The sequence below is a fragment of the Streptomyces sp. NPDC001980 genome, assembly GCF_040296885.1.
Lineage (GTDB): Bacteria > Actinomycetota > Actinomycetes > Streptomycetales > Streptomycetaceae > Streptomyces.
Window position 1 is genome coordinate 287,083 of record NZ_JBEOYD010000010.1, and the last position, 46,426, is coordinate 333,508.

Consider the following 46,426-nt stretch of genomic DNA (forward strand, 5'->3'; position numbering starts at 1 on the left):
GGTATCCGGCCACCTCGACGTCCGGGCACTACCAGGCGCCGTGGATGCCGTCGATCTCCGGCGCCCACTTCCTCGCCACGCGCGGGCTGTCGCCGCAGCTGGTGACCCTGCCGACCACGGCGGGCCATGTTCTCGCCCCGGTGAACACCGCGCTCGGCAAGCTGCCCGTCCTGCTGTACTCGACCGGGCTGCACTCGGACCGTGCGATGGGCACCGCGCTCGTCCAGGATCTCGCCAGCCGCGGCTACCTCGTCGTCACCGTCGACCACACCCACGACGCCAACGAGGTGCAGTTCCCGAAGAGCCGGCTCGAGGTCAACACGATGCCTGCGGGCGCCCACTCCTCCGACACGCTCAAGGTGCGCGCGGCCGACATCAAGTTCGTCATCAACCAGCTCTCCACGCTCAGCAAGGGCGGCAACCCGGACGCCGGCAAGGCCACCCTCCCCGTCGGGCTGACGAAGTCGGTCGACATGTCGAAGATCGGGATGTTCGGCTGGTCGCTGGGCGGCGCGGCGGTCGACACCGCCATGCAGCTCGACAGCCGTATCGCCGCCGGTGCCAACCTGGACGGCCAGTTCTTCGGGACAGCTCCGAGCAAGGACCTGAACCGCCCCTTCATGCTCTTCAGCTCCGGCAGCCACAACCGCAACAACGACTCGTCGTGGCGCACGCTGTGGTCGCACCTGAAGGGATACAAGGTCGACATCAAGCTCAAGGGCGCGGCGCACCTGTCCTTCAGCGACAACGAGTGGATGGTGTCCCAGGAGGCGCGCCTGCTCGGGCTCTCCCAGGCACAGCTCCAGCAGCAGTACGGCACGATCGACCCGGACCGCGCGATCGCGGTCCAGCGCGTCTATCTGGCGGCCTTCTTCGACCAGGAGCTGCGCAAGAAGCACAGCACCCTGCTCGACGGGTCCAACAGCAAGTACCCGGAGATCTCTTTCGTCCCCTGACCGGACATCCGGCCGAACTGCCGGCCGGACAGCTGACCGGACATCCGAAGGGCGGGTCCTGCTCGTGGGTCCGCCCTTCGGCTCGCCGTGGGCCCGCACGTGTCGGCCGTCGTATCCGGCGGCCCGGTTCACACGTACGAAACAGGCGTGAAAGTGTGATGGTTATGTAATCGCGTGACGCTAGAGTGTTCGCCCTGTAGAACATTCGGGCGCTCGGCGCCAATTGACAAAGGATCTCCTGCCCTGCCCTCCGCCCCTCGGGCGCCGCGCCGGCACCGCACCCGCCGCCGCGCCGATATGCCGATACTTGGCGGGGTGCGCCCGCCGATCGCCTCACTGGTCGTACTCCTGCTGGTGGTCGCCGCCCTGACCATGATCGGCCTCGACGGCATCCATTCCGCGGGCGTCCCGCAGGCGGTGTCGGACGGGGAGCAGCAGATCGCCGCCGACACGGCCCTGTCGATGCGCACCACGATCGACGCCGAGGCGAGCACGGTACGCCGTACGGCCAAGGCGTATCCCGCGACGAGCACATCGACCCCCGCGACCACGCTCAAAGCACTGACTTCTGCCAGGAAGGGGATCCTCGGCAGTGCGCTGCTCGACCCGAAGACCGGCAAACTGCTGGCGGTCGGCGGCAAGACGGTGCAGCTGGCCGGGGTGGACGTCGCCAGGACGGCATCCGGGCACGGGGCGATCCCGCCCCGGCTGGTGACGTCGGACGGCACGCGGCAACTGCTGTACTTCGCCAAGGTCACGCTGCCCGCGCAGCAGGAGGACGCCAACCAGGACCAGAACCAGGTCCCCAGCGGGCCCGACCGGCAGTGGCTGCTGGTGGTCTCCGAGGCGCTCCCCGCCCCCACGGCGTACGGCGACGGACGCACCGCCGAGGTGCTGGACGCGAGCGGCACCGCGCTCGCCACCACGTCCCACGGCACGGCGTCGCCGGCCGCCGCCGACAGCGGTCTGCCTTCGGCGGCGGCCCAGGCGGCGAAGGGGTCGGGGCATGACACCGACGCCTCGGGAAGCCTGCTCGGCGCCGCCACGGGCAACCGGCGCACGGTGGCCGGCTGGGCCCAGGTCGCTTCGACGACCGGTCCGGGCGACACCGACGACCTCGGTCTGGTGGTGCTCACCTTCCGCACGGTGCCCGCCACGGCCACCGCGGTCGACTACTCGGGCTTCGCGCTCCAGGCCGCGGGGGCGCTGGTCGTGCTCGCGCTGCTGCTCGGGCTGGCGCTGCACTTCTTCCTGCAGCGGCCGCTGCTGTGGCTCTACCTGTCCGCCGGCCGCCTGGCCCGGGGCGCGACCGAGGACGGGCCGGCCGCGTGGGAGGAGCTGTCCCGGCCGGTGCCGGTGAACGGCTTCGGGGAACTGGCCCGGATCGGGCGGGCACTGGAGTCGCTGCGCCGGCAACTGCTCGGCGAGAGCGGCCCGCAGGAGTTCCCGGTCCGGCGCGGACCGGGCTACCGGGCGCTGGCCGGGGTCGGCGTGCTGGTGCTGGTCTGCTGGGCGGCGCCGATGATCTTCGTGCTGAACCGGGCGGACACCGCGACCGCGGTGCCGGCTTCGGTCCTCGCCGTCCAGCAGACACGCACCGAGATCGCGTCGAACCGGGTCCGGCAGTCCCTCGACCAGCTCTACACCGACCTGAGTGACGCGGCCGCAAGTCTGCCGGGCGGCAACCGGGCCGCCCAGACCGAGGTGCTGCGCCGCACCCTCGCCGACCACAAGCAGTTCCGCTCGCTGTATCTCCTGGACAGCTCGGGCGGCATCTCGCTGCGCGTGGGCGGGTCACCGCTGCGCACCATCGTCCACGTGCCCGGCGGCGGCGGGATCACCACCGTCAACACCTCGGGCCGGATCCCGGCGATCGCCGCCTACACCCAGGTCCGGGCCGTCCAGGGCAAGACCCCGGCGGCCGGCGTGGTCCTGTTCGGCGAGATCGACGTGAAGGCACTCAACTCCATTCTCTCCAGACCGAAACTGGGCAGCGTCTGGGTGACGGACGGCGACGACAAGGTGCTGGCTGCGAACGTGGGCTACCGCGCCTTCCAGTCGCTGCCCGACTCCGGTCTGAGCCGTCTCGCCCGCGCCACCCAGGGCGCCCCGGGGACCGCGGGCACCGCGACCTCGCGGGTCCTCCGCACGTCCTCCGGTCCATCGGTCGACGGTGCCGCACCGCTGGCGCAGAGCGGTCCGACGGCCCGCCTCGGCTGGCACGTGGTGACCGCGGAACCCGCGGCAGCGCTCCAGATTCCCGCGGTGCAGGCCGAGCAGCGCACCATGCTCGCGGGGATCCTCGGCCTCACCCTGGGCGCTGCCTGCCTGGGCTGGCTGCATGTCCTGGTGGTCCGGCCGCTGCGCTCGGTCGCGGTGCTCGTCGAGCGGCTCGCCGGCGGAGACCGCCGCACCGTGCTGCACCCGGTCAACCACGACGAGATCGGCTCGGTCACCCGCAGCCTGGAACTGATGCGCCAGGCCCTGGCGGAACGCGACCGGGCGGCCAGATCCGGCCACGCCGCCGGGCCCTCCCCGTCCCTGCGTCAGACCACCCTCCAGCGGTAGAAGGACGGAATCGGCGTGCTCTTCCTCTATGTCATAGTCCTGCTGTGCTGCGCCGGGCTGTGGGTCGCCGGAATCGTGGAGCAGCGGCGGCACTTCGCCTCGCTGGAGCAGATACCGACGCGGGTGCTGGTCAACGGCATCCGCGGCAAGAGTTCGATCACCCGGCTGTGCGCGGGCGCGCTGCGCGGCGGCGACCTGGTCACGGTGGCCAAGACCACCGGCACCGCGGCCCGGTTCATCCATCCGGATGCCACCGAGGAGCCGGTGTACCGCAAGTTCGGGCTGGCCAACATCGTCGAGCAGATAGGCATCGTGCGGCGGGCGGCGACCTACCGGCCGGACGTGCTGGTGATCGAGTGCATGGCGGTGATGCCCGCGCTGCAGGAGATCAACCAGGAGAAGCTGATCCGTTCCACGATCGGCGTGCTCTGCAATGTCCGCGAGGACCATCTGGAGGAGATGGGGCCGACGCTGGACGACGTCGCCCGCTCGCTCTCCCGCTCGATGCCGGTGGGCGGGGTGTGCGTGACGGCGGAGAAGGACCGGCTGCACGTCCTCCAGGAGGAGGCCGACAAGCGGAACTGCCGTCTGATCGCGGTCGATCCGGAGTCGGTGACCGACGCCGAGTTGCGCGGCTTCAGCTGGTTCACCTTCAAGGAGAACGTGGCGATCGCGCTCGCCGTCGCGGAACTGCTCGGCGTGGAGCGGCAGACCGCGATGCAGGGCATGTGGGACGCGCCGCCCGACCCGGGCGTGCTGTCGGTGGAACGCTACGTCACCCCCGAGGGCAAGCAGCTGCGGTTCGCCAACGTCTTCGCGGCCAACGACCCCGAGTCGACGCTGATGAACGTCCAGCAGCTGGAGGATCTGGGCGCGATCAGACGGCCCCTCAACGTGGTCATCAACTGCCGCCCGGACCGGGTGGAGCGCAACGGCCAGATGGGCGCGATCATCCCCGACCTCGCCGCCGAGACGGTGTTCCTGATCGGCCACCCGACCAAGAGCGCCCGCGACGCGATTCCGGCCGGCTTCACCGGGCGGGTGGTGGATCTCGGCGGCGACCGCCGGGACCCCGAGGAGGTGACCGAGGCGATCCTCGCGGAACTCGGCCCGGCCTCCTCGCTGGTGGCGATCGGCAACATCCACGGCCAGGGCGAGCTGTTCCTGGAATGCCTCGCCGGGCTGCCGCTGGACGACTCCGAGGATCCGTTCGCCGCCGTTCCCCAGGGCGACGGCCTGGACCAGGAGACGATGCAGATCGCGCTGGTCCGGCCGCAGGTCGCGATGGCCCGGCCGCCCGAGCCGGAGCCGTACAGCTGGGTGGCGCCGCTGGAGACGACCCACAGCTTCCACATCCCGAATCAGCGGGAACTCGCCCGCCAGTTCGCCGCCCGCCACGGCCGGCCCGACAGCCAGAGCGCCACAGAGGACCCGCGCTACTCCTACGATCAGCCCCAGTCCACGAGGAACCCGTGATCCCCGCCCACCTCACCGCACAGACCGCCGCGCTCGGGATCGCCCTCGGGCTGGTCTTCTCGCTCGTCTGCTACCTGACCACCAACCTCTCCCCCGGAGGGATGATCACCCCGGGCTGGATCGCCCTCACGCTCGTCACCGACGTGCAGTTGGCCGGGCTGATGGTCGTTGTGGCGGTGCTCACGTACTTCACGACGAAGCTGCTGCAGCGCACCGTGATTCTCTACGGCAAGCGGCTGTTCGCCGCCGTGGTGCTGAGCGCGGTGCTGATACAGACCACCGTGATGCTCGCCCTCAGCCACGAGTTCCCGCTGCTGTACACATCACAGACCCTTGGCTTCATCGTCCCCGGTCTGGTCTCCTACCAGATGGTCCGTCAGCCGATGGCGGCCACGATCATCTCGACCACGGCCGTGACGCTGGCCACGTACGTGGTGCTGGTCTCCGGTCTGCTCATCGGCGTCCTGCCCACCGGGTGACCTGACCACCACCCTCACACCCCGTACTTCCAGGAGGATCGGCCATGCACTCCCACTCCGCCGGCAGAGGCAGCCGCCCGAACCGCCGCGCTCTGCTCGGGACGATCGCGGGCGTGGCGGCCGCCGGGGTGACGGGCGGGTACGCCTGGAACCGGCTCGGGCACGGCAGCAGCGACGACGGTGACGGCACGGCCGCCGACGGCACGGGCACCGGTTCGAGCACCGGGAAGCGGACCTTCGAGCGGCTGTCCGCCCCCGACCGCACCGTGGTCCGTGCCGCCGACGGCGGCACGCTCGCCACGTTCACCGACGGAGCCCGTACGGCCGTGCTCACCGGGCGCACCCGCAGCTTCAGCGAGCCGCGGACCACCGAGGCCAAGGTGACCACGGACGCCTGGGTGCGGGTGCTGCCGCACACGTGGCAGCGGGGCATGGAGAAGTCCGCCTGGTTCGAAAGCTGGTTCAGCAAGACGCTCGGCGACACCAGCCCGGACGTCTTCGCGGTGGCGTTCCAGTACAGCAGCGCCGGGGCGCCCGACAAGCACAACGCCAAGGGCGTGCGCTACGCGGGTACCGCACACTTCGGCCCGCGCAATTCCGAGGTCAACAACCCGTTGGACTTCGCTTACCACGACGAACAGTCCGACTTCTACGACTATCTGGGCGTTCCCTGGACCTTCCCGGACGGCTCCAGCGTGCAGCCGGAGCAGGCCCGCTACGGCGACGTCGACTGCTCCGGCTTCCAACGTCTGGTGTGGGGCTACCGCATGGGCATCCCCCTGCACAACACCAACACCAAGGGCACCGGTCTGCCGCGCCGCGCCTTCGCCATCGCCGCCTATGGTCCCGGCCGCCTGGTGATCCCGCACACCGGCACGAAGCAGGCCACCGACCTGGGCATCCTGCAACCCGGCGATCTGGTGTTCTTCGCCATCATCAAGGACCGGCCGGACTTCATCGATCACTGCGGCATGTACATGGGCCTCGACGACCAGGGCCGACACCGCTTCTACTCCAGCCGCTCCGCCGCCAACGGCCCCACCCTGGGCGACCTGTCGGGCCGCTCGCTGCTGGACGGCACCGACTTCTACGCCCGCGGCTTCCGGTCGGCCCGCCGCCTGTGATCCCGCCGCCAGTGCACCGCGGCTCCACCTGACCTGCTGATCCAAGGACCACTGCCATGACCGCCATCCCCGCCGCCCGGCCCACCGGAGCGCACCGAGGCCGCCGGGCGGCGAACCGCCGATCCGGCCTGCCGGAAGACGCCCCGCGCTGGGAACGCCCGGCGCTCGCCGCGGTGCTGGCCGTCGCCACGCTGCTGTACTCCTGGGGCATCGGCCACGCCGCGCTCCACCCCTTCTACGGTGCGGCGATACGGTCGATGGCCGGCAGCTGGCGGTCCTTCTTCTTCGGCGGGCTCGACGTCAGCGGTTCGGTCAGCATCGACAAGCTGCCCGGCGCCCTGTGGCCCGACGCCGTCTCCGTCTGGCTCTTCGGCCCGCACACCTGGGCGGCCGCTCTTCCGCAGGTCGTCGAGGGCGTGCTCACCGTATGGCTGCTGCACCGGATCGTACGGGCCTGGGCCGGGCCGTTCGCCGCGCTGATCGCCGCGCTGGCGCTCACCGTCACCCCGGTCACCGTGGTCCTCAACCGGGCCACCATCCCGGACACCGCGCTCACTCTGCTCCTGGTGGCGGCCGCCGGAGCGCTGCAGAAGGCGGTGCGCACCGAGCGGCTGCTGCCGCTGATCACCTGCGGGATCTGGGTCGGGCTCGCCTTTCAGGCGAAGATGCTGCAGGCGTGGCTGGTGCTGCCGGTCTTCGCCGTGGTGTACCAAATCGTCGCGCCCGGAACGCCGTTGAAGCGGGCCGTGCGCGTCCTGCTGGCCGGAGCGGTCGCCTTGGCTGTCTCCTGCTTCTGGGTACTGATCGCCTGGGCGACACCGGCCGCCGACCGCCCGTACCTCGACGGAACGTCCGACAACAACCCGTTCGCCCTGGTCTTCGGCTACAACGGCCTGAGCCGCTTCAGCAGCGATTCCACCGCGTTCGGCGCCGTCGCCGGCACCGCCACCAGCCGCACCACCGGCAACACCGGCTGGGACATGCTGATCAACCAGACGGTCGGCCCCCAGGTCGCCTGGTTCCTGCCGCTCGCCGTGCTCGCCGCGGTCCTCGGCATCGTCTGGCGCGCCGGTCAGCCGCGAACCGACATGGTCCGCGCGGGATTTCTGCTGTGGGGCGGCTGGCTGGCCGTGCACGCCGTGGTGTTCAGCGCCTCCAACGGCAACCACGCCTACTACATGGCCGTCATCGCCCCGGCGCTCGCCGCACTGGCCGGCGGCGGGCTCGCGCTCTTCCGGTCGGAGTACGAGTCGGCGTACGCGCCGACGGACGGGTCGACGGACGGGTCGGGACACGAACCGGAACACGGATCGGAGTACGAGCCGGAGCAGGGACCGGAACACGGATCGGAGCACGAGCCGGAGCCCTGGTCGCCGTACCTGTCGGCGTACGGTTCGGAGGGCTGGTCGCCGCACGTGTCACCGTACGAATCCGAGCACGGGTCGGCGCACGAATCGGAGCACCGGTCCGAGGGCGAATCGGGCGGCCGACGGCACCTGGCGCTGCCGGCGGCGATCGTGCTGACGGCGGCATGGGCGCTGGTGCTCGACTGGCCCACCCGATTCGTCTCCTGGCTGCTGCCGGTCGCCGTGATGCTCGCGCTGTGCGGCGTGGTGGGCCTGTGGACCCGTGGCCCGCGCACCTCCTCGCGGATGGTCCACGCGGCCCTCGCCTCCGGAATCGCGGCCACCCTGGTCGCACCGGCCGGCTGGGCCGCCTCCAGCCTCAACCCGCTCTACGCGGGCGCTGCCACCGCGCCGATAGCCGGTCCGGTCGGCAACGCGTACTACGACAGCGTCCGTCAGCACCACGCTCCGCAGCGGATAGGTCTCGACAAGCCCAGCGCCCGCGACACCGCCCTGCTCGACTACCTCACCGAGCACCGCAAAGGCGAGAAGTACCTGCTGGCCACCCAGGCCGCCTACGGCGCCGAGCCCCTGCTGCGCGCGAAGTCCGAACCCATCCTCGTCATGGGCGGCTTCACCGGCAACACCCCCTTCCCCACCGCCCGGCAGCTCGGCAGCCTCGTCGCCGCCCACCAGCTGCGCTATGCGCTGCTCACCACCCAGCGCCCCACCACCGCGGTCACCACGTGGGTGAAGTCCCACTGCACCCCTGTCCAGCCCACCGCCTACGGCCGCAGCGCCGGCGGCAGCTTCACCCTCTACGACTGCAACGCCCAGAAGTAGGACCGCCGGGCGCGCGCCCGAGAGGCGCCGGGGATCAGCGCTGGTCCCCGGCCACCCGGCCACACTCGAACGCATGAACCCCATGAACGAGCTCGCCACTCAAATTCGAACAGGCGTACCATTGCCGCGTGGCTGCGACCTATGACTTTCCGAGTGACCTTCTCGCCGGTCAGGAGGAGCTGCATCAGGTCCGGGCCGAGCTGTCGGCCCTGCTGAAGCGGCTCCCCTGGTCGGTCGTGCCGCTGGACGGATTCAGCGACGACAGCGGCTGGCGCAAGGTGGAGCGTCCCGCCTCGCCGGGCTGGACCGAGGACCAACAGGCCGAAGTGGAGAAGCTGCGCCGCCGCGAACACGAGCTCGCGGTGTTCGTCAGCGGCCACCGCTTCTGGGCGGAGATAGCGGCACCGGACCGCATGGATGCCCGAAGCCGCCTCAAGCACGCACACGAGGAGGACTGAGAACGCGAGAAGACCCCGGCCGATCCGGCCGGGGTCTTCCTCGAAGTGGGCGCGGACGGTTTCGAACCGCCGACATCCTGCTTGTAAGGCAGGCGCTCTACCCCTGAGCTACGCACCCGAGACGATTCGACAGCCTACATCGTCCCTGGCTCTGTCCCGCAATTCCGTTTGAGCGGAGTCGGGGCGGGAGGCGAGCCGTTGCCCCCCGGCCGACGAAATGATCACGCGAATCGCGAACTGACCGCCCCGTGTGTTCGTCTTTCACGGGTGGGAGAATGATGTGGCCCCCACAGCACAGGGCGCACCGCGGCACGGGAGAGGGATGTGACGGCGACAACGGCGACACCCGGGCAGTCGTATACGCCTCCCGCACCGCCCCGGCGCGGTACCGCCGCCGCCCTCCGGGACGCCCTCGTCCTCATGAGTCTGCCGCTGGCGGCCGTGCTCGTGGTGCCCGGGGCGTTCGCCGGCGGGGGGACCCGGCGGTGGTTCGGGGGACGGGCCGAGAGCCAGCGGGCCGAGGCTCAGGCGGCCAAGGACGCCGCCGCGGCCGCCTTCTACGAGCTGGACACCGCCCAGCGGGATCTGCGGATCTCCATAGAGACCATCTCCGCCGTCGACGACTCGCCGGCCGCCCGTCGCGCCGTCTCCGACTTCGAGGCGCTGGGGCGGCGGATAGACGAGGTGAGCAACCGGTACATCCAGGCCATCGACGCCTATGACCTGGATCGGGACGATCTGGAGGCCGGTGCCGCGTCCCGGGCCCGGACCGAGATCACCCGGGCCAAGGACGATCTTGTCGGCGTCAAGCGGGAGCTGGACCGGTTCGGGGAGTCGCTCGGGCCTCTGCTCGGCAAGGCCGAGACGCAGTTGGCGCGGCTCGCGCCCGCCGTGGAGCGGGCCCGGCAGGCGCTGCTGGCGGCGAGCAACGCCCTGGACGCCGTGCGGGAGACCCGGCTCAAAGCCGATGATCTTGCGGCTCGGCTGGCCGCCCTCGCCCCTGAGTTGACCAAGCTCAACCAGGGTGCCGGGCAGCATGGTGTGCAGGCGACGCTGGAGCGGGCCGGGCGCGTGCAGCGGGAGGCCGAGGCCATCCGCGTCGAGGCCGAGCGGCTGCCGGAGAAGGCCGCCGAGATCGATCACCGGCTGGTGAGTCTGCGGACGCGCGCACAGGCGCTGACCACCCGGGCGGGGCAGGTCGACCCGGTGCTGAGCGAGCTGCGGCGGCGGTTCGCCGCGGCCTGCTGGCAGGATCTGCAGCAGGTGCCCCAGCAGGCCGTGGAGAATGTACGGCAGGCCGAGCTCAAGCTGAAGGAGGCGCAGACCGCGCGGGACGCGCAGAAGTGGGCGGACGCCGCCTCGCTGCTCTCCACCGTGCGGGCGCTGCTCAACAGTACGGACGAGGCGGTGTCCGCCGCCGGTGACCGGCTGAGCCGGCTCAACGCCGTACAGAAGGATCCGCAGGCGGAGATCGAGCGGACCCGGTTCGCGATCCGGGACGCGCAGCGGCTGGCGATGACCGGACGGACCAGCCCGGATCCGCGGCACGCGCGGCCGCTGGACGACGCGGTGGCCCGGCTGGATCGGGCGGTCGGGGCGCTGCAGGGGCGGCACCCGGACTACTGGCACTTCCTGACGGAGACCGAGGCGGTACGGCAGTCGGTCGCGCGGGTGGTGGCGCAGATCCGGGAGGATCGCGGCACCGGCCACTGAGGCGTTTGCCGAGGAGCCGCACCGGGCGGATATTGGGTAGGCGACCCGCATTCGAGATCAGGAGGCGGAGATGGCCTCACATACGGCGCACCCGGGGGCGCGGCAGCGGATCAAGTTCGACGAGGCACTGCCCGTCGACCACCGGCTGAACCAGGTCTACCGGATCGGGGCGGGCCTGATGGGCCTGTTCCTGCTGGCCTTCGGGATCCTCGGGCTGACCAACAACATCGGCTTCTTCGACACGGGCGGGAACACCGCGATCGGCCTGAACACCAACGGCGCGCTGAGCGTGCTGTCGATCTGTGTCGGGCTGCTGCTCTTCGTCGGGATGGTGATCGGCGGGAACTTCGCGTCCACGCTGAACATGGTGCTCGGCGTGCTGTTCATCCTGAACGGCTTCCTGTTCCTGGGCCTGCTCAGCACCGACTCGAACTTCCTGGCCTTCAAGATCCAGAACGTGCTGTTCAGTTTCGTGGTGGGCCTCGTGCTGATGGTGTTCGGGATGTACGGCAGGGTCAGCACGAACCTGCCGCACGACAACCCGTACTGGCGGGCCCGCCACCCCGAGGGGGAGCAGCGGGCTGGATCAGAGGTTCAGGCGCGGTAGGCGAGTAGTACGCGTTCGGGGAGGACGCGATCGCCGAATTCGCTATCGCCCGGTCGCGCCTGTCGACCGCCGCCAAATGGGGCATCAGCCGCTACGCCGCACTGCTCTGCCATGGACATGTGTCACTTCGAACGCCACTCCAAAATCCATGCAACGGCAAGCAGCAGGACAGCGACTTGGAAGTTGGGCAGCCCTGCTCCTGAATCAAAAAATATTTCCAACATCACGCCGATAAGCGCAGTTGCGATGCCAACAAAGAACAGGGCGGCTGATTTTGAGTAACGCATACGATCCTTCTCTTGAATCTATGACGACAACAGGGGCCGCCTCTTCTCGTGAGTTACACCAGAGGAGGCGGCCCCAGTTGACTACTTTCAGGAATCAGCAGCTAGAAACCCAGGGATAGGCCCACGCGCTATACCCACCGTAGGGAATCTGCGTCCACCGGCCGACGACCAGCGACTCTCCCGCGACGATGGCCAGGCATTTCCCGTGGTTCCTCGCGTACTGAGCCGTGGCTTGGATCCAGGAACCGCTTATCAGGATTGCTGCGGCAATCGCGGCGCCGGGTAGGCCGAAAAGCGCCGCAATTCCTGCTGCTGGACCGTAGATGTACCCCGCGTACCCGTTGATACGGCGGGTCCACGTCTTGTTGAACACCGCGGATGCATACGCGGTTCCGTAGCTGCTTCCGAAACCCTGAGTCCATATCCTGGCCCAGACGCGACCCCAGGAGAAGTGGTAGGTGTGGCTCCATGACCAACGGCCATCGAGATCGAGACGGTTGACCGGGTCCCCGCTGCAGTAATCGTAGGCGTTGGCACTGCCTCCGGGGAGGGGATCAGTACTCAGGAAACGTCCCAGGGAGGGGTTGTAGAGGCGAACGCCCATGAGTGTGTCGCCGGTCGGGGTCTCGGTGGAACGTTGCGCTCCGCCGAGCCAGTCGTAACGTGCGGGGGCCGTACCGGCGAGGGGATTGCCGTATTCGTCGGTGGCCAGGACGATGACGGCGGTGTTGGCGTCGTTGGTGGGCAGGGCCATGCTGACACCACCGTGCAGGTTGGTCAGTTGCAGGACGACGTCACCGTTTGCGGAGGCGTAGGTGGCTCCCAAGTCGCCGTCGAGATCGGTGACGTTGCGGGTGTAGGCACCGGTAGAGGTGTTCTCCACCGTCCAGGACGGGGAGTCCGAGGACCCGTCGTAGTGGTTGACCCTGGATGCGGTCTGGGTCCAGGTACCGGATGTGTTGGATTCGGTGGTGTAGGCGCGGAAGCGGTTGGCGGGATCAAGTTGCCAGGTGGTGCGCTTGCTTCCGCTCGTCTGCCGGTAGGCGAGATCGTTGGTGTAGTAGGCGGTTGTGGTGCCGTTCGGCTCGGCGGTGGTGCGGCCGAACGCGTCGTAGGTGTAGCCGGTGTCGGCCAGGCGGTCAGCGGTGTCGTAGGTGTGGGTGACGGTGGTACCACCGCTGGTCGGGCAGGTGGGTGTGCTGACGCCGGTGGTAGTCGCGCCGGTGGCTGTGGTCAGGCCGGTGCGGTTGGAGTCTTTGTCGAAAGCGTAGGTGCGCGCGGTGCAGCTCTGCGCCTGTCCTTGGATGACGGTTTCGCTCGTGTGAGTCAACCGGCCGAACGCGTCGTAGGTGTAGGTGTCGTTGAGGCCGAGGCCGCCGGAGGTGGACAGGGCCCGGGTGACCTCCTGTCCGCTGGCGGAGAGGCCTGCCTGGTCGGAGACCAGGACGTTGCCGGACTTGTCGGTGTAGATCCGTGCGGTGCTCTGGCCGGTCTCGTCGACGGTTGCGGTGAGGGTGACCGACCCGGGCAGGGTTTCGGTGGCCAGGGTGCCATCGGCGTCATAGGTGGCGGCGAAGGTGCCGGCGTTGGAGTCGGTCTCGGAGGTGGCCAGCCCGCGGGGGTCCTTGGTGGTGTCGTAGGTGTAGGTGAGTGTGGAGGGGGCGGAGTCGGTGACCTTGGTGGGGCGGCCGAGGCTGTCGTACTGGGTGCTGGCGGTGTTGCCGTCGGCGTCCGTGTACGTCATCAGCCGGCCGAGCTGGTCGTAGGCCTGGGTGTTCGTCTTGCCGTCCGGCGTGGAGCCGGAGGCCTCCTTCCCGGTGCTCGGGTCGTAGCTGGTGGTCGTGGTCTGCACCGCCTGGCCGACCCCGCCGGAGACCGAGGTCTGATACGGCCGGTCGGCGGTGTAGGTGGTCGTGGTAGTGCGGGTGACTCCGTTGGCGGTATACGTCACCGTGGCGGGCTGACCTGCGATCGTGTAGGTGGTCGTGATCGTCACGCGCTGGGCGGGGTTGGAGCCACCGCCGGTGATGTCGGCCGCCGGGGCGGTCCGGCAGACCAGGTCGGCCCACTCGGGGTGGCCGCCGCAGGGAGCCGAACCGGTCGCGGTGTAGTAGGTCGTCGTGGTGGTTCCCGCGTCCGAGCCGCTGGAGGACGGCTGGGATGTGGAGATGACCTGCCCGGCCGCGTTGTAGCCGGTCACCGTGGTGATCGCGAGACCGGAGGGGTCCACCACTGTTTTGACCGGCTCACCGAGCGTCCAGTCGTAGGACGTCTTGCGGGTGGTGGCGTCCGCGTCCGAGGAGTACCCGGTGATTGCCGCGCCGGTCACCGCGGTGGTTACCTCGTCGGAAACCTTGGCGGAGCCGTCGGTGGGCCGGTTCTCGTCGAAGGTGTTGCGGGTGTGGGTACGGGCGACGACCACGGCGCCGGCCGCGAGGGCGGCGGACGTGCCGGAGGCCGCCAAGGCATGTTGCAGGGTCACCTTGTGCAGCGCGCCGTAGGTGTCCGTCTCCCGCTGGCCCGTTGAGTCGTAGACGTTCTGGGTCGACAGGAGCGTGGCTCGCTGGGCGGTGCTCATCGAGGCCAGGCCGAGGGCGTTGAGCTCGCTGGTGGAGCCGCTTGCCAGGGCCAGTTCCCGGTTGCCAGCGGTGAGCTGGCGGACGGTGTTGCCGAAGGTGTCGTACTCAGTGGTGGCGATGTGCCCGCCCGCTTCCGCGGTATTGACCTCCAGTCCACTCACATCCAGGTAGTGAACGGTGGCTCGGGTGTAGTCGCCGGTGGCCAGGTGGCCGCTGCCGGTGTTGGAGGACGGTACCTGGTCGGCGGGGAAAACGGCCGTGGCGTCCGTGGGTGTGTCGGTCTGTGCCCAGGTGGCGACGCTGCTGGTGCCCATGGCGTAGGGGCCGCCGGCGCCGGTGGTCAGCGGCACGTCGTAGACCACAGTGGTGGTCGCGGTGCCGTTGGTGGTGGACGCCGAGCCCGGGGTGAGGGTGGCGCGGGAAACGTTCAGCAGGCGGCCTGCGTTGGTGTCGCCGCTGGTGCCGGCCGTGCCGTAGGTGAAGGACCACGGGAGCTCGCCGGGCGGGGTGAGGCTGGTGACCCGGCCGGCGGAATCGTAGCCGTACTGGGTGACCAGACTGGGGCTGATGCGCGGGTCCCATTCCTGACGGAGCAGACCGTTGCTGTCATAGGCGTACTGGGCGATGACCGTGGAGGTCTCGGCGCCGGTGGAGGGGTCGGTGGCCCAGCGGGTGAGCTTGGCGACGCGGCCGGTGTAGTTGCCGAAGGTGCCACTGGTGGTGCCGGTGGCGGTCGTCGACGTGGCGTAGTTGAGTTCCAGGACACGGCAGCCGGCCACCGGGGTGGCCGGGGTCAGGCAGGAGGTCCCCGGGTCGGAGATCGCCGAGGTCGGGGCCGCCATCCGGGCCAGGCGCACCGAGGTGGTGCTGCCGGAGGTGACGGTGTCGAACCGGTACCGGGTGGTGTTGCCCGAGCCGGCCGGGGTGGTGGAGGAGACTGTCCACACGCCTGCGTCGGCGGCGGACTTGGCGAAGACCGTGACCGTGCCGTCAGTGTCGGTGAGGGTGTACTGGTCGGCGGAGGAGTCGTAGACGAGGGTGTATTTCTCGGCTCCGGGCTCCGGGCTCCAGGAGCCGTTGCTGTTCTTGGTGAAGGCGACCTCGCTGCTGTCGGAGGTGACCAGCTGTACGGCGGTGGAGGTCACCGGGCGAATCTCGGTGTAGTTCGTGGAAGCGACCTCCGAGACGCCGCCGAGGGTCCACTGCGGGCCGAAGGGAGCCGCCTGCCCGGCCGGGGCTCCACCGCTCGGGCTGCGCGAGGAGGCGGTACGGATCACCGTCAGCCCCAACGCGGTGCTGTCGGCGCCCGAGAGCGAGTAGTCGCCGGTTGACAGGTTCACCGACCCGGGACCCACCTGCTCGCTCGCCGCTTCCGTGGACTTGCGGTCCAGGGTGACGGTCACGGCGGAGGTGTCGTGGCTCGCCGAAGAGGTGTCCGTGAACTCGGCACGGACCTGGACCGAGCCGTCATCGCCCAAGGTGCTGGAAACGTCCCAGACGAGCGGGGAAGAGGCGCCGCTCGTGACGGTCACCGGCCAACTGCTCACCGCGTTGCCGCCGGACGTCACGTCGGCGACCGGGATGGTGGTCCAGTTGTCGGTGGCGGATCGCCGGTACTGGAACTTCACCGACTGCCATGTCGATGACGCTGCGGCAGAGGTCAGCGTGACACGCCGCGCGGTCCTGGTGCCGTCGGTGGGCGAGGTGACAGCGCCGTTGCCCGCGTTGAAGCTGTAGACCGTCCACGCGGACAGGTTGCCGGCATTGTCGCGGGTCGAGACGGTCAGGGTGTGCGGGCCGTCCGCGGTCGGGGTGACGTTGACGCTCACCGCGCTGCCGGTGGTCGCCACGGTGTTCTGGGCCCCGGAGTCGAGCTGCCAGACGACACCGGAGGTGTCCGTGCCGCCGGAGGGCGGGGTGATGGTGAATGCGCCGCTCTGTCCGGCGCCCTTGCCCCAGCCGCCGGAGGGGTAGTCCGTGGAGGCGACCGCCGGCGCGCCGGGCTTGGTGGTGTCGACCGTGAAGACCAGTCCGTTCGGGACGGTCTGACGCGACCACAGGGAGCCGTCGTACCCGTAGGGCCACGCGGTGTAGGTGTGACCGTTCACCAGCGTTCCGGACGGGATGGAGGCGCTGGAGATACCTCCGGAGGCGGTCCAGCTGCCGTTGAGGTTGGAAATGACCTTGGTGTCGGCACCACCGGTGGTGTCGTAGACGTTCCACTGGGCCATGACGTTGCCGCCGTCGCCGTCGGTGACGGTCGACTGGAGCTGCGGGGTGGTCGTGTTGGTGTAGAGCGTCGTGGTGGAGCCGGAGACCGAGGAGACACCGGGCGCCACGGTGGGGGCGGACGGCATCGGGTACGAGTTGTAGGTCACCGACAGGTAGGGCACGTTGGCGGAGGCGTTGGCGGAGTAGAAACGCTTCCAGCTGTTGCTGTCCGTCTCGTCGGACGCCCTCAGGCCCATGTAGGCGACGTCGTAGCCGTTGTCACCGGCGTACTGGAGGAAGGTCGAGGGGTCGATGGAGACCCAGCCCTCCGCGCTGGAGGTGGTGCAGTCGCTGGAGTAGCCCTTGGTCTGGGAGGTCGTGGCGTACTTCGACTTCCAGACCGGCTGGTTCGACCAGACCGTGTCCGTGGAGGACTCTCCGGACTCCCACAGTTCCCACGGCGACTGGACACAGCCACCGGCCCAGTACTCGTAGAGGTTCAGCGACGAGGACAGGATCTGCGTGTTGTCGATCTGGAGGACCGGGAACTCCAGGAACGAGCGGGCGACGTCCGCGCCGCTGTCGTAGGTGCCCAGCTTCAGGTCGGTGGAGGTGTACTCGGCGGTCGTGTCGGTGTTCTCCACGAACGTGTCGAGCAGGGGAGAGAGGCTCGTGGAGGGGTCGACCGTGACCGGGTACTGCGTGTTGGGGTCGGCCAGGAACTTCGCGTCCGGGGTCAGGGTGAGATTCACCGTGTCGCCGGACTGGGACATGGTCATCTTCACCCGGGCGCGGTGCGGGTGCTCCAGGGAGCCGGCGTCGACCTGCGCGTCCCACATCACCGGCGCCGGTATGGTGCCGGCGACCTTGTGGTGGGCATCGGTGAAGGTGATCGAGCCGTTCTTGCGCTGCTTGGCCGTCAGCCCCTTCGCGGAGACCGGAATGGTCACCGAGTAACCGGCCTTGGGGCGCGACTTGAGGATCACGTTCTCCTCGAAGCCGGTCCGCGTCGCCTGCACGGTCACATCCGAGCCCGGAGTGACGTTCGCGTAGGTGGCGGTGGTTCCCTTGACCGAGGGCTTGGGAAGCGTGCCCTTCCAGCCGACCGCTACCCGGCGCTTGCCCGAACCCATGTCGGCGAGCACGGCGTTCTTGCCACCGGGCGCGAGAACCAGACCGTTCGGCTGGGCCTTGGGCGCTACAGAGCCCCCGGCGTTCACGTGCAGGGTCGTGTCGACGTCGACCCATTTCCCGGCTCGCTTGAAGCGGATCGGCGCGGCATATGACCGGGTGGTCAGGGTGCCGTTCGGATTTGCCCAAGTCGTGGTCTTGGCAGTAAGTTGGTCAAGGATCTCGACCTTGCGTTTACGCAGTCGGGCTGTGGCGAATGCCGACGCCGCGTCAGGAGCCGAGAGCGGTCCGGTAGCAGTGGGGCGTAATTTCGCCGCCGAGGTCGTGCGCGGCTTGTGGGCAGGGACGGCGAAGGCCTGTCCAGTGGTCGCGAGCGTCACGGCCGCTTCGGTGACGAGTAACAGCGCCAGCGCTGTCGCCGTTGCCACCTGCCGAGGTGAGCCCGGCAGTAATCTGCCGTTCGGTCTCCTCCGGAAGCGGCCTGTTCGACTGATTCTCACGGAACTCCTCTGGTGTGTCCGGGCGCAGGCGGCGCCCATGATCACCCAAGAGGTACCGGCCGGGGATCTTCGCGGTCTAGACCCATCTCACAAAAATGATCATCAAGTTTACCGGTAGGCGCTCGTCCGGTTGTGTGCGGACAAGGTCGTTCTCGTAGAACGTTCGTGATGATGCGTCAGGGACCCGTGTGGTCCGAGTGCCTCGGCACTGCGCCCCGATGCCCCTCACTCCCGCGTCACCGCCGCTAGTCTGTTCCTCATGCCCCGTTACGAGTACCGCTGCCGCACCTGCGGCGACACCTTCGAACTGTCCCGCCCCATGGCCGAGTCATCGGCTCCGGCAGCATGCCCGGAAGGGCACCACGACACGGTGAAGCTCCTGTCGACGGTGGCGGTGGGGGGTACGGCGGCCGCATCCGCCGCCCGGTCCGCAGCCCCCGCCGGCTCCGGTGGGGGCTGTTGCGGCGGCGGCTGCTGCGGCTAGCCCTCCGTACGGACCGTCTTCAGGAATTCCCGCAGGATTCGTTCTCCGGCCAGCACCCCGCGCTCCGGCAACGCGACGACGGCCGGCCCGGCCCACCCGGCGTCGGCCAACTCCCCGTGCCCCGGCCGCCAGCCACGGTCCGCGGCCAGCAACAGGTCGGCGTCGAGCAGGGAGTCACCGGCGGCCAGCGTCAACTCGGCCCCGGTCCGGCGCGCGACCTCCCGCATGGCCGCGCTCTTCGTCAGCGGCTTCGGCACGGCGTAGATCTTCCGCCCCTGCAACGACACCGTCCAGCCGCGGTTCTCCGCCCACACCGCGAGGCTCTTCACCCACTCCTCGGGCAGCAGCTCCCGCTCCACGACCAGGTAGGCGAACAGGTCCTCGGCGACCCGGTGCTTGCGCAGCCACACCGGGTCGGCGTGCTCGGTCAGATACGCCCGCACCTCGTCAAGCGGCGCGCACTCGTCGGCCAGCCGCGCCAGCACCCGCCCGTGCCAGTCCCCGTCGGACACCCCGTCGACCAGCAGATGCCCGCCGTTGGCACAGATGGCGTACCTCGGCGCGGGCCCGGGCAGGTTGATCCGCTCGTACTGCTTACGGGTCCGGGTGGTCGTCGGCACGAAGACCGCCGCGTCCCCCAGCTCGGTCAGCAACTGCGCGGCCGTCTCCGTCAGGTACGACAGCGGCCTGGCCTCGTGCACCTCGACGCAGAGCAGCCGGGGCGCCCGCGCGTCCGGCATGGTCAGCGCCAGGGCACCCGCCGAGTAGATGAGCGTACGGTCGAGGTCGCTCGCGACGAGCACCGCCATCAGACGTTCACCGCCCGGCCGTCGGCGCCGGTCGCCCCGCGCGTGTACTTGGGATGGATCAACCCGACACAGGTGTACGGCAGTTCGCCGACCTCCTCCACCGGTACCCCTCTCTGCTCCGCAAGGAGCCGCACATGGTCGAGGTCGGCCCCCGCCCCGGCCCGCGCCAGGATCTTCCAGGGCACCCGGCGCAGCAGCACCCGGGTGGTCTCGCCGACGCCCGGCTTGACGAGGTTCACGTCGTGGATGCCGTACTCCTCGCTGATCCGCTCCACGGCCGCCCAGCCCTCCCAGGTCGGGGTGCGGTCGGCGACGGCCAGTTCCTTCACGGCCGCGTCCACGGAGTCGGCCACCTCGGCGAACCGCGCCGCGACGGCGTCCAGGAAGGCCACCGACACGTCGGCGCCGGCCAGTTCGCGGTAGAACTTCGCGCCGTGGAAGTCGTCGGGACCCACCAGGTCGGCGCGCAGCACGGTCCGCGAGATCAGCCCGGAGACGGTCGAGTTGAGGCACGCGGAGGGGATCAGGAAGTCCTCCCGGGTGCCGTACGTCCGCACGCACGACCCGGGGTCGGCGAGTACCGCGATCTCCGGATCGAACCCGGAGACCCCCTCCCGCTCCTCGAACTCCGTGACCGCGTCGGCGAGTTCCCGGGTGATCGCGCCCTTCCCCGTCCAGCCGTCCACGAACACGACGTCCCGCGGGTCGTGGTGCGCGGCCAGCCAGCGCAGCGCGTTGGCGTCGATGCCGCGGCCGCGCACGATCGACACCGCGTAGTGCGGCAGGTCGACGCCGTACCGGACCTGCGCCCAGCGGCGCATCAGGACGCCCACCGGGGTGCCGGCCCGCGCCAGCGACACCAGGACCGGGCGAGGTGAGCGTTCGGCCAGCACGGTCTCGGTGACGACCCCGACGGCCTGTGCGATCCGCGCCGCCGAGGTCTCCAGCGCGGCGTGGAACAGCGCCTGGTACTGCTCGCTCGGCTGGTACTCCACCGGCAGCGACTCGGCGTAGTGCGCGCCGCCGCTCTGGATCGCCTCCTCGCGCTCCTCGGTCGGCGCCTCCAGCGTGACGTCCGAGAGGTCCTGGAGCAGCCAGCCGACGTCCTCCGCCGGATACGAGGAGAAGGCGGGGCCGCGGAGGGGCTCGGGCAGCATGGCGGGGCTCTCTTCGGTCAGCGCGGGGACGTACGACGGTACAACCGCGAGCAGGACGTGCGGGGCATGCGCGCCGAGCAGGGCCAGGAGGCCGTCGGGGGCGTGCAGTTCGGGGGTGTCGCCGGCCGAGTCGACGAACAGGACGACGGCGTCGAAGCCGGCGCCGGCGACGTTGTACGCGTAGCGCTCGCCGGGGCCGTCGGCGGGGTTGTCGTGGGCCGGGAAGACGAGGCGGCTGCGGATGGCGTAGCCGGGGTCGTCGACGGCCAGGACGGGTGAGCGGGTGGTGGTGGAGTACCGCACCTCGGCGCCGACCAGGGCCTCCAGCTCACGGGCGATTCTGAGGGGGGTGTACATCAGCTCTTCGAAGCCGAGCGTGAGCACGCGGCGGGCGTCGGGGGGCAGGGCCTCGGCGAGCCGTGCGGCGATGGTGGGGAGGGCCGTCTCCAGGCGTATTCGGTGGGCCGGGGTGAAGCCGTGCCGCCCGCCGTCGGGGAGGCCGTGCGGCCAGTGCAGGTCGATGCGGGTGAGGTGAGGGGTGGTGCGGTTGCCGGTCGCCTGCGGGCCGGTGGGGGCCGTTCGCGCCCACGCGGCGGTAGCCGCAGATTCAACACCGCCCCGCGCCCCTGGGTGGGTGAGGGCAACGCCCTCAAGGGGCGCGGGGCTGTGTCCATATGCGGCTCCGCCGCGGGGCGCGCTCAGCCCCGACGGCGCCGCACCCGGCCGCTCACCCTTCGCGGCACTCTCTTCGTACCGCGCCACGAGTTCCTGTCCCTTTTCCAGAACACCCTCGGGCAGTTTCACCGTCCCCGACGCCGCCGCCACCAGGTCCACCCGCGCGCCGATCTCCTCGGCGAACGACGTCAGTCGCCCCGCGTCCGCCGCCGACCGCATATCCACCAGAGCCACCACGACGTAACGTTTCCGCGGATAACGGGCGTGCAGATCCCGGATCGTGTTCAGGACCGTGTTGCCGGTGGAGAACTCGTCGTCGACGAGGACCAGGGGGCCGTCGCCGGACAGCAGGGCGGGGTCCTCGGGGAGCAGCAGGTGGGACGTCGCGTGGGAGTGGGACTCCTCGAAGCCGCCCGCAGGCGCGACCCCGGCGACCGGACGGCGCGTGGAGTGGAGATACGGGGCGAGGCCGATTCCGTCGGCCACCGAATGCCCGAGGCCCGTGGCCGTCTCGGCGTAGCCCAGGACGACCGCCTGCCCGGCCTCTGTCTCGCCGAGCAGGTCACGTACCCGTCGGCCCAGACTGAACCCGTGCCCGTACACCACGGACGGCGACTGCGGTACGTGCTTGCCGAGCACGTTGGAGACCAGGAGGTGGGCCCGTCTGGGGTTGCGGCGCAGGGCGAGGCCGAGGAGGGCCGTCAGGCCGTCGTCGCCCACGAGTTCGACGCCGAGCCGCTCGGCGACCCAGCTGCCGGACCAGACCCCGTTGTTCGCTGCGATGTTCATGGGTTCCCTGTGTCGTCCCGTAGCGCCCGTCAACCCGGTATCCCGGCGGCGAGCAGCTCCACGAAGCCGACGTCCTCGTTGGCCACGCCGAACACCTCGGCGCGGAGCATGGTCCGCTCGGCCCAGGCGCGGTGCGGCTTCACCTCGTTCATCTTGTTCGTGTAGGCCGAGCGAAGTACACCCCCGCCGCCGCGTTCCGGCCGCAGGATGTCCTGGGCGTCGGAGAACTCCTCGTGACTGACGACGGACAGCGCGTGCACGGGGATGACGTGGGACGGGTGGATGCAGGTCTTGCCGAGCAGCCCGTTGGCCTGGTCGAGGGAGATCTCTCTCAGCAGGCCGTCCATGGCGTGCTCGATGAGCCGGTTGCGCAGTTCCACGGCCTGCTCCTCCAGGAAGGGGCTGGTCCGCAGCATCGGCTTGAACATGCGCTCGGGGACCCGGAAGTACTCCCACACCGGCCCGGTCACCGTGAACCCGGTGCCGTCGGCCCGGCCCAGCATGTTCACCACGTCGGCGATGACGGAGGCGATGATCTGCACGTCGTAGGCGGTCATGTCGGGGGCCCGGCGCAGCCCGTAGGACGAGCAGAAGTCGGTCACCCCGAGGCGCAGCGCCAGCACCTTGTCGCGGTACTTGTCGACGGCGCGGGCGATGCCCTCCAGGGCGTCCACGCGTGTCTCCCGGTACATCAGCTCGGGCGTCTCAAGCACCGGCATGCCGAAGAGCCGGCGGCCGCTGCGCAGCGTGGCGCCGTCCAGGGCCTGCAGGAAGGGGATGCCGCGCTCCTCGGTGAACTTCGGGAACACGAATCCGGACAGCAGGGACACGCTCGCGCCCAGCCGCCGTACCAGGTCGGAGATCTGCTCGGGCTCCCGCACCCGGATGAAGAGCAGCGGGAGCTCCGCGCCGGCCCGCTCCCGCTCGGCCAGGTCGGCGAACTGCCGGACGAGGTTCTCCTCGCCGGCCACCACGTCCTCGTCGCCGATGGAGTCCTCCAGGCACAGCACCATCGAGACCACGCCGAGTGCCGCCTGCTTGACGACGTCGTCGGCGAGCCGCGGCCGGGTGGCCGGGCTGTACAGGGTGGCGCCCAGGGCCGCGGAGAGCAGCCGGGCCGGGGAGTCGGCGGTGAACTCGCACGGCTCCTGATGGAAGAGGCGCTGCCGCACCTCAGGTGCGATGTGCCCGAAATGACGCATAGAACTCCCCCGTGGCGTGGGCCGAGCCTGTGAAATTGGTAAAGGGTGGCCGGTAATAGTACGTACAAAGCCATGTCGGAGGTTCCCGCCGGGCATGAATTCCAGGTAACCCGCCTGTGTCGGTCGCGAGGCCCCCCGCGTTGTCGTGACCAGGACCGAGAGGGCAGGATGACCGCATGACGCACGCGATGCTGAAGGGGTCGAACGTCCCCGTGGAAGCCACCACGGTCCGGGCCGTGCTGCGCTGGACGCCCGGGCAGGGGGTTCCGGACGTCGACGCCTCGGCGCTGCTCCTCGGCCCCGACGGACGTGTGCGCTCCGACGAGGACTTCGTCTTCTACAACCAGCCCCGGCACCCTTCCGGGAAGGTCTGGCGACTCGGCAAGAAGCGGGTGGCCGAGGGCCTCACCGACACGATCCAGACAGATCTCCCCGGTGTCGAGTCCAACGTCGGCCGAATCCTCCTGGTCGCATCGGCGGACGGCATCCCGTTCGAACACGTACCCGCCCTGCGCATCCTGCTGTACGACGCCTCGGCACCCGACGCCGAACCGCTGGCCCACTTCGACATCAAGCCGGAGACCGGCGCCGAGACCGCCCTGATCTGCGGCGAGCTGTACCGCAGGGGCGAGGGCTGGAAGTTCCGCGCGCTCGGCGAGGGCTACAGCAACGGCCTCAAGGGCCTGGCCACGGACTTCGGCATCTCGGTGGACGAGTCCGAGCCGATGGAGGAGCCCCTGACGTCCCTCCCACTCCCGCCCGAGCAGCCGACCTCGGTACCCACCCAGCCGGCCTACGGCTACCCCCAGCCCACCTCACCGGCCCAGCCGTCGGCCTACGGCTACCCGCAGCCCGCCTACACCCAGCAACAGCCCCAGTCGGGCTACGGCTACCCGCCTCCGGCCCCGATCCCGGTGGCGACGGTCCCGAACGCGGACTTCAGGCTGCCTCCGCAAGGGCCACAGTTCATCGGGCGCTAGCTGTTGCTTTCAGGGGCGCGGGGCTGTGTCCATGTGCGGCTCCGCCGCGTGGGCGCGAGCAACCACGAACCACCCGCAGTCGCGCACCCACGGCACACCCCACCCCCGCGGGCGACCTACCTCTCCGCCTTCGTCTTGTAACCCCGCCCCCACTGCAAGCCCCACCCGTACAGCCGGTCCAGCTCCCCCTGGAACCCGTACACGAACTTCACCTCGCGCCGGACGACCAGCTCGCCCTTCACGTTCTCGATCATCACCACCGCACACGACCGGGCCTGCGGATGCCGTTCGTCGAGGCCTATCTCGATGCGCGGCCCGTTGCTCGGGTACAGCGTGACGATCGCGTGCGTGCGGTCGAACGCCGGCGTCTGGTCGTAGATGTACACGAACACCAGCAGCCGCTTGATGTCGTCCCGGTGGTCGAGGTTGACGTACATCGTCTCGCCGGACGCGGACCCGAACCGGTCGTCGCCGCTGAGCTTGACGTACGGCGGTGCGTTCACGTCCCCGAGCAGCCCGCCGAGCGGCTGGACGACCCCCTTGCTCCCGTCGGCCAGCTCGTACAGCGCCCCGAGGTCGAGGTCGACGTTGACCATGCTCTGCCCGTGCCCCATCACCTCCGGCGGCTTGAGCGCCCTGAAGGGGTGCCGGAACAGACTCGTGCGCTGTTCGCCGTCGAAGTCGGACGTCCGCATCCGCCAGGCGAGGTTGACCCGGAGGTTGCCGGTGGCCGCGCCCTGCTTGGTGAGGGACACCTGCTGGTGCCGCCTGGTGAGCTCGATGGCGTTGGACGCGGCGCTGCCCGAGTCGAACTCGGCCGCCCGCCCGCCCAGCAGTCCGTCGAAGAAACCCATTCCCGCCCCCAGTAGCTCCTGTGAACGCCTCAGGGCGGCCGACCGGGTCGGCCGCCCTGAACAGAGCGTTCCTCGTCGAGGAGGGCGTCACACCCTCCGTTTTCGGCCCGGCGAGCCGGTTCAGACCCCGGAGGGGACCTCGGCCTTGTCGTCCGATCCCGCGTTTCCCTCGGCCTCCGCCAGCCGCTGGTTGCGCCGCACGGAGGACCAGAACGACCAGCCGATCAGGACGACGCCGACCAGACCGGTGATGACCTCGTTGATCTCGTACTGGATGGTGACCATCAGGAGCACGGCCAGCGCGCCGATGGCGTAGTGGGCGCCGTGCTCCAGGTAGACGTAGTCGTCCAGGGTGCCCTGGCGGACCAGGTAGACGGTGAGCGAGCGGACGTACATCGCGCCGATGCCGAGGCCGAGGGCCATGAGGACGATGTCGTTGGTGATGGCGAACGCGCCGATCACGCCGTCGAAGGAGAAGGACGCGTCCAGGACCTCCAGGTAGAGGAACATGAAGAACGCGGCCTGGCCGGCCAGCACGACCGCCGACTTCTTCTTGCCGGTGCGCTCGGCCTCTTCCTCCTCCTCGTGCTCGCGCTCCTCCTCGGCTTCGAGCCGGTCCTCGAAGAAGCCGGAGAGGCCGCCGACGATCATGTACGTGATCAGGCCGGCGATGCCGGCGATCAGGACCGTCTGCGCCTTGTCGACGTGGCCGCCGCCGTGCTGGTGGGCGTGGACGGCGAAGGTGAAGGAGGTGATCAGCAGGACGATCAGGGCGATGCAGACCGCCAGCATGTCGACCTTGCCGAGCTTGGCGAGCGGGCGCTCGATCCAGCGCAGCCACTGGATGTCCCGGTCCTCGAAGATGAAGTCGAGGAAGATCATCAGCAGGAACATACCGCCGAACGCGGCGATCGCCGGGTGGGCGTCGGTGACCAGTTCCTGGTAGCGGTCCTTGTTGTTGAGCGCGAGGTCGACGGCCTCGATGGGGCCCATCTTGGCGGTGACCGCGACGATGACGACCGGGAAGACCAGCCGCATGCCGAAGACGGCGATGAGGACGCCGACCGTGAGGAAGATCTTCTGCCAGAAGGCGTTCATCTTCTTCAGGATTCCGGCGTTGACGACCGCATTGTCGAACGACAGGGAGATCTCCAGGACGGCGAGGATCGCCACGATGCCGAAGGCCTCCCACCCCCCGTAGAAGACCGCGGCGACCAGGCCGAGCGCGGTGATCGCGAACGACCAGCCGAAGGTTTTCAGAAGCACTGGCTACCCAATCTTGTGTGTACGGGTCTCGCTCGCGCCGTACTCGGCTTTACCTACTGTTGACCACGAAGTGTAGAGGGCGCCGGTGTCCTGCGGGTGGGGCGGGCCCTACATCCGGACGGAACAGTGCTATGAGACGTTCACACCGAAGTCGAGCGCGATGCCGCGCAGGCCCGAGGCGTAGCCCTGGCCGACGGCGCGGAACTTCCACTCGCCCTGGTAGCGGTAGAGCTCGCCGAAGATCATGGCGGTCTCGGTGGAGGCGTCCTCGGACAGGTCGTAGCGGGCGAGCTCCTGGCCGTCGGCCTGGTTGACGACCCGGATGAAGGCGTTGGAGACCTGGCCGAAGGTCTGGCCGCGCTCGTCGGCCATGTGGATCGAGACCGGGAACACGATCTTGTCGCAGGTGGCCGGCACCTTGGGCAGGTCGACCAGAATCGATTCGTCGTCCCCCTCGCCCTCACCGGTGAGGTTGTCGCCGGTGTGCTCCACGGAGCCCTCCGGGCTCTTGAGCTGGTTGTAGAAGACGAACCACTCGTCGCCGAGGACCCGCCCGCCCTGACACAGCAGTGCACTGGCGTCCAGGTCGAAGGGGGCGCCGGTGGTGGAGCGGGCGTCCCAGCCGAGTCCGATCATGACGTTGGTGAGGTTCGGTGCGGCCTTCGAGAGGGAGACATTGCCCCCCTTGGCGAGCGTGACGCCCATGATGCTGGTCCTCCCCTAGCGGTGTTTCTCCGGTTGTCCTGCGCGTCCGGCGCCGACCGTAAACGGTGCGGCGCCGGACAGTGCGGACTTTCGAACGCCCCGGGGCGTTCACATGACTCAGACGTTGACGCCGAAGTCCTGGGCGATGCCGCGCAGGCCGGAGGCGTAGCCCTGGCCGATGGCGCGGAACTTCCACTCCGCACCGTTGCGGTACAGCTCGCCGAAGACCATCGCGGTCTCGGTCGAGGCGTCCTCGGACAGGTCGTAGCGGGCGATCTCGGCGCCGCCGGCCTGGTTGACCACGCGGATGAACGCGTTGCGGACCTGGCCGAAGGACTGCTGTCGGTTGTCGGCGTCGTAGATCGACACCGGGAAGACGATCTTGTCGACGTCGGCGGGGACCGTGGCGAGGTTGACCTTGATCACCTCGTCGTCGCCCTCGCCCTCACCGGTGAGGTTGTCGCCGGTGTGCTCGACCGAGCCCTCGGGGCTCTTGAGGTTGTTGAAGAAGACGAAGTTCTGGTCACTGCCGACCTTGCCCGCCGAGTTGAGCAGGAGTGCGCTGGCGTCCAGGTCGAAGTCGGTGCCGGTGGTGGTCCGGACGTCCCAGCCCAGACCGACGAGGACCGCGGTCAGGCCGGGGGCCTCCTTCGTCAGCGATACGTTGCCGCCCTTGCTGAGGCTGACTCCCACGAGTCCTCCCATGTGTGTCCAGGGGCGGGGAGCCCCGTCGTGCTTCGGATACCGGATCAACGATTCGATCCTAGTGACGGGTTCCCGCCGCACGCAGGCCCTGGACCCCGAAGAATCACGGGGTGTCGGCCGTGCGGACCCCTAGGGGGTCCGGCGAGTCGGCCCCCGGGCGGCCGGCTGGGGGGGCGCGGACCGGCCGGTGAGGGGTTACAGCGCGTCGAGCGCCGTCACGTACTCGTTCAGGTCGCGGGCGTCCGGCAGGCCGTTGACCACGGTCCAGCGCACGACACCCTCCTTGTCGATGACGAAGGTGCCGCGGACGGCGCAGCCCTTGGCCTCGTCGAAGACACCGTAGGCGCGGGAGGTCTCGCCGTGCGGCCAGAAGTCGCTCAGCAGCGGGTACTCCAGGCCCTCCTGCTCGGCGAAGACGCGCAGGGTGTGGATGGAGTCGTTGGAGACCGCCAGCAGCTGGGTGTCGCGGTCCTCGAACTTCGGCAGGTTGTCGCGCAGCTCGCACAGCTCACCGGTGCACACACCCGTGAAGGCGAACGGGTAGAAGAGCACCACCACGTTCTTCTCGCCGCGGAAGTCGGACAGCTTCACGGCCCGGCCGTGGTTGTCCTTGAGCTCGAAGTCGGGCGCCTTGTCGCCGACCTGGATCGCCATCGCTGCATCCCTTCGTAAGGGGCTGTTGGGGTGAGGACACCCTATGCGGGGACTCCCGCACGGCGATCGCGGCAGGCCGGTGGACGGACCGGCGCCCGGTCCGTCCACCGGCGGGGCTCAGCGCTTCTTGGCGGCAGCCTTCGGCGTGTTCAGCCGGCTTCCGTTCCAGTCCTTGCCCACGCTGACGCTCTTGGTCTGCGACAGGCCGGCGGTCGTGACCGCCTCGCCGATGTCGCTCGGCTCGACGTAGCCGTCGCGGCCGGTCTTCGGCGTCAGCAGCAGGATCGAGCCACCTTCTTCGAGGAAGCCGAGGGCGTCGACCAGCGCGTCCGTCAGGTCGCCGTCATCCTCACGGAACCAGAGCACCACGGCGTCTGCCACGTCGTCGTAGTCCTCGTCCATCAGCTCGTTGCCGATGGTCTCTTCGATGGACTCGCGGAGCTCCTGGTCGACGTCGTCGTCGTAGCCGATCTCCTGGACCACCTGGTCTGGCTGGAACCCCAGCCTGACGGCAGGGGTGGTCCGCTCCTCCGCGTGGTCCGCGGTCGCGCTCACGGGTTGCCTCCTGATCATGTCTTGGTGATGAACTCAGCCACGCGCGTGCGCGAAGCATTGGCCGTAGTCCACACGGGCGGGACGGATCGCGCAAGTACCCGGCCGTTCGGACCGCCGAAACGGTGACGATCCCGGCCGTGTCGCCGCAACTCCCGGCACCGTATCGCGGACGGGCGTGACACACACCACTCCCTTTTGCCCGCTATGTTCCTTTCGGAATCATCCTCACATACGGCGGTCGAACGAGTTTGCCAAGCGCGTCACACCCCGGGCGTATCGTTGCGTTTCGGCCGGTCCCGAGTTACCTCGCGGTAGAGATGACGTGCGCAGCCCCGGGGTGGACGATGGACAGCGGTGCAGGCCAAACGCAGGGAAACAGGGAAAACAGGGAAAAACAGGGAATCAGTGCCCCTCTGACAGGTAAGGAACAGCGTGGCTTCCGGATCCGATCGCAACCCGATCATCATTGGCGGCCTTCCGAGTCAGGTTCCTGACTTCGACCCCGAGGAAACCCAGGAGTGGCTCGACTCGCTCGACGCCGCCGTGGACGAGCGCGGCCGGGAGCGGGCCCGCTATCTGATGCTCCGCCTGATCGAGCGCGCCCGCGAGCGGCGCGTCGCGGTGCCCGAGATGCGCAGCACGGACTACGTCAACACGATCCCGACCCGGGCCGAGCCGTTCTTCCCGGGCAACGAGGAGATCGAGCGCAAGGTCCTGAACGCGACCCGCTGGAACGCCGCGGTGATGGTCTCCCGCGCCCAGCGTCCGGGCATCGGCGTCGGCGGTCACATCGCCACCTTCGCCTCCTCGGCCTCCCTCTACGATGTGGGCTTCAACCACTTCTTCCGCGGCAAGGACGACGGCCTCGGCGGCGACCAGGTCTTCTTCCAGGGGCACGCCTCCCCCGGCATCTACGCGCGCGCGTTCCTGCTCGACCGGCTCGGCGAAACCCAGTTGGACGGCTTCCGCCAGGAGAAGTCGAAATACCCGGACGGCCTCTCCAGCTACCCGCACCCGCGCTCGATGCCGGACTTCTGGGAGTTCCCGACGGTGTCGATGGGCCTCGGCCCGATCGGCGCGATCTACCAGGCGCGGATGAACCGCTACATGCACGCGCGCGGGATCGCCGACACCTCCAAGTCGCACGTCTGGGCGTTCCTCGGCGACGGCGAGATGGACGAGCCGGAGTCGCTCGGCCAGCTGTCCATCGCCGCCCGCGAGGGCCTGGACAACCTCACCTTCGTCGTCAACTGCAACCTGCAGCGGCTCGACGGCCCGGTGCGCGGCAACGGCAAGATCATCCAGGAGCTGGAGTCGGTCTTCCGGGGCGCCGGCTGGAACGTGATCAAGCTGGTCTGGGACCGCACCTGGGACCCGCTGCTCGCCCAGGACCGCGACGGCGTGCTCGTCAACAAGATGAACACGACCCCCGACGGCCAGTTCCAGACCTACGCCACCGAGTCCGGCGCGTACATCCGCGACCATTTCTTCGGCGACGACCAGCGGCTGCGCGCGATGGTCGAGCACATGAGCGACGACCAGATCCTGCACCTGGGCCGCGGCGGCCACGACCACCGCAAGATCTACGCGGCGTTCAAGGCGGCCACCGAGCACCGGGGCCAGCCGACGGTCATCCTGGCCAAGACGATCAAGGGCTGGACGCTGGGCCCGAACTTCGAGGGCCGCAACGCCACGCACCAGATGAAGAAGCTGACGGTCGCCGACCTCAAGGGCTTCCGGGACCGCCTGCACCTGCCGATCTCCGACAAGGAGCTGGAGTCCGGCCTGCCGCCGTACTACCACCCGGGCCGGAACTCGGAAGAGATCCAGTACATGCACGACCGGCGCAAGGGCCTCGGCGGCTACGTCCCGACCCGCGTCGTACGCTCCAAGCCGCTCGCGCTGCCGGACGACAAGACGTACGCGACCGTGAAGAAGGGCACCGGCCAGCAGTCGATCGCCACGACGATGGCGTTCGTACGACTGCTCAAGGACCTCATGCGGGACAAGGAACTCGGCCGTCGCTTCGTGCTGATCGCGCCGGACGAGTACCGCACGTTCGGCATGGACTCCTTCTTCCCGAGCGCGAAGATCTACAACCCGCTCGGCCAGCAGTACGAGGCGGTCGACCGCGACCTGCTGCTCGCCTACAAGGAGTCCCCGACCGGCCAGATGCTGCACGACGGCATCTCGGAGGCCGGCTGCACGGCCTCCCTGATCGCGGCCGGCTCGGCCTACGCCACGCACGGCGAGCCGCTCATCCCGGTCTACGTCTTCTACTCGATGTTCGGTTTCCAGCGCACCGGCGACCAGTTCTGGCAGATGGCCGACCAGCTGGCGCGCGGTTTCGTCCTGGGCGCGACCGCCGGCCGTACGACCCTGACCGGCGAGGGCCTCCAGCACGCCGACGGCCACTCCCAGCTGCTGGCCTCGACGAACCCGGCGTGCGTGGCCTACGACCCGGCGTACTCGTACGAGATCGCCCACATCGTCCAGGACGGCCTGCGCCGCATGTACGGCGGCGACGCCGAGCACCCGCACGGCGAGGACGTCTTCTACTACCTGACCGTCTACAACGAGCCGATCCAGCACCCGGCCGAGCCGGCCGACGTCGACGTCGAGGGCATCCTCAAGGGCGTCCACCGGATCAGCGCGGGCACGGCGGGCACGGTCCCGGCGCAGATCATGGCGTCTGGCGTGGCGGTCCCGTGGGCGATCGAGGCCCAGCGGATCCTCGCCGAGGACTGGAACGTGAAGGCCGACGTCTGGTCCGCCACCTCCTGGAACGAGCTGCGGCGCGAGGCCGTGGCCTGCGAGGAGCACAACCTGCTGCACCCGGAGGAGGAGCAGCGGACCCCGTGGGTGACGCAGAAGCTGAGCGGCGCCGAGGGTCCGTTCGTGGCCGTGTCCGACTGGATGCGGTCGGTTCCGGACCAGATCGCGCGCTGGGTACCGGGCACGTACCAGTCACTGGGCGCCGACGGGTTCGGCTTCGCCGACACGCGGGGCGCGGCGCGCCGGTTCTTCCACATCGACGCGCAGTCGATCGTGGTCGCGGTGCTGACCGAGCTGGCCCGCGAGGGCAAGCTCGACCGTTCGGTGCTCAAGCAGGCCATCGACCGGTACCAGCTGCTGGACGTCACGGCGGCGCACCCGGGCGCGGCGGGCGGCGACGCGTAGCCCCTGACGGGCGAACCGGCCGAGGGCGGCGGAGCTGTGGTCTCCGCCGCCCTCGCGCTTTCCTTACGATGCGCACATGAAGGAACAGTCCGCACAGGCCCGTTGGGAGCAGGTCACCCAACGCCCGTTGCTGGCGCTCGCGGTGGCCTTCGCCGTCGCCTACGCGCTGCCGATCGTGGACAGTTCCGCGGGACATGTCCTCACCGCCGCGTGCACGGTGGCGGAGTGGGTGGTGTGGGGCTCCTTCGCCGTGGACTACCTGATGCGGCTGGCCCTCGCGCCCCGGCGCAAGGAGTTCGTGCGGACGCACTGGATAGACCTGTGCGCGGTGGTGCTGCCGCTGCTCCAGCCGCTGCGACTGCTCCGGCTCGTCGCGACGCTGATGCTGGTGGGGCGGCGGGCACGGATGGCCTCGCAGATCCGGCTGACGACGTATGTCGTCGGCGCGGTCGTCGGCCTCCTCATGTTCGGGTCGCTGGCCGTGCTGTCGGTGGAGCGCGACTCGCCGAACGGGAACATCCGGACGCTGGGTGACGCGCTGTGGTGGTCGTTCACGACGATGACAACGGTGGGTTACGGGGACCACGCGCCGACGACCGGGCTGGGCCGGATGATCGCGGTGGGCCTGATGCTCTCCGGGATCGCCCTGCTGGGTGTGGTGACGGCGAACATCGCGACGTGGTTCATCGCGCGGTTCGAGAAGGACGACGTGGAGGAGCGGCGGCAGACGGAGGCGATCGGGATGCTGACCGAGGAAGTGCGGGCGCTCAGGGCGGAGGTCACTGCCCTGCGCGAGGGGGTGGCGGCGGGGGGCGGGGTGCGCTCACCGGCGCTGGCCGGGTGCCGCTGCGCCCACCCCTGCCGCCCTGGGGGCACCTCCCAGGCCCTTAAGGCACTGGGGGAGGCACGACTGCCCGCAGCCGAGTAGCCCGGTAAGGGGCGCTGGGGGTACCCCCGGCCGAAGGGGCTGGGGGAGGAACTGCGCGAGCAACCCCCACCGGCCCGCACGCTAGAGCGATACGCCCCCCAGCCACAGCAGCGCCAGCACCGTGTCGATCGCCCCCAGCACCACCGCCACCAGCGCCGGTACGGAGCTCTTCGGGTTCCATATCCGGCCCATGGAGACCCAGCCGCACACCAGTGCCGCCGGCCCCAGCACGATCCCCAGCGTGAAGAAGCCGGCAACGGCACAGATCGTGCCGACGATGCCCAGCGTGTCGCGGTCCAGCCCGCCCCGTGGGCCTGTCCGGCCACGTGAACGGGGGTACCCGCGGGTTCGTTGCCCGAAGCTCGCCATCATCAACTCCTCGGTCTCCATGACCTGTTCGGGTTGATGACCGGGTACCCCTGTTCCGCGTCCGCAGACCTGCCCGCGCGCTGCCCCCCTCCGGCAGCGCGCCGCGGCCCAACTGTCCTCCCATGCCCTGCGGAGGACTTGACCCACTGTGACCTGCGGTGCGTACCGAGGGCGAGGAATCTTTAGCGGAGTCACCCTGATAGGCGAACTTCGCCCCCAGAAACCGGACATAACGGCCCGGCGCGTTGCGCTAGATGTGGCCGACGCCCGCGCCCGCGTCCGTGTGCTCGCCGCGCTTGGTGAACAGCGCGACCAGGATCGCGACCGCCGCCACCCCCGCCGCGACGAGCGAGGCGAGGCTCATGCCGGAGATGAACGTGTCGTGGGCGACGCCGGAGATCTTCGCGGCGATCTCCGCGGGCGTGCCCTCGGCGACCGGCGCGACACCGACCTGGACGGCTTCCGATGCCTGCGCCAGCTGCGCGTCGGTCAGCTTCGGCAGCCCCGCGTCGGCCCAGTTGCCCGGCAGGTCGCTGTCGACCTTGGAAGCCATCACGGCGCCGAGGACGGCCGTACCGAGGCTGCCGCCGATCTGCATCGCGGCCTGCTGGAGACCGCCGGCCACACCGGAGAGCTCCATCGGCGCGTTGCCGACGATGACCTCGGTGGCGCCGACCATGACCGGCGCGAGGCCGAGGCCGAGCAGGGCGAACCAGAGGGACATGAGCGCGCTGCCGGTGTCCGCCTTGAGTGTGGACATGCCGTACATGGCGATCGCGGTGGCCGCCATGCCGCCGGCCAGCGGGATGCGCGGGCCGAGCTTGGTGATCGCGGCGCCGGCCAGCGGGGAGCCGACGATCATCATGCCGGTGAGCGGGAGGAGGTGGAGGCCGGCGTCGACCGGGTCCATGCCGTGCACGTTCTGGAGGTAGAACGTCACGAAGAAGAGGCCGCCCATGAAGGCGATGGCCATCAGGACCATGAGCACGACGCCCGCGGAGAGCGGGACGGAGCGGAACAGGCCCAGCGGGATGAGCGGCTCCTTGACCCTCGTCTCCCAGAAGGCGAAGAGGGCGAAGCCCAGCACCGACGCGGCGATGAACGTCCACGTCTTGCCGTCGCCCCAGCCCCAGCTCGGCGCCTTGATGAGGGCCCAGACCAGGCAGAACATGGCGCCGGAGAGCAGGCCGATGCCGAGCAGGTCGAAGGAGCGCGGCGCGTTCTCCGCGCGGTGGTCGAGCAGCATGACCACGCCGAGGATCAGGGCGATGGCGCCGACCGGCACGTTGATGAAGAACACCGACTGCCAGCTGACGTGCTGGACCAGCACGCCGCCGAGGATCGGGCCGCCCGCGGTGGAGGCGCCGATGACCATGCCCCAGATGCCGATCGCCATGTTGAGCTTCTCGGCCGGGAAGGTGGCCCGCAGCAGGCCGAGCGCGGCCGGCATCAGCAGCGCGCCGAACAGGCCCTGGAAGACGCGGAAGGTGACGACCAGGCCGATGCTGTCGGACAGGCCGATGGCCCCGGAGGCGGCGGCGAAGCCGACGACGCCGATCAGGAACGTCTGCCGGTGGCCGAAGCGGTCACCGAGCTTGCCCGCGGTGATCAGGGAGACCGCGAGGGCGAGGAAGTAGCCGTTGGTGATCCACTGGACCTGGGCGAAGGTGGCGCCGAGGTCCTTCTGGATCGCGGGGTTGGCGATGGCCACGATGGTGCCGTCGAGGGCGACCATCATGACCCCGACGGCGACGGTTATCAGGGTGAACCAGGGGTGGCCGCGCAGGCCGGAGGCCGGCGGCCGGTCCGGCAGGGCCGCTGGTGCCTTGTCCCCCGACCCCGCCGTGTCGATCGTGGTCTGACTAGTCATGCGTTCGAGGCTAGTGACAGCCACTGACAGTTGACAAACAAATTCACTAGTCAGTAACTGTCAGGCATGGAGACGCTGCGCGAACGCAAGAAACAGCACACCCGGGACACGCTGCTGCGGTCCGCGCTCGAACTGTTCGTGACCCAGGGCTACGAGCACACCACCGTCGACGAGATCGCCGCGTCCGTCGACGTCTCGCAGCGCACCTTCTTCCGTTACTTCGCCAGCAAGGAGGACGTGGCGTTCTTCGTGCCGCGGCTCACCGAGAAGCACTACGTCGAGGCGGTGCGCCGCCGCCCGCCCGAGGAGCCCCCGCTGGAGGCGCTGCGCCGGTCGGTCATGGACAGCTGGGACACCATCGAGGAGGCCATCGAGCGGTACGTGCCGGTCGAGCTGTTCCTGCGCATGTACAAGATGATCGAGGCGACCCCGGCCCTGTTCGCCGCCCACCTGCGGCGTCAGGCGGAGACGGAGGAGGAGATCGCGCGGATCGTCGCCGAGCGGGAGGGCGTCGACCCGGACACCGACCCCCGGCCCCGGCTCGTGGTCGCCGTGTTCGGCGCGGTCGTCCGGGTCACCGAGCGGCACTGGTCGGTCGGTGACGACTTCAGCGTCACCGCAATCCGCGAACTCACCGCGTCGTACCTCGATCAGGTGGGACCGGCGCTCACCGGGAACTGGCGCGAGGACTGACTCCCCTTCACATGGGCCCGAGACAGGCCTCACGTTTGCCGAAACGTGATAACTGTCACTCAGTTACCGCGAGACCCCTTCGTTCTCCTAGTGTGTCCTCCCAGTGACTTCCTTCGACACCTCCCCGCCCCTCAACGTCTGGCGCGCACTGCTTGCCCTGGCCGTCGTGTTCGTGATGCTCGCGACCACCGGCTGGACCGCCCTGCGCACGCACCGCGAGACCACCGCCCTGCAGACCTCCCTCGCCAAGTGGGAGCACGGCAGCGTCCACGGCCTGCACCTGCCGGACCCGGAGGCGTCGCCCGCGCTCCTCACCCGGTTCTTCGCGTCGCTCACCGCGCAGGAGCGCGACCGGCTCGTGCACCGTTACCCGCTCGCCGTGGGCAACATGAACGGTGCCCCGGCCGAACTGCGGTACCGCGCCAACGACATCGCCCTCGACCAGCAGCGCGCCGTCGAGAAGAAACGCATGCACGACCCGCGGCTCAGCGTGGCCGGGCAACAGGACGCCGGCCGTCGCATGCACCGCTACGAGGCGCTGATGGCGAAGGGCCGGCAGATCCTCGCCTTCGACCCGGACGGCAGCGGCCGGGTCGCGGAGGTGTTCGGCGACCTCACGAAGGCCGAGCGGATCTCCGTCGTCGTCCCCGGCGTCGACACCGACCTGCTCACCTTCCAGAAGACGTACCGCCAGTACACCGCGCCGGTCGGCATGGCCAAGGCGCTGTACCGGGCGGAGCGCACGGCGAGCCCGTCGACCCGTACGGCGGTGATCGCCTGGGCCGACTACACCGCACCCGACGGCCTCGGCGTGGACGCGGCGACCGGGATGGCCGCCGAGCAGGGCGCCGTACGCCTCAACGCGCTGCTGCGCGCGCTGCCCGGGGACGCGCCGGTGTCGATGTTCTGCCACAGCTACGGCTCGGTGGTCTGCGGGGTGGCCGCGCACGCCATGCCGGACCGGGTGGCCGACATAGCGGTGGCCGCGAGTCCCGGGATGCGCGTCGAGAACGCCTCCCACCTGGGCACCTCGGCCCGGGTGTGGGCGATGCGGGACGCCTCCGACTGGATCCAGGACGTCCCCTATCTGGAGCTCGGCGGACTCGGCCACGGTGCCGACCCCGTCTCCTCCTCCTTCGGCGCCCGGGTGCTGTCGGCGCACGACGCGAAGGGACACGCCGGCTACTTCGAGCCGGGCACGGACAGCCTGCGCAACCTCGCGGACGTCGGGGTCGGCGCATACGGCGCGGTGACCTGCGCCCACGACGATGACGGGTGCCGGGCGGGTTTGTCCGGCACGTTGATGGCCGGACGCGCGTAGAGACAGCAGGAAGTGCGGTATGCGCGGGGATGGGACTGAGAAGCACGTGCCGCATACGATGAGCCGCATGGGTGACGTACTGGCCGGATTTCATGCCGCCTGGGAGTTCGAGTCCGACTCCGTGCTCATCCGCTACGAACGGGGGATTCGAACACCCAAGCTGTTCCAGAGCCTGGGTGAACGCCGGGTGCCGCTGGCCGCGCTGGAGGGCGTGACGCTCACGCCCGGGAAGCGGGGCACGGTCGTGCTGAAGGCCGAGCCGCGCCCCGGCGCCGACCCCCTGCTGGAGGCGGCGGCCGGGCAGCTGAAGGACGGCAGCGACCCGTACCGCCTGGTGGTCCCGGCCGAGCGGGCGACCCTCGCCGAGTACTACGCCGACGAGCTGCGACCGCTGCTCACCGCGTCCGGACCGACGGAAAGATTTCTGGTCGCCGCACCCGAGGGGCCCCGGCAGTTCAAGGCGTACGACGGGAAGGCGAGCTTCGACGGCCGGGCCGTGCACTTCCGGTGGTCGTGGACGGGCGCGTCCACGGCGAAGTGGAAGGCCGGCGACCAGAGCTTCGCCGTCGCCGACCTGGGAGGTGTGGAGTGGCGGTCGCCCGAGGTCTTCGAGGGGCATCTGCGACTGCTGCGGCGGGACCTCGCGGGGGCGACGCCGACGGTCCCGGCCGACCAGGATCCGGCGACCGTGGTGTTCGGGCTGGGCTACGGCCCCGTGCACGAGTCGTTGCCGTTCGCGGCGGCGGTGCTGGAGGCCCTGCGGGCCAAGGGGGCCGCTGCGGTGCCGGCGCCGGCGGGGCGGCGGGATCCCGCGGACATCGCCGAGCGGATTCGGCATCTGGGGGAGCTGCATCAGGCGGGGCTGGTCACCGACGAGGAGTTCGCCGCGAAGAAGGCGGAGTTGTTGGCCGAGTTGTGAGGGGCGGTTGTCCGACTGCCGGCCGGTGGGGGCTGGTCGCGCCGCTCCTCCCCCAGCCTTCGGCCGGGGGTACCCCCGGCGCCCCCAAGGGGGCGCGTTTCAGTTGCTGCCGGTTTCGTAGAAACTGATCTTCCTGTCCAGGACCGACAGGGTGTCGTGGAGTTCGGCGATCCTCGACACGACGTCTCTTCTTGTCTGCTCCAGCAGCTCGCGGCGCTCGGGGTAGGTCGTCTCGCCTTCCCGCACCAGTTCCGCGTAGCGGACCATGTCGGCCACCGGCATGCCGGTCAGGCGGAGCTTGGTCACGAAGTCCAGCCAGTCCAGGTCGCGGTTGCTGTAGCGGCGCTGGCCGGTGTGGGAGCGGTCGATGCTGGACATCAGGCCGATCCGCTCGTACCAGCGCAGGGTGTGGGCGGTCAGGCCGGTGAAGGCGACGACCTCGCTGATCGTGTAACGGTCCTGGCCCTCGGGACGCGGATGCCGCCGGGGCGGAGCGGAACAGACGTTGGCGGGCGCGATGTCGGGCTGCTCGGTGGGGGCCTCGGTCGTGGTGTGCATCACCGTCATGCACCCACGCTATGACCTTCGAGTGCACTCGAAGCAAGCGGGACCCGGTAAGAAATACGCGGGACGGGCGGCCCGGACGGTGACTAGCGTGCGGGGCATGAGTCTCGTACGCCGTGCCACGGCCGACGACGCGGCAGAAGTGCTGCGGCTGCGCCAGGTGATGATCGACACGCTGCCCGACGGGGACAGCTCCACAGGATGGCACGCCCAGGCGCGACCGGCGCTGGAGGAGCGGCTGGGCGAGCCGGACGGGGACTTCGCCGCGTTCGTCGTCGACCATCCGGACCGGCCCGGGGCGCTGGCGGCGCTGGTCGTGGGGACCGTCGACTACCGGATCGGCAAGGCGGGCACCCCGCACGGCCGCTCCGGGTACGTCTTCAGCGTGGCGACCGACCCGGACGCCCGTCGGCGCGGGTACGCGCGCGCGTGTATGGAGGAGCTGCTGGTCTGGTTCCGCGAGCGGGGTGCGGGGCAGGTCATGCTGACCGCGTCCGCGGAGGCCGAGCCGCTCTACGCCGCGCTCGGCTTCGTCCACAAGCCGGACCCCACGATGATGCTGCGGCTCTGAGCCGCTTAGGGTCGTAGGCATGTCCTTGAACAGCCTCGCGTCCATCGAGAACTGGCCGGTCCCCACCGCCGCGGCGGGTGTCGTACGCACCGACGGGACGGTCCTCGGTACCCGCGGGCCGGTCGGACACCGCTTCCCGCTGGCCTCCGTCACCAAGCCGCTCGCGGCGTACGCGGTGCTCGTCGCGTACGAGGAGGGGGCGGTCGAGCTCGACGAGCCGGCCGGGCCGGACGGGGCGACGGTACGGCACCTGCTCGCGCACACCTCGGGGCTGGCCTTCGACGAACACCGGGTCATGGCGCCTCCCGGGGAGCGGCGGCTGTACTCGAACGCCGGGTTCGAGGTGCTCGGGGAGCATGTCGCGAAGGCGACGGAGATGCCGTTCGACGAGTACGCCCGGCAGGCGGTGCTGGAGCCGTTGGGCATGACGTCGACGTCGCTGGAGGGGTCGCCGGCGAAGGACGGCGTGTCGTCGGTGTCGGACCTGTTGCGGTTCGCGGCGGAGCTGCAGGCGCCGCGGCTGCTGGATCCGCGGACGGTGGCGGAGGCGACGCTGACCGTCCAGTACCCCGGGACGAAGGGCGTGTTGCCGGGGTACGGGCACCAGAACCCGAACGACTGGGGGCTGGGCTTCGAGATCCGCGACTCCAAGTCGCCGCACTGGACGGGGGCTTCGTCCTCGCCGCGGACGTTCGGGCACTTCGGGCAGGCGGGGACGTTTCTGTGGGTCGACCCCGAGGTGGGGCTGGCGTGTGTCGCGCTGACAGACAGGGCGTTCGGCCCCTGGGCGGTCGAGGCGTGGCCGGCATTCACGGACGCGGTGCTGGCGGAGCTGCGCGGCTGAGGTGGGCTGCGGCGGGGGGTGGGGACGCTTACCGGCGCTGGCCGGGTGCCGCTGCGCCCACCCGTGCCGCCTGGGGGCACCTCCCAGGCCCTTAAGGCACTGGGGGAGGCACGCCTGCCCGCAGCTGAGTAAGCCCCGTAAGGGGCGCGGGCAACCCCCACCGGCCCGCGGTCGGACAACGACCGTCGTTACCCCGCCATTTCCCACAGCAACAGCTCCGCGTCCGAGATCCCCGACGCCTCCAAGTCCTTCGCGTCGGTGATCCGTACGGAGTCCCCGGGCGCCAGCTCCACCCCGCCCAGCCGCACTTCGCCCCGCACCACATGCACGTACACATACGCCCCGTCCGGCACCGCCGTCCGCTCCCCCGCCCCCAGGCGGCGGACGTGCAGCATCGCGCCGGCCTCCGGGACCGCGTACGGGGTCGAGTCGGCGATGCCGCGGACGATGTCGTACGACGGTTCGCCGCCGGGGCGTACCGGGGCCAGCCACATCTGGACGAAGGTCAGCGGGCCGGGCCCGTCGTTGCGCTCCACGTGGCGGACGCCCCCCGCGGAGCTCAGCCGCTGCACGTCGCCGTGGAGCACCACCGTCTCGTTGCCCGCCGAGTCGCGGTGCGTGAGCTCGCCCTCGACCACCCACGTCACGATCTCGGTATGGCTGTGCGGATGCTCGTCGAAACCGGCCTCCGGTGCCAGGCGCTCCTCGTTGCAGGCGAGGACCGCCCCGAAGCGCAGGTTGTCGGGGTCGTAGTGCGGGCCGAAGGAGAAGGCGTGCCACGACTCGATGCCGGTCGCGGGGTCGCCTCCCGGATAGCGCTGCGCCGCGCGCCTGACGTCCATCACGGCACCACGGTAGACCGCAGTCGGCACCCGGCGGCGCAGGCTCCCGTCCGGATAAGGCAGTCTTGTCCCCGTGCCCGAACCCGTAACGCGCAAGTCCGACCCCTCGGCTCGTCCGGTCCACCCGCACTCCGCGACCCTGAAGCGGCTGGAGAAGTCGTCCGGCAGCCTCGCCGCCCAGGCCATCGCACGCATGGACGAGACCCTGCCGTGGTACCGGGCCATGCCCCCGGAGAACCGCTCCTGGATCGGGCTCGTCGCCCAGGCGGGCATCGCGGCCTTCACCGAGTGGTTCCGGCACCCGGACGCCCCGCAGGCGATCTCGACGGACGTGTTCGGGACCGCGCCGCGGGAGCTGACCCGGGCGATCACGCTGCGGCAGACCGTGGAGATGGTGCGGACCACCATCGAGGTCATGGAGAGCGCGATCGACGAGGTCGCGGCGCCGGGCGACGAGAGAGTGCTGCGCGAGGCGCTGCTCGTGTACGCCCGTGAGATCGCCTTCGCCACCGCCCAGGTGTACGCCCAGGCCGCCGAGGCACGCGGTGCCTGGGACGCGCGGCTGGAGTCGCTGGTCGTCAATGCCGTGCTGAGCGGAGAGGCCGACGAGGGGGCGGTGAGCAGGGCCGCGGCGCTCGGGTGGAACTCTCCCGACCATGTGTGCGTCGTGCTCGGCACCGCGCCCGAAGGGGACAGCGAGCTGACCGTCGAGGCGATCCGGCGGGCCTCCCGGCACGCCAAGCTGCAGGTGCTGACCGGGGTGCTCGGGGACCGCCTCGTCGTCATCGCGGGCGGCAACGACAATCCGCTGGCCGTGGCCAAGTCGCTGATCGGGCCGTACGCCGCCGGGCCGGTCGTCGCGGGGCCGGTGGTGCCGGACCTGCTGGCGGCCACCCGGTCCGCGCAGGCCGCCGCCGCGGGGCTCAAGGCCTGTTCCGCCTGGCAGGACGCGCCGCGCCCGGTGCTGGCGGACGATCTCCTCCCGGAGCGCGCCATCGCGGGCGATCCGAGCGCGCGCGAGCAGCTGGTGGAGGAGATCTACAGACCGCTGGAAGAAGCCGGTTCGGCGCTGCTGGAAACGCTGAGCGTATATCTGGAACAGGCGAGCAGCCTGGAGGGTGCGGCCCGGATGCTCTTCGTCCACCCGAACACCGTGCGCTACCGGCTCCGACGTGTGACTGACGTCACCGGATGGTCGCCCTCCGATGTACGATCCGCCTTCACGCTGCGGATCGCGCTGATCCTGGGGCGTCTGGTCGATGGAGATCCCCAGTCATAGGATTTTGTCGGGGATCCACAAAACCCCCTCGTGTTCTTCGTCCCTGTCCCCACGGGCGGCCGTGGCCGTCCCCAAGAGAGAGTGTGAGAGTGCTCGTACTCGTCGCTCCCGGCCAGGGCGCCCAGACCCCTGGCTTCCTGACCCCCTGGCTCGACCTTCCCGGTGTCGAGGACCGTCTGCGTGCCTGGTCGGACGCCGTCGGTCTCGACCTGGTGCACTACGGCACGCACGCCGACGCGGACGAGATCCGGGACACCGCGATCGCGCAGCCGCTGCTGGTCGCCGCAGGGCTCGTCTCCGGTGCGGCACTCGGTGACATCGCCGGCATCGCACCGGGCGCGGTCGCCGGGCACAGCGTCGGTGAGATCACCGCCGCCGCCTTCGCGGGCGTCCTGGACGAGACCGCCGCGCTGGCCCTCGTACGCAAGCGCGGGCTCGCGATGGCCGAGGCCGCCGCGATCACCGAGACCGGCATGTCGGCGCTGCTCGGTGGCGACCCGGAGGTCTCCGTCGCGCATCTGGAGAAGCTCGGTCTGACCCCGGCGAACATCAACGGCGCAGGGCAGATCGTCGCGGCCGGAACCCTGGAGCAGCTCGCCGCGCTGAGCGAGGACAAGCCCGAGGGTGTCCGCAAGGTCGTCGCCCTCAAGGTCGCGGGCGCCTTCCACACCCACCACATGGGCCCCGCGGTCGAGAAGCTGGCCGAGGCCGCCAAGGAACTCGCGCCGCTCGACCCGAAGTTCACCTACGTCTCCAACAAGGACGGGCAGACCGTCGCGTCCGGCGCCGAGATCGTGGACCGCCTGGTCGGCCAGGTCGCCAACCCGGTCCGCTGGGACCTGTGCATGGAGACCTTCAAGGAGCTCGGCGTCACCGCCCTCCTGGAGGTGTGCCCGGGCGGCACCCTGACCGGCCTGGCCAAGCGCGCCCTGCCCGGCGTGAAGACGCTGGCCCTGAAGACCCCCGACGACCTCGACGCGGCCCGCGAGCTCATCGCCGAGCACAGCGCCTGAGTTAGGAGCCCCAAGCGATGTCGAAGATCAAGCCCAGCAAGGGTGCCCCGTACGCGCGCATCCTCGGTGTCGGCGGCTACCGCCCGACCCGCGTGGTGCCCAACGAGGTGATCCTGGAGACGATCGACTCCTCCGACGAGTGGATCCGCTCGCGCTCGGGCATCGAGACCCGGCACTGGGCGGGCCCGGACGAGACCGTGGCCGCGATGTCCATCGAGGCCTCCGGCAAGGCGATCGCGGACGCGGGCATCTCCGCCGAGCAGATCGGCGCCGTGGTCGTCTCGACCGTCTCGCACTTCAGCCAGACCCCGGCCGTCGCCACCGAGATCGCCGACAAGCTCGGCACGGACAAGGCGGCCGCCTTCGACATCACCGCCGGCTGCGCGGGCTTCGGCTACGGCCTCACGCTCGCCAAGGGCATGGTGGTGGAAGGCTCCGCCGAGTACGTGCTCGTGATCGGCGTGGAGCGGCTCAGCGACCTCACCGACCTGGAGGACCGGGCCACCGCCTTCCTGTTCGGCGACGGCGCGGGCGCGGTCGTGGTCGGCCCCTCGCAGGAGCCGGCGATGGGCCCGACGGTCTGGGGTTCCGAGGGCGACAAACTGGATGCCATCAGGCAGACCATTCCCTGGGACCGCTACCGGGTCGGCGACGTGTCCGAGCTTCCGCTGGACAGCCGGGGCAACGTCAAGTTCCCCGCGATCACGCAGGAAGGCCAAGCGGTGTTCCGCTGGGCCGTGTTCGAGATGGCGAAGGTCGCACAGCAGGCGCTGGACGCGGCCGGGATCAGCGCGGACGACCTGGACGTCTTCATCCCGCACCAGGCCAATGTGCGGATCATCGACTCGATGGTGAAGACTCTCAAGCTGCCGGAGCACGTCACGGTCGCCCGTGACATCCGCACCACCGGCAACACGTCGGCCGCCTCGATCCCGCTCGCTATGGAGCGGCTCCTGGCGACCGGCGAGGCGAAGAGCGGGGACACCGCGCTCGTCATCGGGTTCGGGTCGGGTCTCGTCTACGCCGCCACTGTCGTTACCCTCCCCTAGGCACTCCGTGCCGGATCATGCATCCGGTGCGGGACGCCGTCAGCACCACCGCAGCAACCGTCTGGAACATCTAAGAAGGAGCGCCTGACATGGCCGCCACTCAGGAAGAGATCGTCGAAGGTCTCGCCGAGATCGTGAACGAGATCGCCGGCATCCCGGTTGAGGACGTCCAGCTGGACAAGTCCTTCACCGACGACCTGGACGTCGACTCGCTGTCCATGGTCGAGGTCGTCGTCGCCGCTGAAGAGCGCTTCGACGTCAAGATCCCGGACGAGGACGTCAAGAACCTCAAGACCGTCGGCGACGCGACCGACTACATCCTCAAGCACCAGGCCTGAGGCAGTTAGCCAGCCTCTGGCTGCAATGCCCCGCCACCCGGCGGTGGCGCCGTCGAATCCCGTATCCGTTGGAGAAAGAATTCCCGTGAGCCCGACCAATCGCACCGTGGTCGTCACCGGTATCGGCGCAACCACACCGCTGGGTGGCGACGCAGCTTCGTTCTGGGAGGCCCTGGTCGCCGGCAAGTCCGGCGTCCGCCTGCTGGAGCAGGACTGGGCGGCCGAGCTGCCCGTCCGTATCGCGGCGCAGATCGCCGTCGAACCGGGCGAGATCATCCCTCGTCCGCAGGCCCGCAAGCTGGACCGGTCGGCGCAGTTCGCGCTGATCGCCGCCAAGGAGGCCTGGAAGGACGCCGGTTTCACCGCCAAGGCCGGTGAGGACGCGTCCGCCAACCCCGACCGGGTCGGCGCCGTCATCGCCTCCGGCATCGGCGGTGTGACGACCCTGCTGGACCAGTACGACGTGCTGAAGGAGAAGGGCGTACGCCGTGTCTCCCCGCACACCGTGCCGATGCTGATGCCCAACTCGCCGGCCGCCAACGTCGGTATCGAGCTGGGTGCGCGGGCCGGTGTGCACACGCCCGTGTCGGCCTGCGCCTCCGGCGCCGAGGCCATCGGGTACGCCATCGAGATGATCCGCACCGGCCGTGCGGACGTCGTCGTGGCCGGCGGCACCGAGGCGGCGATCCACCCGCTGCCCATCGTCGCGTTCGGCAACATGATGGCGATGTCCAAGAACAACGACGACCCCGAGGGTGCGTCGCGTCCCTACGACTCCGGCCGTGACGGCTTCGTCCTCGGCGAGGGCGCGGGCGTGATCGTCCTGGAGTCCGAGGAGCACGCGAAGGCGCGCGGGGCGCGGATCTACGCGGAGGCGGTCGGCCAGGGCATCTCGGCCGACGCGCACCACATCACGCAGCCGGAGCCGTCCGGCAACGGGATCGCTCAAGCGCTGCAGAACCTGCTCGACAACACGGATCTGAAGCCGGCCGAGATCGTGCACGTCAACGCGCACGCCACGTCGACGCCGCAGGGTGACGTGGCCGAGATCAAGGCGCTGCGGAAGGTGTTCGGCGACGACGTCGACCACATGGCGATCTCCGCGACCAAGTCGATGACCGGTCACCTGCTGGGTGGTGCCGGTGGTATCGAGACCGTCGCGTCGATCCTGGCGCTGGTGAACCGGACGGCTCCGCCGACCATCAACCTCGACGACCTCGACCCCGAGGTCAACGCGGACGTGGTGCGGGGCGAGGCTCGGCAGCTGCCCGAGGGCAGGATCGCCGCGCTGAACGACTCGTTCGGGTTCGGTGGGCACAACGTCGTACTGGCGTTCAGGACCATTTGAGGTTCCTCGCCGTGAACGGCGTGTGGCCCGGACTCCTTGTTGGAGTCCGGGCCACTTCGCGTTTCGTTGTCGGCTGACGGCCCGGTGGGGGCTGGTCGCGCGTCGCTCGCCTGGCTCCTGGAGTCGGTCGGTATCCGCTCGGAGCGTTTCCAGGACGCCCGGACCTTTCTGCGGTCCTACGACCG

At 69.8% G+C, this 46,426-nt stretch carries 38 protein-coding genes and 1 tRNA gene (1 of these 39 cut by a window edge); 23 read left to right on the top strand and 16 right to left on the bottom strand.

Annotated elements, in window-relative coordinates; genetic code table 11:
• The 7 genes from ABT137_RS18435 to ABT137_RS18465 form a co-directional block, all read left to right on the top strand.
• A protein-coding gene (locus tag ABT137_RS18435; RefSeq protein WP_351709861.1) for an alpha/beta hydrolase family protein crosses the window boundary here: on the top strand, positions 1 to 956 show its 3' portion. Its footprint begins 391 nt before the window's first position; the window shows 956 of its 1,347 coding nt (coding positions 392-1,347); the start codon falls outside the window, past its left edge; its stop codon occupies positions 954 to 956.
• 315 nt (positions 957 to 1,271) lie between these two features.
• Positions 1,272 to 3,524, top strand: a complete 2,253-nt coding sequence (locus ABT137_RS18440) for a HAMP domain-containing protein (protein WP_351709864.1) — start codon at positions 1,272 to 1,274, stop codon at positions 3,522 to 3,524.
• Positions 3,525 to 3,539: 15 nt separating this feature from the next.
• Positions 3,540 to 5,000, top strand: a complete 1,461-nt coding sequence (pgsB, locus tag ABT137_RS18445) for a poly-gamma-glutamate synthase PgsB (protein ID WP_351709867.1) — start codon at positions 3,540 to 3,542, stop codon at positions 4,998 to 5,000.
• Positions 4,997 to 5,479: a poly-gamma-glutamate biosynthesis protein PgsC/CapC gene (locus ABT137_RS18450; protein WP_351692173.1), complete on the top strand. Its 483-nt coding sequence runs from the start codon at positions 4,997 to 4,999 to the stop codon at positions 5,477 to 5,479. The genes pgsB and ABT137_RS18450 overlap by 4 nt, the downstream gene beginning before the upstream one ends.
• Positions 5,480 to 5,523: 44 nt before the next feature.
• Positions 5,524 to 6,603, top strand: a complete 1,080-nt coding sequence (locus tag ABT137_RS18455) for an NlpC/P60 family protein (protein WP_351709870.1) — start codon at positions 5,524 to 5,526, stop codon at positions 6,601 to 6,603.
• 56 nt (positions 6,604 to 6,659) lie between these two features.
• Entirely contained in the window at positions 6,660 to 8,792 is a 2,133-nt protein-coding gene (locus ABT137_RS18460; RefSeq protein ID WP_351709873.1) for a mannosyltransferase YkcB-related protein, read from the top strand.
• A 128-nt stretch (positions 8,793 to 8,920) separates the two neighbouring features.
• Complete coding sequence (locus tag ABT137_RS18465) at positions 8,921 to 9,250, top strand: DUF8825 domain-containing protein (RefSeq protein WP_351709876.1); 330 nt, start codon at positions 8,921 to 8,923, stop codon at positions 9,248 to 9,250.
• Between the two features lie 46 nt (positions 9,251 to 9,296).
• Here ABT137_RS18465 and ABT137_RS18470 read toward each other — a convergent pair.
• A tRNA-Val gene (locus tag ABT137_RS18470) sits at positions 9,297 to 9,368 on the bottom strand.
• Between the two features lie 206 nt (positions 9,369 to 9,574).
• Between ABT137_RS18470 and ABT137_RS18475 the strand changes: the two genes are divergently transcribed.
• The gene (locus ABT137_RS18475; RefSeq protein ID WP_351709879.1) at positions 9,575 to 10,963 is read left to right on the top strand and encodes a hypothetical protein; all 1,389 of its coding nucleotides are present in this window, start codon (positions 9,575 to 9,577) and stop codon (positions 10,961 to 10,963) included.
• A gap of 70 nt (positions 10,964 to 11,033) precedes the next feature.
• Positions 11,034 to 11,570, top strand: a complete 537-nt coding sequence (locus ABT137_RS18480; protein ID WP_351709882.1) for a DUF4383 domain-containing protein — start codon at positions 11,034 to 11,036, stop codon at positions 11,568 to 11,570.
• A 122-nt stretch (positions 11,571 to 11,692) separates the two neighbouring features.
• Here ABT137_RS18480 and ABT137_RS18485 read toward each other — a convergent pair whose 3' ends face one another.
• On the bottom strand, positions 11,693 to 11,857 hold the full coding sequence (locus ABT137_RS18485) for a hypothetical protein (RefSeq protein WP_351709885.1): 165 nt from the start codon (positions 11,855 to 11,857) through the stop codon (positions 11,693 to 11,695).
• Between the two features lie 94 nt (positions 11,858 to 11,951).
• The gene (locus ABT137_RS18490) at positions 11,952 to 17,867 is read right to left on the bottom strand and encodes an RHS repeat-associated core domain-containing protein (protein ID WP_351709888.1); all 5,916 of its coding nucleotides are present in this window, start codon (positions 17,865 to 17,867) and stop codon (positions 11,952 to 11,954) included.
• A gap of 670 nt (positions 17,868 to 18,537) precedes the next feature.
• Between ABT137_RS18490 and ABT137_RS18495 the strand changes: the two genes are divergently transcribed.
• A complete protein-coding gene (locus tag ABT137_RS18495; RefSeq protein WP_351709891.1) occupies positions 18,538 to 18,762 on the top strand; it encodes an FmdB family zinc ribbon protein in 225 nt (74 codons plus the stop codon).
• Here ABT137_RS18495 and ABT137_RS18500 read toward each other — a convergent pair.
• The 3 genes from ABT137_RS18500 to ABT137_RS18510 are packed head-to-tail and all read right to left on the bottom strand — an operon-like array spanning position 18,759 to position 23,394.
• On the bottom strand, positions 18,759 to 19,571 hold the full coding sequence (locus ABT137_RS18500; protein ID WP_351709894.1) for an HAD family hydrolase: 813 nt from the start codon (positions 19,569 to 19,571) through the stop codon (positions 18,759 to 18,761). The genes ABT137_RS18495 and ABT137_RS18500 overlap by 4 nt on opposite strands.
• Positions 19,571 to 22,192 carry a phosphoribosyltransferase gene (locus ABT137_RS18505; RefSeq protein WP_351709897.1) on the bottom strand — a complete coding sequence of 874 codons (2,622 nt, stop codon included), beginning with the start codon at positions 22,190 to 22,192 and terminating at the stop codon, positions 19,571 to 19,573. Before ABT137_RS18505 ends, ABT137_RS18500 begins: the two co-directional genes overlap by 1 nt.
• Before the next feature lie 29 nt (positions 22,193 to 22,221).
• Positions 22,222 to 23,394, bottom strand: coding sequence for an HpcH/HpaI aldolase/citrate lyase family protein (locus ABT137_RS18510; RefSeq protein WP_351709900.1), 1,173 nt, complete (start codon positions 23,392 to 23,394; stop codon positions 22,222 to 22,224).
• A gap of 176 nt (positions 23,395 to 23,570) precedes the next feature.
• Between ABT137_RS18510 and ABT137_RS18515 the strand changes: the two genes are divergently transcribed.
• Positions 23,571 to 24,374 (top strand): TerD family protein, encoded by an 804-nt coding sequence (locus ABT137_RS18515; RefSeq protein ID WP_351709903.1) that lies wholly within the window; start codon positions 23,571 to 23,573, stop codon positions 24,372 to 24,374.
• A 116-nt stretch (positions 24,375 to 24,490) separates the two neighbouring features.
• On the opposite strand, the gene ABT137_RS18520 is transcribed toward ABT137_RS18515, so the two are convergent.
• The 6 genes from ABT137_RS18520 to ABT137_RS18545 form a co-directional block, all read right to left on the bottom strand.
• On the bottom strand, positions 24,491 to 25,228 hold the full coding sequence (locus ABT137_RS18520; RefSeq protein ID WP_351709906.1) for a TerD family protein: 738 nt from the start codon (positions 25,226 to 25,228) through the stop codon (positions 24,491 to 24,493).
• 120 nt (positions 25,229 to 25,348) lie between these two features.
• The gene (locus ABT137_RS18525) at positions 25,349 to 26,494 is read right to left on the bottom strand and encodes a DUF475 domain-containing protein (protein WP_351709909.1); all 1,146 of its coding nucleotides are present in this window, start codon (positions 26,492 to 26,494) and stop codon (positions 25,349 to 25,351) included.
• Between the two features lie 129 nt (positions 26,495 to 26,623).
• Complete coding sequence (locus ABT137_RS18530; RefSeq protein WP_093503514.1) at positions 26,624 to 27,199, bottom strand: TerD family protein; 576 nt, start codon at positions 27,197 to 27,199, stop codon at positions 26,624 to 26,626.
• Positions 27,200 to 27,316: 117 nt separating this feature from the next.
• Complete coding sequence (locus tag ABT137_RS18535) at positions 27,317 to 27,892, bottom strand: TerD family protein (protein WP_217551609.1); 576 nt, start codon at positions 27,890 to 27,892, stop codon at positions 27,317 to 27,319.
• 207 nt (positions 27,893 to 28,099) lie between these two features.
• A complete protein-coding gene (locus ABT137_RS18540) occupies positions 28,100 to 28,558 on the bottom strand; it encodes a peroxiredoxin (protein WP_351709912.1) in 459 nt (152 codons plus the stop codon).
• A gap of 117 nt (positions 28,559 to 28,675) precedes the next feature.
• Positions 28,676 to 29,113 (bottom strand): DUF3052 domain-containing protein, encoded by a 438-nt coding sequence (locus ABT137_RS18545; RefSeq protein WP_207921612.1) that lies wholly within the window; start codon positions 29,111 to 29,113, stop codon positions 28,676 to 28,678.
• Between the two features lie 432 nt (positions 29,114 to 29,545).
• Here ABT137_RS18545 and aceE point away from each other — a divergent pair, with 432 nt between their 5' ends.
• Both aceE and ABT137_RS18555 read left to right on the top strand, forming a co-directional pair.
• Complete coding sequence (gene aceE, locus ABT137_RS18550; RefSeq protein ID WP_351709916.1) at positions 29,546 to 32,293, top strand: pyruvate dehydrogenase (acetyl-transferring), homodimeric type; 2,748 nt, start codon at positions 29,546 to 29,548, stop codon at positions 32,291 to 32,293.
• 76 nt (positions 32,294 to 32,369) lie between these two features.
• Positions 32,370 to 33,221 (top strand): potassium channel family protein, encoded by an 852-nt coding sequence (locus ABT137_RS18555; protein ID WP_351709919.1) that lies wholly within the window; start codon positions 32,370 to 32,372, stop codon positions 33,219 to 33,221.
• An 81-nt stretch (positions 33,222 to 33,302) separates the two neighbouring features.
• Here the strand turns inward: ABT137_RS18555 and ABT137_RS18560 are convergent, their stop codons facing one another.
• On the bottom strand, positions 33,303 to 33,611 hold the full coding sequence (locus ABT137_RS18560; protein WP_351709922.1) for a small hydrophobic protein: 309 nt from the start codon (positions 33,609 to 33,611) through the stop codon (positions 33,303 to 33,305).
• A gap of 229 nt (positions 33,612 to 33,840) precedes the next feature.
• Positions 33,841 to 35,460, bottom strand: coding sequence for an MFS transporter (locus tag ABT137_RS18565; RefSeq protein ID WP_351709925.1), 1,620 nt, complete (start codon positions 35,458 to 35,460; stop codon positions 33,841 to 33,843).
• A 66-nt stretch (positions 35,461 to 35,526) separates the two neighbouring features.
• Between ABT137_RS18565 and ABT137_RS18570 the strand changes: the two genes are divergently transcribed.
• The 3 genes from ABT137_RS18570 (at position 35,527) to ABT137_RS18580 (ending at position 38,393) form a co-directional block, all read left to right on the top strand.
• A complete protein-coding gene (locus ABT137_RS18570; RefSeq protein ID WP_351709927.1) occupies positions 35,527 to 36,153 on the top strand; it encodes a TetR family transcriptional regulator in 627 nt (208 codons plus the stop codon).
• A gap of 103 nt (positions 36,154 to 36,256) precedes the next feature.
• Entirely contained in the window at positions 36,257 to 37,474 is a 1,218-nt protein-coding gene (locus tag ABT137_RS18575) for an alpha/beta hydrolase (protein ID WP_351709929.1), read from the top strand.
• 67 nt (positions 37,475 to 37,541) lie between these two features.
• Entirely contained in the window at positions 37,542 to 38,393 is an 852-nt protein-coding gene (locus ABT137_RS18580) for a DUF4429 domain-containing protein (protein WP_351709932.1), read from the top strand.
• Between the two features lie 99 nt (positions 38,394 to 38,492).
• Here ABT137_RS18580 and ABT137_RS18585 read toward each other — a convergent pair whose 3' ends face one another.
• The gene (locus tag ABT137_RS18585; protein ID WP_351709935.1) at positions 38,493 to 38,960 is read right to left on the bottom strand and encodes a MerR family transcriptional regulator; all 468 of its coding nucleotides are present in this window, start codon (positions 38,958 to 38,960) and stop codon (positions 38,493 to 38,495) included.
• 97 nt (positions 38,961 to 39,057) lie between these two features.
• Here ABT137_RS18585 and ABT137_RS18590 point away from each other — a divergent pair, with 97 nt between their 5' ends.
• Together ABT137_RS18590 and ABT137_RS18595 are read left to right on the top strand one after the other, a co-directional pair.
• On the top strand, positions 39,058 to 39,528 hold the full coding sequence (locus ABT137_RS18590) for a GNAT family N-acetyltransferase (protein WP_351709938.1): 471 nt from the start codon (positions 39,058 to 39,060) through the stop codon (positions 39,526 to 39,528).
• A 19-nt stretch (positions 39,529 to 39,547) separates the two neighbouring features.
• Positions 39,548 to 40,372, top strand: a complete 825-nt coding sequence (locus tag ABT137_RS18595) for a serine hydrolase domain-containing protein (protein WP_351709941.1) — start codon at positions 39,548 to 39,550, stop codon at positions 40,370 to 40,372.
• A 188-nt stretch (positions 40,373 to 40,560) separates the two neighbouring features.
• Here the strand turns inward: ABT137_RS18595 and ABT137_RS18600 are convergent, their stop codons facing one another.
• Complete coding sequence (locus ABT137_RS18600; protein WP_351709944.1) at positions 40,561 to 41,217, bottom strand: pirin family protein; 657 nt, start codon at positions 41,215 to 41,217, stop codon at positions 40,561 to 40,563.
• A 70-nt stretch (positions 41,218 to 41,287) separates the two neighbouring features.
• Here ABT137_RS18600 and fasR point away from each other — a divergent pair, with 70 nt between their 5' ends.
• The 5 genes from fasR to fabF all read left to right on the top strand — a co-directional run bounded on the left by fasR (position 41,288) and on the right by fabF (position 46,241).
• Positions 41,288 to 42,493 (top strand): fatty acid biosynthesis transcriptional regulator FasR, encoded by a 1,206-nt coding sequence (gene fasR / locus ABT137_RS18605; RefSeq protein ID WP_351709947.1) that lies wholly within the window; start codon positions 41,288 to 41,290, stop codon positions 42,491 to 42,493.
• A gap of 89 nt (positions 42,494 to 42,582) precedes the next feature.
• Complete coding sequence (locus ABT137_RS18610; protein WP_351709950.1) at positions 42,583 to 43,506, top strand: ACP S-malonyltransferase; 924 nt, start codon at positions 42,583 to 42,585, stop codon at positions 43,504 to 43,506.
• A 17-nt stretch (positions 43,507 to 43,523) separates the two neighbouring features.
• On the top strand, positions 43,524 to 44,555 hold the full coding sequence (locus ABT137_RS18615; RefSeq protein ID WP_351709953.1) for a ketoacyl-ACP synthase III: 1,032 nt from the start codon (positions 43,524 to 43,526) through the stop codon (positions 44,553 to 44,555).
• An 89-nt stretch (positions 44,556 to 44,644) separates the two neighbouring features.
• Positions 44,645 to 44,893: an acyl carrier protein gene (locus ABT137_RS18620; protein WP_046425089.1), complete on the top strand. Its 249-nt coding sequence runs from the start codon at positions 44,645 to 44,647 to the stop codon at positions 44,891 to 44,893.
• Between the two features lie 85 nt (positions 44,894 to 44,978).
• A complete protein-coding gene (fabF, locus tag ABT137_RS18625) occupies positions 44,979 to 46,241 on the top strand; it encodes a beta-ketoacyl-ACP synthase II (RefSeq protein ID WP_351709956.1) in 1,263 nt (420 codons plus the stop codon).
• Positions 46,242 to 46,426: the final 185 nt, after the last annotated feature.

Excerpts from the sequence above, each read along its gene's own strand:
- ABT137_RS18455 (WP_351709870.1), top strand. The coding sequence starts at position 5,524 with ATGCACTCCCACTCCGCCGGCAGAGGCAGCCGCCCGAACCGCCGCGCT.
- ABT137_RS18460 (WP_351709873.1), top strand. The coding sequence starts at position 6,660 with ATGACCGCCATCCCCGCCGCCCGGCCCACCGGAGCGCACCGAGGCCGC.
- ABT137_RS18480 (WP_351709882.1), top strand. The coding sequence starts at position 11,034 with ATGGCCTCACATACGGCGCACCCGGGGGCGCGGCAGCGGATCAAGTTC.
- ABT137_RS18485 (WP_351709885.1), bottom strand. The coding sequence starts at position 11,857 with ATGCGTTACTCAAAATCAGCCGCCCTGTTCTTTGTTGGCATCGCAACT.
- ABT137_RS18495 (WP_351709891.1), top strand. The coding sequence starts at position 18,538 with ATGCCCCGTTACGAGTACCGCTGCCGCACCTGCGGCGACACCTTCGAA.
- ABT137_RS18500 (WP_351709894.1), bottom strand. The coding sequence starts at position 19,571 with ATGGCGGTGCTCGTCGCGAGCGACCTCGACCGTACGCTCATCTACTCG.
- ABT137_RS18505 (WP_351709897.1), bottom strand. The coding sequence starts at position 22,192 with ATGAACATCGCAGCGAACAACGGGGTCTGGTCCGGCAGCTGGGTCGCC.
- ABT137_RS18510 (WP_351709900.1), bottom strand. The coding sequence starts at position 23,394 with ATGCGTCATTTCGGGCACATCGCACCTGAGGTGCGGCAGCGCCTCTTC.
- ABT137_RS18515 (WP_351709903.1), top strand. The coding sequence starts at position 23,571 with ATGACGCACGCGATGCTGAAGGGGTCGAACGTCCCCGTGGAAGCCACC.
- ABT137_RS18520 (WP_351709906.1), bottom strand. The coding sequence starts at position 25,228 with ATGGGTTTCTTCGACGGACTGCTGGGCGGGCGGGCGGCCGAGTTCGAC.
- ABT137_RS18530 (WP_093503514.1), bottom strand. The coding sequence starts at position 27,199 with ATGGGCGTCACGCTCGCCAAGGGGGGCAATGTCTCCCTCTCGAAGGCC.
- ABT137_RS18540 (WP_351709912.1), bottom strand. The coding sequence starts at position 28,558 with ATGGCGATCCAGGTCGGCGACAAGGCGCCCGACTTCGAGCTCAAGGAC.
- ABT137_RS18555 (WP_351709919.1), top strand. The coding sequence starts at position 32,370 with ATGAAGGAACAGTCCGCACAGGCCCGTTGGGAGCAGGTCACCCAACGC.
- ABT137_RS18560 (WP_351709922.1), bottom strand. The coding sequence starts at position 33,611 with ATGGAGACCGAGGAGTTGATGATGGCGAGCTTCGGGCAACGAACCCGC.
- ABT137_RS18565 (WP_351709925.1), bottom strand. The coding sequence starts at position 35,460 with ATGACTAGTCAGACCACGATCGACACGGCGGGGTCGGGGGACAAGGCA.
- ABT137_RS18570 (WP_351709927.1), top strand. The coding sequence starts at position 35,527 with ATGGAGACGCTGCGCGAACGCAAGAAACAGCACACCCGGGACACGCTG.
- ABT137_RS18580 (WP_351709932.1), top strand. The coding sequence starts at position 37,542 with ATGGGTGACGTACTGGCCGGATTTCATGCCGCCTGGGAGTTCGAGTCC.
- ABT137_RS18585 (WP_351709935.1), bottom strand. The coding sequence starts at position 38,960 with ATGACGGTGATGCACACCACGACCGAGGCCCCCACCGAGCAGCCCGAC.
- ABT137_RS18590 (WP_351709938.1), top strand. The coding sequence starts at position 39,058 with ATGAGTCTCGTACGCCGTGCCACGGCCGACGACGCGGCAGAAGTGCTG.
- ABT137_RS18595 (WP_351709941.1), top strand. The coding sequence starts at position 39,548 with ATGTCCTTGAACAGCCTCGCGTCCATCGAGAACTGGCCGGTCCCCACC.
- ABT137_RS18615 (WP_351709953.1), top strand. The coding sequence starts at position 43,524 with ATGTCGAAGATCAAGCCCAGCAAGGGTGCCCCGTACGCGCGCATCCTC.
- ABT137_RS18620 (WP_046425089.1), top strand. The coding sequence starts at position 44,645 with ATGGCCGCCACTCAGGAAGAGATCGTCGAAGGTCTCGCCGAGATCGTG.